This window comes from Tessaracoccus pujii (assembly GCF_055326215.1).
This window is the reverse complement of record NZ_JBUZNP010000004.1, coordinates 351,348-408,140: the sequence shown is the minus strand read 5'-3', so window position 1 is coordinate 408,140 and position 56,793 is coordinate 351,348. Positions and strand designations below refer to the sequence as shown.

Annotated in this window: 50 protein-coding genes, 2 tRNA genes and 1 other RNA gene; 30 read left to right on the top strand and 23 right to left on the bottom strand. The window is 70.4% G+C overall.

All coding sequences use genetic code 11. The features are described 5' to 3' along the window. Nucleotides 1–127: 127 nt before the first annotated feature. The 6 genes from ACZK5N_RS08320 to ACZK5N_RS08295 all read right to left on the bottom strand — a co-directional run bounded on the left by ACZK5N_RS08320 (nt 128) and on the right by ACZK5N_RS08295 (nt 6,096). A complete protein-coding gene (locus ACZK5N_RS08320; RefSeq protein WP_459017647.1) occupies nt 128–871 on the bottom strand; it encodes an ATP-binding protein in 744 nt (247 codons plus the stop codon). After that, complete coding sequence (gene istA / locus ACZK5N_RS08315; protein WP_459017646.1) at nt 868–2,433, bottom strand: IS21 family transposase; 1,566 nt, start codon at nt 2,431–2,433, stop codon at nt 868–870. The genes ACZK5N_RS08320 and istA overlap by 4 nt, the downstream gene beginning before the upstream one ends. Nucleotides 2,434–2,759: 326 nt before the next feature. Beyond that, the gene (locus ACZK5N_RS08310) at nt 2,760–2,999 is read right to left on the bottom strand and encodes a helix-turn-helix domain-containing protein (RefSeq protein ID WP_182799173.1); all 240 of its coding nucleotides are present in this window, start codon (nt 2,997–2,999) and stop codon (nt 2,760–2,762) included. 514 nt (nt 3,000–3,513) lie between these two features. Further along, nucleotides 3,514–3,601, bottom strand: a tRNA-Ser gene (locus tag ACZK5N_RS08305). Nucleotides 3,602–3,691: 90 nt separating this feature from the next. Next, on the bottom strand, nt 3,692–5,041 hold the full coding sequence (locus tag ACZK5N_RS08300; RefSeq protein WP_459017645.1) for a Na+/H+ antiporter family protein: 1,350 nt from the start codon (nt 5,039–5,041) through the stop codon (nt 3,692–3,694). A gap of 77 nt (nt 5,042–5,118) precedes the next feature. Next, entirely contained in the window at nt 5,119–6,096 is a 978-nt protein-coding gene (locus tag ACZK5N_RS08295) for an asparaginase (protein WP_459017644.1), read from the bottom strand. A gap of 60 nt (nt 6,097–6,156) precedes the next feature. Here ACZK5N_RS08295 and ffs point away from each other — a divergent pair. The 4 genes from ffs (at nt 6,157) to recR (ending at nt 9,441) form a co-directional block, all read left to right on the top strand. Next, nucleotides 6,157–6,253: signal recognition particle sRNA small type (ffs, locus tag ACZK5N_RS08290), an RNA gene on the top strand. Between the two features lie 13 nt (nt 6,254–6,266). Then, a complete protein-coding gene (locus tag ACZK5N_RS08285) occupies nt 6,267–8,414 on the top strand; it encodes a DNA polymerase III subunit gamma and tau (RefSeq protein WP_459017643.1) in 2,148 nt (715 codons plus the stop codon). 44 nt (nt 8,415–8,458) lie between these two features. Further along, nucleotides 8,459–8,782 (top strand): YbaB/EbfC family nucleoid-associated protein, encoded by a 324-nt coding sequence (locus ACZK5N_RS08280; protein WP_459017642.1) that lies wholly within the window; start codon nt 8,459–8,461, stop codon nt 8,780–8,782. Between the two features lie 8 nt (nt 8,783–8,790). Further along, entirely contained in the window at nt 8,791–9,441 is a 651-nt protein-coding gene (gene recR / locus ACZK5N_RS08275; protein ID WP_459017641.1) for a recombination mediator RecR, read from the top strand. A gap of 9 nt (nt 9,442–9,450) precedes the next feature. On the opposite strand, the gene pdxR is transcribed toward recR, so the two are convergent. Next, the gene (pdxR, locus tag ACZK5N_RS08270; protein WP_459017640.1) at nt 9,451–10,842 is read right to left on the bottom strand and encodes a MocR-like pyridoxine biosynthesis transcription factor PdxR; all 1,392 of its coding nucleotides are present in this window, start codon (nt 10,840–10,842) and stop codon (nt 9,451–9,453) included. An 84-nt stretch (nt 10,843–10,926) separates the two neighbouring features. Between pdxR and pdxS the strand changes: the two genes are divergently transcribed. The 8 genes from pdxS to maeA all read left to right on the top strand — a co-directional run bounded on the left by pdxS (nt 10,927) and on the right by maeA (nt 21,022). Then, entirely contained in the window at nt 10,927–11,826 is a 900-nt protein-coding gene (gene pdxS, locus ACZK5N_RS08265; RefSeq protein WP_459017639.1) for a pyridoxal 5'-phosphate synthase lyase subunit PdxS, read from the top strand. After that, a complete protein-coding gene (gene pdxT / locus ACZK5N_RS08260; RefSeq protein ID WP_459017638.1) occupies nt 11,823–12,437 on the top strand; it encodes a pyridoxal 5'-phosphate synthase glutaminase subunit PdxT in 615 nt (204 codons plus the stop codon). The genes pdxS and pdxT overlap by 4 nt, the downstream gene beginning before the upstream one ends. Before the next feature lie 204 nt (nt 12,438–12,641). After that, entirely contained in the window at nt 12,642–14,687 is a 2,046-nt protein-coding gene (locus ACZK5N_RS08255; RefSeq protein WP_459017637.1) for a PhoX family protein, read from the top strand. A gap of 139 nt (nt 14,688–14,826) precedes the next feature. After that, entirely contained in the window at nt 14,827–15,753 is a 927-nt protein-coding gene (locus ACZK5N_RS08250) for an ABC transporter ATP-binding protein (protein WP_459017636.1), read from the top strand. Further along, nucleotides 15,750–16,592: an ABC transporter permease gene (locus ACZK5N_RS08245; RefSeq protein ID WP_459017635.1), complete on the top strand. Its 843-nt coding sequence runs from the start codon at nt 15,750–15,752 to the stop codon at nt 16,590–16,592. Before ACZK5N_RS08250 ends, ACZK5N_RS08245 begins: the two co-directional genes overlap by 4 nt. Then, nucleotides 16,589–17,410, top strand: a complete 822-nt coding sequence (locus ACZK5N_RS08240) for an ABC transporter permease (RefSeq protein WP_459017634.1) — start codon at nt 16,589–16,591, stop codon at nt 17,408–17,410. Before ACZK5N_RS08245 ends, ACZK5N_RS08240 begins: the two co-directional genes overlap by 4 nt. Nucleotides 17,411–17,518: 108 nt before the next feature. Next, a complete protein-coding gene (locus tag ACZK5N_RS08235; protein WP_459017633.1) occupies nt 17,519–19,258 on the top strand; it encodes a SulP family inorganic anion transporter in 1,740 nt (579 codons plus the stop codon). Between the two features lie 48 nt (nt 19,259–19,306). Beyond that, a complete protein-coding gene (gene maeA / locus ACZK5N_RS08230; RefSeq protein ID WP_459017632.1) occupies nt 19,307–21,022 on the top strand; it encodes an NAD-dependent malic enzyme in 1,716 nt (571 codons plus the stop codon). On the opposite strand, the gene ACZK5N_RS08225 is transcribed toward maeA, so the two are convergent. From ACZK5N_RS08225 to ACZK5N_RS08215, 3 genes are all read right to left on the bottom strand, one after another. Beyond that, nucleotides 21,019–21,840 carry an HAD-IIA family hydrolase gene (locus tag ACZK5N_RS08225; protein WP_459017631.1) on the bottom strand — a complete coding sequence of 274 codons (822 nt, stop codon included), beginning with the start codon at nt 21,838–21,840 and terminating at the stop codon, nt 21,019–21,021. The two genes, maeA and ACZK5N_RS08225, sit on opposite strands and share 4 nt — an antisense overlap. 192 nt (nt 21,841–22,032) lie before the next feature. Beyond that, the gene (locus ACZK5N_RS08220) at nt 22,033–23,079 is read right to left on the bottom strand and encodes a Gfo/Idh/MocA family protein (RefSeq protein ID WP_459017630.1); all 1,047 of its coding nucleotides are present in this window, start codon (nt 23,077–23,079) and stop codon (nt 22,033–22,035) included. A 9-nt stretch (nt 23,080–23,088) separates the two neighbouring features. Continuing rightward, nucleotides 23,089–24,288, bottom strand: coding sequence for an MFS transporter (locus ACZK5N_RS08215; RefSeq protein WP_459017629.1), 1,200 nt, complete (start codon nt 24,286–24,288; stop codon nt 23,089–23,091). 225 nt (nt 24,289–24,513) lie between these two features. Between ACZK5N_RS08215 and ACZK5N_RS08210 the strand changes: the two genes are divergently transcribed. After that, nucleotides 24,514–25,791: a thymidine phosphorylase gene (locus ACZK5N_RS08210; protein ID WP_459017628.1), complete on the top strand. Its 1,278-nt coding sequence runs from the start codon at nt 24,514–24,516 to the stop codon at nt 25,789–25,791. A 9-nt stretch (nt 25,792–25,800) separates the two neighbouring features. Here the strand turns inward: ACZK5N_RS08210 and ACZK5N_RS08205 are convergent, their stop codons facing one another. After that, on the bottom strand, nt 25,801–27,687 hold the full coding sequence (locus tag ACZK5N_RS08205) for a phosphoenolpyruvate carboxykinase (GTP) (protein ID WP_459017627.1): 1,887 nt from the start codon (nt 27,685–27,687) through the stop codon (nt 25,801–25,803). 135 nt (nt 27,688–27,822) lie between these two features. Here ACZK5N_RS08205 and ACZK5N_RS08200 point away from each other — a divergent pair, with 135 nt between their 5' ends. Next, the gene (locus ACZK5N_RS08200; RefSeq protein ID WP_459017626.1) at nt 27,823–28,425 is read left to right on the top strand and encodes a hypothetical protein; all 603 of its coding nucleotides are present in this window, start codon (nt 27,823–27,825) and stop codon (nt 28,423–28,425) included. A 20-nt stretch (nt 28,426–28,445) separates the two neighbouring features. On the opposite strand, the gene ACZK5N_RS08195 is transcribed toward ACZK5N_RS08200, so the two are convergent. The 4 genes from ACZK5N_RS08195 to ACZK5N_RS08180 form a co-directional block, all read right to left on the bottom strand. Then, a complete protein-coding gene (locus ACZK5N_RS08195) occupies nt 28,446–29,885 on the bottom strand; it encodes an NAD-dependent succinate-semialdehyde dehydrogenase (RefSeq protein WP_459017625.1) in 1,440 nt (479 codons plus the stop codon). Nucleotides 29,886–30,435: 550 nt separating this feature from the next. Then, nucleotides 30,436–30,509 (bottom strand) — tRNA-Pro (locus ACZK5N_RS08190). A 42-nt stretch (nt 30,510–30,551) separates the two neighbouring features. After that, entirely contained in the window at nt 30,552–31,460 is a 909-nt protein-coding gene (locus ACZK5N_RS08185) for a metallophosphoesterase (RefSeq protein WP_459017624.1), read from the bottom strand. Next, entirely contained in the window at nt 31,457–33,859 is a 2,403-nt protein-coding gene (locus ACZK5N_RS08180; RefSeq protein WP_459017623.1) for a transglycosylase domain-containing protein, read from the bottom strand. Before ACZK5N_RS08180 ends, ACZK5N_RS08185 begins: the two co-directional genes overlap by 4 nt. A 142-nt stretch (nt 33,860–34,001) precedes the next feature. On the opposite strand from ACZK5N_RS08180, the gene ACZK5N_RS08175 reads away from it, so the two are divergent. After that, nucleotides 34,002–34,313 carry a WhiB family transcriptional regulator gene (locus ACZK5N_RS08175; protein WP_459017622.1) on the top strand — a complete coding sequence of 104 codons (312 nt, stop codon included), beginning with the start codon at nt 34,002–34,004 and terminating at the stop codon, nt 34,311–34,313. 64 nt (nt 34,314–34,377) lie between these two features. Here the strand turns inward: ACZK5N_RS08175 and ACZK5N_RS08170 are convergent, their stop codons facing one another. The 7 genes from ACZK5N_RS08170 to ACZK5N_RS08140 form a co-directional block, all read right to left on the bottom strand. Then, entirely contained in the window at nt 34,378–35,013 is a 636-nt protein-coding gene (locus ACZK5N_RS08170; protein WP_459017621.1) for an NUDIX hydrolase, read from the bottom strand. Next, on the bottom strand, nt 35,010–35,615 hold the full coding sequence (locus ACZK5N_RS08165; RefSeq protein WP_463624798.1) for a TlpA family protein disulfide reductase: 606 nt from the start codon (nt 35,613–35,615) through the stop codon (nt 35,010–35,012). Before ACZK5N_RS08165 ends, ACZK5N_RS08170 begins: the two co-directional genes overlap by 4 nt. Nucleotides 35,616–35,625: 10 nt before the next feature. Further along, nucleotides 35,626–36,297, bottom strand: a complete 672-nt coding sequence (nth, locus tag ACZK5N_RS08160; protein WP_463624797.1) for an endonuclease III — start codon at nt 36,295–36,297, stop codon at nt 35,626–35,628. After that, nucleotides 36,297–36,755 carry a RidA family protein gene (locus tag ACZK5N_RS08155; RefSeq protein WP_463624796.1) on the bottom strand — a complete coding sequence of 153 codons (459 nt, stop codon included), beginning with the start codon at nt 36,753–36,755 and terminating at the stop codon, nt 36,297–36,299. Before ACZK5N_RS08155 ends, nth begins: the two co-directional genes overlap by 1 nt. Next, nucleotides 36,752–36,913, bottom strand: a complete 162-nt coding sequence (gene sp36 / locus ACZK5N_RS08150; protein ID WP_459017617.1) for a Sp36 family protein — start codon at nt 36,911–36,913, stop codon at nt 36,752–36,754. Before sp36 ends, ACZK5N_RS08155 begins: the two co-directional genes overlap by 4 nt. Nucleotides 36,914–36,962: 49 nt before the next feature. After that, nucleotides 36,963–37,457 carry a phage holin family protein gene (locus tag ACZK5N_RS08145; RefSeq protein WP_463624795.1) on the bottom strand — a complete coding sequence of 165 codons (495 nt, stop codon included), beginning with the start codon at nt 37,455–37,457 and terminating at the stop codon, nt 36,963–36,965. A 73-nt stretch (nt 37,458–37,530) separates the two neighbouring features. Continuing rightward, a complete protein-coding gene (locus tag ACZK5N_RS08140) occupies nt 37,531–38,274 on the bottom strand; it encodes a class I SAM-dependent methyltransferase (RefSeq protein ID WP_463624794.1) in 744 nt (247 codons plus the stop codon). A gap of 114 nt (nt 38,275–38,388) precedes the next feature. Here ACZK5N_RS08140 and ssd point away from each other — a divergent pair, with 114 nt between their 5' ends. The 4 genes from ssd to ACZK5N_RS08120 are packed head-to-tail and all read left to right on the top strand — an operon-like array spanning nt 38,389 to nt 42,077. After that, a complete protein-coding gene (gene ssd, locus ACZK5N_RS08135) occupies nt 38,389–39,399 on the top strand; it encodes a septum site-determining protein Ssd (RefSeq protein ID WP_463624793.1) in 1,011 nt (336 codons plus the stop codon). Beyond that, entirely contained in the window at nt 39,392–40,534 is a 1,143-nt protein-coding gene (locus ACZK5N_RS08130) for a TadA family conjugal transfer-associated ATPase (RefSeq protein ID WP_463624792.1), read from the top strand. Before ssd ends, ACZK5N_RS08130 begins: the two co-directional genes overlap by 8 nt. Beyond that, the gene (locus tag ACZK5N_RS08125) at nt 40,531–41,349 is read left to right on the top strand and encodes a type II secretion system F family protein (protein ID WP_459017612.1); all 819 of its coding nucleotides are present in this window, start codon (nt 40,531–40,533) and stop codon (nt 41,347–41,349) included. The genes ACZK5N_RS08130 and ACZK5N_RS08125 overlap by 4 nt, the downstream gene beginning before the upstream one ends. Further along, nucleotides 41,346–42,077 (top strand): type II secretion system F family protein, encoded by a 732-nt coding sequence (locus ACZK5N_RS08120; RefSeq protein WP_463624791.1) that lies wholly within the window; start codon nt 41,346–41,348, stop codon nt 42,075–42,077. Before ACZK5N_RS08125 ends, ACZK5N_RS08120 begins: the two co-directional genes overlap by 4 nt. 2 nt (nt 42,078–42,079) lie before the next feature. Here ACZK5N_RS08120 and ACZK5N_RS08115 read toward each other — a convergent pair whose 3' ends face one another. After that, nucleotides 42,080–42,934 (bottom strand): polysaccharide deacetylase family protein, encoded by an 855-nt coding sequence (locus ACZK5N_RS08115; protein ID WP_463624790.1) that lies wholly within the window; start codon nt 42,932–42,934, stop codon nt 42,080–42,082. Between the two features lie 324 nt (nt 42,935–43,258). Here ACZK5N_RS08115 and sftH point away from each other — a divergent pair, with 324 nt between their 5' ends. The 11 genes from sftH (at nt 43,259) to ACZK5N_RS08060 (ending at nt 56,692) form a co-directional block, all read left to right on the top strand. Continuing rightward, nucleotides 43,259–45,610, top strand: a complete 2,352-nt coding sequence (gene sftH / locus ACZK5N_RS08110) for a DNA 3'-5' helicase SftH (protein WP_463624789.1) — start codon at nt 43,259–43,261, stop codon at nt 45,608–45,610. 38 nt (nt 45,611–45,648) lie between these two features. After that, nucleotides 45,649–45,852 carry a DUF4244 domain-containing protein gene (locus ACZK5N_RS08105; protein ID WP_459017608.1) on the top strand — a complete coding sequence of 68 codons (204 nt, stop codon included), beginning with the start codon at nt 45,649–45,651 and terminating at the stop codon, nt 45,850–45,852. Between the two features lie 9 nt (nt 45,853–45,861). Further along, entirely contained in the window at nt 45,862–46,221 is a 360-nt protein-coding gene (locus tag ACZK5N_RS08100) for a TadE family type IV pilus minor pilin (protein ID WP_459017607.1), read from the top strand. Further along, nucleotides 46,218–46,580, top strand: a complete 363-nt coding sequence (locus tag ACZK5N_RS08095; protein WP_463624788.1) for an Rv3654c family TadE-like protein — start codon at nt 46,218–46,220, stop codon at nt 46,578–46,580. The genes ACZK5N_RS08100 and ACZK5N_RS08095 overlap by 4 nt, the downstream gene beginning before the upstream one ends. Nucleotides 46,581–46,654: 74 nt before the next feature. Next, a complete protein-coding gene (gene mgrA, locus ACZK5N_RS08090) occupies nt 46,655–47,704 on the top strand; it encodes an L-glyceraldehyde 3-phosphate reductase (RefSeq protein WP_463624787.1) in 1,050 nt (349 codons plus the stop codon). Between the two features lie 32 nt (nt 47,705–47,736). Further along, a complete protein-coding gene (locus ACZK5N_RS08085; RefSeq protein WP_463624786.1) occupies nt 47,737–49,209 on the top strand; it encodes a methyltransferase in 1,473 nt (490 codons plus the stop codon). A 142-nt stretch (nt 49,210–49,351) separates the two neighbouring features. Continuing rightward, nucleotides 49,352–52,018, top strand: a complete 2,667-nt coding sequence (gene topA / locus ACZK5N_RS08080; protein ID WP_463624785.1) for a type I DNA topoisomerase — start codon at nt 49,352–49,354, stop codon at nt 52,016–52,018. Nucleotides 52,019–52,066: 48 nt separating this feature from the next. Further along, nucleotides 52,067–53,452, top strand: coding sequence for a hypothetical protein (locus ACZK5N_RS08075; protein ID WP_463624784.1), 1,386 nt, complete (start codon nt 52,067–52,069; stop codon nt 53,450–53,452). Next, nucleotides 53,449–54,072, top strand: coding sequence for a dTMP kinase (gene tmk, locus ACZK5N_RS08070; protein ID WP_463624783.1), 624 nt, complete (start codon nt 53,449–53,451; stop codon nt 54,070–54,072). The genes ACZK5N_RS08075 and tmk overlap by 4 nt, the downstream gene beginning before the upstream one ends. Nucleotides 54,073–54,124: 52 nt before the next feature. Continuing rightward, complete coding sequence (locus tag ACZK5N_RS08065) at nt 54,125–55,273, top strand: DNA polymerase III subunit delta' (protein ID WP_463624782.1); 1,149 nt, start codon at nt 54,125–54,127, stop codon at nt 55,271–55,273. An 81-nt stretch (nt 55,274–55,354) separates the two neighbouring features. Next, entirely contained in the window at nt 55,355–56,692 is a 1,338-nt protein-coding gene (locus ACZK5N_RS08060) for a DoxX family membrane protein (RefSeq protein WP_463624781.1), read from the top strand. Nucleotides 56,693–56,793 lie beyond the last annotated feature (101 nt).

Genomic DNA, 56,793 nt, shown 5'->3' with positions numbered 1-56,793 from the left:
GTGAGTATTTGACCGTGTGAGCGCCGTTGGTTATCGCGCTTGAGCGCCACTGGATATTGGGGTCGAGCGCCGGGGGTAGTGCCGGTGAGCGCCACCGGGGGTCGTGGTGGCGCTCACCGGCTCTGGGTTATGCGGTGGCGGTGTGTTCGCGCATGTTGGTGCCGCCGGTTTCGATCCAGATGGTGTTGTGGACGATGCGGTCCATGATCGCATCGGCGTGGACTCCGGAGCCGAGGCGCTGGTGCCAGTCTTTCTTCGCGTACTGGGTGCAGAACACGGTGGAGACTGCGTCGTAGCGGCGTTCAAGCAGTTCCAGGAGCATGCTGCGGGTGCTGTCGTCGGGCGGGTCGAGGAGCCATTCGTCGATCACGAGCAGCGTGAACGCGGCGTATTTGCGGAGGAACTTCTCCTTCCCGGCGGGCCGGTCCCTGGCCGCAGCCCAGGCCTCTTCGAGGTCGGGCATGCGTATGTAGTGCGCCCGATACCGGTGCTGGCAGGCCTGTTTCGCCAGCGCGGAGCCGAGGTAGGACTTCCCGGATCCGGTGAAGCCTTGGAACACGACGTTCTGCTGTCTGGTGATGAAGGTGCAGGTGCCCAGTTGGGCAATCACCCCGCGGTCGAGGCCACGCTGTTCGACCAGGTCGAGGCGGCGGAAGTCCGCGTTCGGGTAACGCAGCCCCGCCCGGCGGATCAGGCCTTCGACCTTGCCGTGGGTGAACGTGGCGTGGGCGTCGTCGACGGCCAGCTTGATGCGTTCTTCGAACACCATCCCGAGGGTGAGGGTGTCGTCCTGGGTTTCCAGGGCGTCGACCAGGCAGGTGGCGCCGATCTCGCGGAGCTTGCGTTTGGTCTCGGTATCGATCCGGGTCATCGTGCGCCTCCGTAGTAGTCGGCCCCACGCACGTACCCGACCGGCCCACCGCCGCCGTTCTCCGGTTCGATCCCCGGCCCTCGGCTGCGGGTGTGGTCCTGGTTGGTTTCCAGGATCGGCCTCAGATGGGCGTAGCGGGGCGAGCGGACCCTGGACGCCAAGGCGATCTGGCAGGCTGCTTCGAGGCGTTCAGTCGAGTAGCGGCGAGTGAGCCGCAGGACCGCCAGCGCGGCATCGAGGCCCTGCTCATCGACCGGGACGGACTCGAAGATCCGGTTGACCACGGTCAGCGTGTTCTCCCCGACCCGGCCCGCCCACTGGCGGACCCTGGCCGCGTCCCATTGCCGGTAGCGCGGCCCCTCGGGCAGATCGGCGTCGTGGGTGCGGTACTGGTTGAACACGCCTGGTGGTGCGAGCAGGTGGCTGGTCAGCCGCGTGTGACCGGTGAACACCTCGAGCATCGTGTCGGTGACCCGCAGATCGACACTGCGACCAATATGCGAATACGGCACGGAGTAGAAGTTCTTCTCCCACACGACATGCCCATTCTTCTGGACTCGTCGCCCGTAGACCCAGCGGCTGATCTCGAACGCGACCGCGGGCAGCGGCCGCAGCAGCGGCTTCTCCTCCGCTTCGAACACACTCAGCCGGGAGCCTTGGCGTTTCTGGAAGGGTTCACGGTTGTAGGCCTCCACCCGCTGGTAGATCGCGGCGCGCAGCTCGGGCAGCGTGGCGAAGCGGCGGTCCCGGAGCCCGGCGATCACCCACGTCGCGACATGCGCGACGGTGTTTTCGACGCTGGCCTTGTCCTTGGGTTTCCGGACCCTGCCGGGTAGCACCGCAGCCGAGTAGTGCGCAGCCAACTCCCGGTAGGCGTCGTTGAGGACCACCTCACCCTCGGCGGGGTGTTTGATCACGCCGGTCTTCAGGTTGTCTGGAACGATCCGCGGGACGGAGCCGCCGAACCAGTCGAACATCGCCACATGCGCCCGCAGCCACGTGTCCTGCCGCATATCCAGGGCCGGCTCGACGAACGCGTAGCGGGAGAACGGCAACGTGGCCACGAACAAGTAGACGCGCTGCTGCTGCCCGGTCACCGGATCGGTCAGCTGCATCGTCGGCCCGGACCAGTCGACCTCGATGCTCTGCCCGGCCTTGTGACCGATCCGCGACGCGGCCCCGCTGACCAGGACATGCTGCTGATAGTTCTTGCAGAACCGGTCATAGCCCATCGCCGTCGACCCCTCGACGCGGCATCGGTCGACGTACTCGCCATGGAGCAGCTTCAACGTCACCCCGACCCGGGCGAGCTCGCGATGCACCGACGGCCAGTCCGGCTGCGCATGGACGCTCTCATGCTCCCCGCGGCCCGGGAACAGACGGGCATACACCTGCGCCTCGTCCAGGTCGGCGACGTCGTCCCAGCCGACGTCCTCCCGCTCGGCGGCCTCGATGACCGCGGTCACGCTATGGCGTGACATGCCCTGCGCGGCGATCTGCCTGCCCGAGAACCCCTCCTCGCGGAGCCGAAGCACCAGCTTCGCTTTGATCTTGCGTACCATCCCAATCACTCCTTCTGCCGCGTGATAGGCCACACGGCAGGAGGAGCCTACGAACCCCGCACCCGGCGCTCACCGACACGAACCGGTGGCGCTCAACCCCACGAACCCGCACGGCGACGGATGGCGCTCAACCGCAATACCGCTGGCGCTCAGAAGACCGAATACTCAGCCAGCACCGATTCGGTCGGTTGTTGGCGCTTGAGCGTCCCCGTGCCTGGGCCCGACAGAGGAACGGGCGACACGGCCCCGACTCCTGAGGACGAACAGGAAGACGGTGATGGCCATCAGGATGCGCGGGTCAGACCCTCGCAGTTGTCGGGGGGCTCTCAGGATGCGTGGGCCCTGACGAGGGCATCTCCGACGGGGATGGGCCGGAACAAGCGATCGAGGTCTTCAACACGCACCCTGATCAGCCGCACTCCAAACCGGGCTGCTGGCAGACGGCCAGCGGAGATACGACGACGTAGAGTGTCAACACTTACTCCGTAGTAGAGAGCAGCCTGTTGAAGGGATAGCCACTCGGCGCTGGGATACTTGCTGGCTTCGGGATGCGTAGCGACGGCCATTACGACAACTCCTTTGATGGCAGGGCGCGAGATTCGGTGGTGCCCCCCCTCGCTGTGTTCTCTTGCTAGTAAGAACCCGGCCCGGAGCTGGACACAGCGTGAGCAACGGCGCCCTACTCCGGGCCTTGGTGCCCACTCGGTGCCCAAGCAGGCCACCGAGGCGCGAGGCGGAGGACCATCACCAGGCACCAACCGGACATGTGTCGACAGCCGACCCCGCCTCCCGTGGGAGCTGCCTGACCGGAGACGTCCGTCCACGCAAGCACCATCCTGACCACCGACCTGTCAACGATGCCCGGCGCGCCCAGGCATGTAGCGCTGTGCGGCCGCGGGGTCCTGGCGCCTGAATGCGGGACTCCCCTGTCCATCGCACCCAGGAAAATGATACGAGTGCCCCCACGAAGCGCACGCACTCCCGAAAAACTCGGGGCACATTCGGGGCACGAATCGCGTCTGGCACCCCGCTGTGCCCCAGAAATGGCGATTCCCGCCCTAGTCAGAGCGGGAATCGTGGTGGCGGAGGATACGAGATTCGAACTCGTGAGGGCGTTAACCCAACCCGCTTTCCAAGCGAGCGCCATAGGCCTCTAGGCGAATCCTCCAAGGCGAGACCTTACCGGAGCGGGTCCTGACCTCTCAAGTCGGGGGAGGACCCGTGCCTGCACCGTCCCCCGCGGTTGTGCCGCGGAGGCTCAGAGCACCATCGCCGCGACCCAGCCTGCCGCCAGCAGCGGCAGATTGAAGTGCAGGAACGTGGGGATGACGGTGTCGCGGATGTGGTCGTGCTGGCCGTCCGCGTTCAGACCGGCGGTGGGGCCGAGCGTGGAATCGGAGGCGGGTGAGCCCGCGTCGCCGAGGGCTCCGGCCGTGCCGATGATCGCCACGGTGGCCACGGGCGAGAATCCCAACGAGATGCAGAGCGGCACGTAGATGGCCGTGATGATCGGAAGCGTCGAGAACGAGCTGCCGATGCCCATCGTGACCAGCAGACCCACCAGCAGCATCGCGAACGCGGCCATGCCCCGGTTGTCGCCGAACAATGCGGCAGAGCCCTCCACGAGGGGCGCGATCTGCTCAGTGGCGCGCATCACCGACGCGAAGCCCTGCGCGGCGATCATGATCAGCCCGATCAATGCCATCATCCGCATGCCGCCGGTGAAGACCTCGTCGGCGTCCTGCCACTTCACGGCACCCGTGATGATGAACAGGCACAGCCCGAGCAGAGCGCCCACCAGGAGCGGATCGGCAGCGGATCCCGCGAAGGTCAGCCAGACCTGCACGCCGAAGGAGGCGACGATGGCGGCCAGTGCAATGGCGATGCGGTAGCCCTTGATCTCTGACGGTGCGTCGTGGTCCACCACCGCGTCCCGGTCGTACTCGCGGGGCCGCCGGTAGGTGACGAACACCGCGACGACAAGGCCGATCACCATGCCCAGCGCCGGGATTCCCATGGCGGACATCACGTTGACGCCGCTGACGTCGAGACCGGAGGCGATGATGTTGCCGTAGAGGATGTCGCTGAGGAAGATCTTGCCGAATCCGATGGGCAGGAACATGTAGGTGGTGACAAGGCCGAACGTGAGCACGCTGGCCACGGCCCGCCTGTCGAGGCGCAGCCGGTTCATGATGATGAGCAGCGGCGGGATCAGCAGTGGGATGAACGCGATGTGCACCGGGATGAGGTTCTGGCTCATGATCGCCATCGCCAGGATCCCGGTCAGCAGGCCGGCGGTGGTCCACCGGGTGACCTTCTGCGACCTGCTGAGGTCGTCCGCGTCGAGCTTGCGGATCAGCCAGCTCGCCAGCAGTTGGGGCAGGCCGGAGTGCGCCACAGCCATGGCGAACGCGCCGAGGAGCGCGTAGCTCAGGGCGATCTTCGCGCCTCCGGCCAGTCCCTCCTGGAACGCCACCATCGTGCCCTCGAGGCCGAGGCCCGCCAGCAGGCCGCCGACGAGGGCGCCGAGGAAGAGCGCCAGCACGACGTGCACACGCAGGACGGACAGCACGAGCATCACGACAACAGACAGCACGACGGCGTTCATGGCGGACCCCTGGGAGAGAAGGACTGGAGCGCGCGCAGACTATCGGACGCCTGCGCGGAGGGCGACGGCGGTGCCAGTCAGAGCGCCGAGCGCAAGACGGCCCGAAGATCGGGGTCCACGACGACGCGGCCCACGGGCCTGCCATGGCCGAGCACCGGTTCCGGGTCCAGAGCCCTCAGCGCCGGCGTGTCGTGGCCCAGCGCGGCCAGCACGGCCACCACCGGCGCGACCGTGCCCCGGTGGTGGCCGTCGCCCACCTTCACCGCGACCCCCGTGCCGTCGGCCAGCCCGATCGCGTAGCAGCCCTCGGCGCCCACCTTGCACACCAGCCCCGGTATCTCGCGGTGCAGGACCACCTCGTCGCGCCGTGTGCCCGACGCGTACTCGGGGTGCGCGCGGAAGGCGTCGCCCACCCGTCGTTCCGGCCCCGTGGGTGCCCCGGCCAGGCGGCCGAATGCCCGTGCCAGGCCGGCCAGGCTGACGGCGAACGCGGGGGCGCCGCACCCGTCGACCACCGGCTCGCCCACGGCCTCGCCGGCCAGCTCGGCGATGACCTCGCGCGAGAGGATCTGGAGCGGATGGGTGATGTCGAGGTAGGAGTCGGTCGGCCAGCCCGCCCGCGCGCAGGTCCGCAGCATGCCGGCGTGCTTGCCGGAGCAGTTGTGCGCCAGCGGCTCCCGTCCGTGCCCGTCCGCCAGCCAGGCGGCCTGGGCCCCGGCGTCGAGCGGCAGCCCCGGCGTGGTCTGGAGGTCTGCGGGGGACAGGCCCGCCCCTTCGAGGATGCTGCGCACGCCGTCGAGGTGGAACGTCTCCCCGGAGTGCGAGGCGCCGACCAGGGCCAGTTCCGCGCCGTCGACGTCGAGCCCGTGGCGCAGCATGGCGACCGCCTGCAGCGGCTTGAGCGACGAGCGCGGAAGGATCTGGGAGGAGGTGTCGCCCGCGGCGAAGCGGACGGTTCCGTCCGGCGCCGTCACCACCACCGCGCCGTGATGCAGGCACTCGAGATGCCCACCCCGCCACACCTGCGCGATCACCGGATCCACCCTGCTCACCATGACGCGAGCCTAGGCCAGGAACGTCGACAGGGCCCCGCCGATGCATGGGGTAGAGTTGGCCCCGGTTCCTCGCGCGGCGGTACCTCGCCCAACTCCCCCAGGGTCGGAAGGCAGCAAGGGTAAGTGAGCTCTTCCGGGTGCGCGAGGGGCCCTTTTCTTTGCCCCTGGAAATGTCGTGCCTCTGGAATAGGGTGGGTCGCGTGGACGACGAGTACGACGAGGACGAGTACGCCCTGATCAGCGATCAGGCGCTCGGAGCGGCTGACCAGCCCGGGTTCGAGCCCATGGAGGGGCCGGGCCTCTTCGATGAGATTCCGGACCCGGTGGAGGATGCCCCGGCCCTGCACGTGCCGCCGTCGAAGCTGGACCACACCCCCCGTCGCGAGTCCCCGGCGGCGCCCCTGGCCCTGTATCGCCGCTACCGCCCGGACACGTTCTCCGAACTCATCGGCCAGGACCACGTCACCGTGCCGCTGCAGCGGGCGCTGGAGAACAACAAGGTCAACCACGCTTACCTCTTCTCCGGCCCGCGGGGCTGCGGGAAGACCACCTCGGCGCGCATCCTGGCGCGCTGCCTCAACTGCGAGAAGGGGCCCACCTCCACCCCCTGCGGACAGTGCGAGTCGTGCCAGGACCTGGCGCGGGGCGGCCCCGGGTCCATCGACGTGATCGAGATCGACGCAGCCTCCCACGGAGGTGTCGACGACGCCCGGGACCTCCGTGAGCGCGCGTACTTCGCCCCGGTGGCGAGCCGCTACAAGATCTACATCATCGACGAGGCGCACATGGTGACGCCGCAGGGGTTCAACGCGCTGCTCAAGCTGGTGGAGGAACCGCCACCGCACACGAAGTTCATCTTCGCCACCACGGAGCCGGAGAAGGTCATCGGCACCATCCGGTCCCGCACGCACCACTACCCGTTCCGCCTCGTGCCGCCCCGCGTGCTGGGTGACTACCTGGCCGAGATCTGTCAGACCGAGGGCGTCATGGTGGACCAGACCGCCCTCCCGCTGGTGGTCCGCGCCGGGGGTGGTTCGGTCCGGGACTCGCTCTCGGTGCTGGATCAGCTGCTCGGCGGCTCGGGGGAGGAGGGCGTCAGCTACATGCAGGCCGCTGCCCTGCTGGGCTACACGCCCGACGCGCTGCTCGACGAGATCATGGACGCGTTCGCCGCGGGCGACGCGGCAGGGGTGTTCCGCACCGTGGACAAGGTGATCGACGTGGGTCAGGACCCCCGCCGGTTCGCCGAGGACCTGTTGCGTCGCCTACGGGACCTCGTCATCCTGTCGGCCGTTCCCGACGCGGCCACCAACGGGCTGCTGGACGTGGCGGCGGATCAGGCACAGCGCCTCCAGACGCAGGTGGCGGGCCTGGGCGCCGGTGAACTCACCCGCGCCGCGGAGGTGATCGCGACGGGGCTCACGGACATGCGGGGCACCACCGCGCCGCGCCTGCACCTGGAGCTGATGTGCGCACGGGTGCTGCTGCCCGGCGCGGACGCCGGTGAGCGTGGACTGCCCGCCAGGATGGATCGGCTGGAACGCCGCGTGGGGATGATGGGCGCCGCGGAGCCGTCGACGCCGGCCACCGAGCCCCCGGCGTCGACGCCTGTGACGCAGCGCGCCCCCGCAGCGCCCGAGTCGCCCGCCGCCGCACCGCACCGCGCCCCCGCGCCGCCGGAGCGCCCCGCAGCACAGGAGCCCGAGCAGCGGCGGCCGCCCGCCGAGCCGCCCCGCCAGCGTCCCGCCGGCGCCCCCCCGGAGCACTCGGTGGCGCCGCCAGCGCCCGCGCCGGCGAAGGCCGCGCCACCGTCGGAGGCAGCGAAGGCCCGCCAGGCGAAGCTGACCGCCGCCGAACTTCGGCGGGTGTGGCCCAACGTGCTGGAAGAGGTCAAGCAGCGCCGCCGCTTCACCTTCATGCTGCTCAGCCAGCACGCCCAGATCCTGGACGTGGCCGACGGCGTGCTGCACCTCGGCTTCGCCCAGACCGGACCGAAGGACAATTTCGGCAGCGGCGGCAGCGCGGACGTGTTGGCGGACGCGCTGATCCAGGTCATCGGGGTGGAGCTGCGCATCCAGTCGGTCCTGTCCTCGGGCGAGCCCGGCCCCGCCGCTCAGCCCGCGCAGCGGCCCACGGGCGCCCCCGTCGCGCCGCCACCAGCCCCGGAGCCCGCCCCCGTCCCGCAACCCGAGCCGGCTCCGGACGTGGAGGTTTCCCACGATGACGAGGTCCTGGACACCGAGCACAACGCCGAGGAACTGCTGAGCAGCGCGTTCGGGGCGGAGATCATCGCAGTGCGGGACCTCAACGAGTCCTGACGCACGCATAAGCTGGCCCTCAACCCATCCAGGAGTGAACCCACATGTTCGGTGACTTTGACATCAACGCGCTGATGCAGCAGGCGCAGCAGCTGCAGGACGACCTGGCGCGCGCCCAGGCGGAGCTGGCGGAGAAGACCTTCACGGGGTCGGCCGGCGGAGGTCTGGTGTCCGTGACGCTCACCGGCGGCGGGGATCTGGAGCAGGTCGACATCAAGGCCCAGGCCTGGGATCCGGAGGACACCGAAACCCTGTCCGCCCTGATCATCGCGGCCTTCCGCTCGGCGAAGTCGGCTGCAGACGCCGCCACGGCGGCAGCCATGCCGGACATGCCCTCGCTGCCGCCCATGCCCGGCCTCGGGGGCTGACCACTTCCGTGTACGAAGGGCCAATTCAGGACCTCATCGACGAGCTGAGCAGGCTGCCCGGCATCGGTCCGCGCGGCGCGCAACGCATCGCCTTCCACCTGCTCGACGCCCCCGCCGAGGACGTCTACGCACTGTCGGACACGCTTCGCAGGGTGAAGGAGACCTCGCGGTTCTGCGAGGTGTGCTTCAACATCTCGCAGGAGGAACGGTGCCGCGTGTGCAGGGACCCCCGTCGGGACCGCACGCAGCTGTGTGTCGTCGAGGAGTCCAAGGACGTCGTCGCCGTGGAACGCACCAACGAGTTCCGTGGGCTCTACCACGTGCTGGGTGGGTCTATCTCGCCCATCGACGGTCGCGGCCCAGCGGACCTGCACACGCGCGAGCTGTTCCAGCGCCTCGCCGATGGCGAGGTCACGGAAGTGATCCTGGCCACGGATCCCGACACCCAGGGCGAGGCCACCGCGGCCTACCTCAGCCGCATGCTGCGCGACTTCGGGGTGCGCGTCACGCGCCCCGCCAGCGGACTGCCCGTGGGCGGAGACCTGGAGTACGCGGACCAGGTCACCCTCGGGCGCGCTTTTGAGGGTCGTCGATCCATGTTCGACGCAGAGACGGACCGGGCGCGCGCCGTGGCGCTGCCGCCGCTGACCAGGTCGTGACGTTCCGGATCATCCAGGGGTGAGCTGCCCGAAGGCGGCCGCTCCGAGGATGATCGCCAAGGCCCGGCGGACCTCGTCGGCGTCGTGGCCGCCGTAGCTGACCAGGAGACCCGTGAGGCCCGGGTTGTCGGCCCAACCGTCGGCCAGGTCCGCCACCAGGAGCCCGCCGCGTCGGCAGTTCTCCCGGATCCGCACCGCGTCGTCACGCCGCATCTCGAGGATGAGGAGGTGGCCGGTGTCGGTGACCCTCACCATGTGGGGGAGTGCCGTGAGCGCCGCCAGCCGCGCGGCCACCTCCCCCTGCGCCGCCACAGCGCCGCGGCGGGCGCGCGCCAGGCGTCGCCTCAAACCCCCCGCCTGGAGATAGCGCGCCAGCGCCCGCTGCACGATGGGAGCCACGCCTCCGCCCAGCGCAGCCTGGGCGTCGAGGAGGTCGTCGTGCCACGACGGCGGCGCCACGAGGTAGCCCGTGGCCACGTCGCGGCCCAGGACCGCGGCGAACGTGCCGAGATGCGCGACGATGCCGGGCGCCAGGCTCCACAGCGGGGGTAGTGGCGGGCCCAGGTGGCGGTACTCGGAGTCGTAGTCGTCCTCGACGAGCAGCACCCCGGTGCGCGAAGCCCAGCCGATGAGCGATTGCCGGCCGGCGGCGTGCAGGGCGGTGCCGGCCGGGAACTGATGATTGGGTGTGACGAGCACCAGGTCCAGCGGCAGGGACCGGGTGAGTGCATCGGTGTCCACCCCGTCGGGCCCCACAGGAACAGGCACCACCTCTACCCCCAGCACCTCCAGCACGCGGCGGAGGCCGGGGAAGCCGGGGCTCTCGACGGCGACCCGCGGCCGCGCCCCGGTGCGCCGCGCCACCACGCCCAGCAGTAGCGCCAGCCCGGAGCGCGCGCCAGCGGTGACGATCACCGCGTCCGGGTCCACGGCCATGGCGCGCATGAGACGCAGATGCTGGGCGATGGCCTCAGTCAGGAGGGGCCCTCCCGGTCCGACGGCGGCGCGGAGGGATGACCGCCACACCGCGTCGTCCAGCGGATGGGCCGTCTCGTGGCCCGAGCTGAAGTCCAGCTGCAGCCGTGGCCGCCGATGCGGGGGGCGGCGGCTCTGCGGCGCCGCCTGGCGCGCGTGTGTCGAGAGGTTGGGGGCCACCCGCATCCCCGAGCGGTCCCGGGCCACGAGATATCCCTCGGCGACCAGTTGATCGTAGGCGGCGCTGACGGTTCCCCTGGACACGGAGAGGATCTCGGCGGCCGACCGGCTGGAGGCCAGGACGTCGCCGCCTGCCAGGGCGCCTGAGGCGATCAGGCTGCGGATTCCGGCTGCGATCTGGGCCGGCAGCGGAGCCGATCCCGGCGCCCGGTCGAGCGCCAGGGTGGTCAGTGCCTCGGACTCCATGGCGCACAGCATACGCTCTGGTACATCAGAATGGGTGGCATCTGGCTCTTGTCTGGTCCAGTCTGAGCGGACATCATCGTCACCATGACCGCACCTGATACCACTGCGCCCACGCGCGCCCTCGTCAACACCGGACTCGCCGAGATGCTCAAGGGCGGCGTGATCATGGACGTCGTCACGCCCGAGCAGGCGCGCATCGCCGAGGATGCGGGCGCGGTGGCCGTGATGGCGCTGGAACGGGTACCTGCCGACATCCGGGCACAGGGCGGCGTCGCCCGGATGAGCGACCCGGACCTCATCTCCCGCATCATCGAGACCGTGTCCATCCCCGTGATGGCGAAGGCCCGCATCGGCCACTTCGTCGAGGCGCAGGTGTTGCAGGCGTTGGGTGTGGACTACGTCGACGAGTCCGAGGTGCTGTCGCCCGCGGATTTCGTCAACCACATCGACAAGACGCAGTTCGAGGTGCCGTTCGTGTGCGGCGCCACGAACCTCGGGGAGGCGCTTCGCCGGATCACGGAGGGCGCCTCGATGATCCGCAGCAAGGGGGAGGCTGGCACCGGTGACGTGTCCGAGGCCATGAAGCACCTGCGCACCATCAAGGGCGAGATCCGGGCCCTCGCGGCGAAGTGCGACGATGAGCTGTTCGTCGCGGCCAAGGAGCTCGCGGCCCCCTACGAGCTGGTGCGCCGCGTCGCACGCGACGGTGCGCTCCCCGTCGTGCTGTTCGTGGCCGGCGGCATCGCCACGCCCGCCGACGCCGCGATGATGATGCAGCTTGGCGCCGACGGCGTGTTCGTGGGTTCCGGCATCTTCAAGTCCGGCAACCCCGAGCGCCGGGCGAAGGCGATCGTCGAGGCGACGGCGCACTTCGAGGACCCGATGGCGATCGCGGAGGCGTCGCGCGGGCTGGGCGAGGCCATGGTGGGCATCAATGTGGCCGATGTGCCGGCCCCGCACCGGCTGGCCGAGCGCGGCTGGTGACCGTCGGAATCCTCGCCCTGCAGGGAGCGGTTCGGGAGCACGCGGCCGTGCTGGAGTCGCTCGGGCGGTCGGTGAGGCCGGTCCGCAAGCCCGACGATCTCGTCGGGCTCGAGGCGCTGGTGCTCCCGGGCGGCGAGTCGACGGCGATCGCGCGGCTGGCCAGTCCCAGCGGGCTGCTCACCGCCATCCGCGGCTTCGTCGACCGGGGGCTTCCGGTCTTCGGGACCTGCGCCGGCCTGATCCTGCTGGCCGACGACGTCGCCGACCCGGCTGCCTTGGCCGGCTACGCCACCATCGGGGGCCTGAACGTCACCGTTCGCCGCAACGCGTTCGGTGCGCAACTGGCCTCGGGTGAGGCGGAGGTCAGCCTGGTCGGCCCGGCTGCCCGCCCCAGCGACCCGCGGGAGGGCGCCGCCCCGTCGTCGGGGACCATGCAGGGGGTGTTCATCCGCGCGCCGCGGATCGAACGGGTGGGCGCTGGTGTGGAGGTCATCGCGGTGCGCGGCGACGAGCCGGTCGCGGTGCGGCAGGGCAGCGTCGTGGCCTGCACCTTCCACCCCGAGCTCGTTCCCGACCCCACTCTGCATCGCCTGTGGCTGGGTGGGGTTTGAGCCGATGGATGGGTTCGCGCTGAGTTGAACGATCGAATTGGCCGTTTCGCGCATTGAGCCCATCCATCGGCTCAATTCCACCACCCGGTAGGGGGCGTGTGAGTCACCGAGTGTTCATCGAACGGTCACCTGACGTTGGGGGCTGTGGGGTGGGGGGTCGCGTTGGATGGTCAGGACCCACCGACCACCAAGAGGAGACCCTCCATGAAGCGCCTGCTTCCCATGCTCGGCCACACCCGCGGTAACCGATCAGCCGTCACCTGCGAACTCAAGTGCGGCAGCGCCTGCGCGCATCCCGCCCCCAATACCTCCGGCAACGAGTCCTTCCGCGACATCGTCAGCGGCGTGTTCTCCCGCCGCGCCGCGCTCGGCGCCGGTGCCGGGGTGACCGGCGCGATCGTCGTCGGCGGAGCGATGGCCCGGCCGGCCGCGGCAGACTTCGGCAACCCGCCCAAGGGCGGCGGCAAGCTCCCCTTCACCGCGATCGGGCCGACGGCCCGCACGGTCGACACCGTGACCGTGCCCGAGGGCTACCGCTGGGATCCGATCATCCGCTGGGGCGACCCGCTGTTCGCCGACTCGCCGGAGTTCGACATCACGAAGCAGACCGGGGCGTCGCAGGCCAAGCAGTTCGGCTACAACTGCGACTACCTCAACATCATCTCCGACGGCCGCAACGACCGGTCCGGCTACCTGGTGACCAGCCACGAGTACACCAACGAGAACATCATGTTCCCGCCCGGGACCGATGAGCGGGACATCGTCGACGCGGCACTCGCGGCCCACGGCCTGTCCGTGGTGGAACTGACCCGCGCCAAGCAGGGCGACGTGTGGACCTACGTCAGGGGCGGGCGCCGCAACCGCCGCATCACCGCCTTCACCGAGTTCACGGTCAGCGGCCCGGCGGCCGGCGCGGACCTGATGAAGACCGACGCCGACCCCACCGGCACGAAGGTGATCGGCACCCTCAACAACTGCGCCGGCGGCACCACCCCCTGGGGCACCGTGCTCTCCGGCGAGGAGAACTTCAACCAGTACTTCGTCGGCACCGGGTCGCCCGAGGACGGGCGCTACGGCATCGGCAGTGGGCAGACGAACCGGCAGTGGGAGCGTTACTACGACCGGTTCAACCTCAACACCCCTGGCTACGCGAACGAGGCCAACCGATTCGGCTGGATCGTCGAGGTGGACCCGGAGGATCCGACGTCGACGCCGGTCAAGCACACCGCCCTCGGACGCTTCAAGCACGAGGCCGGCACCGTCGCGATCTCCAAGTCCGGCCACGCCGTGGTCTACATGGGCGACGACGAGCGCAACGACTACGTCTACAAGTTCGTCTCCTCGGCCAAGTACCGCGAGGGCGACAAGGCGCACAACCTGACGCTCCTGCAGGACGGCACGCTCTACGTGGCCAAGTACTCCGGCAACTCGCCTCAGGCGCAGATCACCGGGGATGGCACCCTCCCCGCCGACGGCGCCTTCGACGGCACGGGGGAGTGGATTCCCCTCGTGCGGGGCACCACGTCCCTCGTGGACGGCATGACCGTCGAGGAGGTGCTCGTCTACACGCGCCTCGCCGCGGATCGCGTGGGTGCCACCCCGATGGACCGCCCCGAGGACATGGAGCCCAACCCGCTCACCGGCAAGGTGTACCTCGCGTTGACGAACAACAGCCGGCGCGGCGTCACCAGCGCCGTCGACGAGGCCAACCCCGTCGCCCCCAACCGCGACGGCCACGTCGTCGAGATGACCGAGGCAGGAAACGACGCCGCGGCGACGACCTTCGCCTGGAGCATCCTGCTCCTGTGTGGAGATCCGGCCTCCTCGACGTCGGCCTACTTCGCCGGCTTCCCCGCCGACAAGGTCTCGCCGATCAGCTGCCCGGACAACCTGGCGTTCGACTCCGAGGGCACCCTCTGGATCTCGACCGACGGCCAGCCCGGCACCATCGGCCTCAGCGACGCCCTGCACAAGGTGACCCTCACGGGCCCGGAGCGCGGGCGCGTGCAGCAGTTCCTGGGCGTACCCGTCGACGCCGAGACCTGCGGACCGGTCATCCACGACAAGGACCAGTCGGTGTTCATCGCAGTGCAGCACCCCGGCGAGGACGGCGAGTGGGACGCCCACACGTCGTATTTCCCCGATCAGCTGCCCGCCGGCGGCCCGGTCCAGGTGGGTGACAAGGTCGCCGTGCCCCGCCCGACCATCGTTCAGGTCACCCGCACGTCGGGCAACCGTTCGCGCAAGTGACACGAGTCCGTCGGCCCACCTGGCGGAGACCTGATTTTCCGCCAGGTGCGCCGACGGCGGCCCAGCCCTGCGTCGCCGCCTTGTGCACCCGGGGCTGAGGCCGTGTGAATCGTCGGTGGGGTGTCGTAATGTGTCGCGGGTGACTGAGCCAGTGATCACCGCCCGCGCGCTGACCAAGCGCTACGGCACCCTCACCGCTGTGGACGGGATCAGCTTCGACATCGCGCCGGGGGAGTCGTTCGGCTTCCTCGGTCCCAACGGGGCGGGCAAGTCCACCACCATGCGGATGATCGCGGCCACCTCCACCCGCACCGCCGGCGAGCTCACCGTCCTCGGACTGGACACCAACCACCACGGCCCGCAGATCCGGGCGCAGCTGGGCATCGTCCCCCAGGGGGACCTCCTCGACGAGGAGCTCAGGGTGATCGACAACCTCACCGTCTACGGCCGCTACTTCGGCCTTCCCCGCGCCTACGTCAGGCAGCGGGCAGAGGAGCTGCTGGACTTCGCCCAGCTCCGCGACAAGCGCCTGGCCCGCGTCGACGGCCTCTCGGGCGGCATGAAGCGCCGCCTCACCATCGCGCGCGGCCTGATCAACAACCCGAAGATCATGCTCCTGGACGAGCCGACGACAGGCCTGGATCCCCAGGCGCGTCACGTGCTGTGGGACCGCCTGTTCCGGCTCAAGGAGGAGGGGGTCACGCTCGTGGTCACCACGCACTTCATGGACGAGGCCGAGCAGCTGTGTGATCGCCTCGTCGTGATCGACAAGGGGCGCATCGTCGCCGAGGGGAGCCCGCCGTCGCTCATCCGCCAGTACTCCACCCGCGAGGTCCTGGAGGTGCGCTTCGGCTCCTCGCGCAACGAGGAGGCGGCCCGGGTGCTAGGCGGCATCGGCGAGCGCCAGGAGGTGCTGCCGGACCGGGTGCTCATCTATACCGACAACGGCGAACACGCCCTCCAGGCCGTGATCGAGCGGGGGATGGAGCCCGTCACGTCGCTCGTGCGGCGCTCCTCTCTGGAGGACGTGTTCCTGAGACTCACCGGCAGGAGCCTGATCGAATGAGCGCGGACCTCGCGCCTCGTAGCGGGGTCATCGACCGCCGCATGTCCTCGGACCACCGTGTGGTCGCGCGCTGGGGGTGGTGGGCCGTCGTCGAGCACCACGTGCACCGCATGCGCCGCTACCTCGTCACGCTGCTGGTCACCGGCATCGGCTCCCCGGTGATCTACCTGCTCGGGCTGGGCGCCGGGCTGGGTGTCCTCGTCGATCAGGGCGAGGGCATCGGGGGCGTGCCGTATCTCACGTTCATCGCGCCTGCGCTGGTCATGTCGACGGCGATGCTCACGGCCTCGCAGGAGAACACCTACGGGGTGTTCGGCGGGTTCAAGTGGTTCAACACCTTCCCTGCGATGCGGCTGACGCCCATCAGTCCGGCCCAGATGGCGGTGGGCGTGCAGGTGGCCGTGCTGCTGCGGGTGCTGCCGGTGCTGGGCTTCTATCTCACCGCGCTGGTGCTGTTCGGGATCGCGGGGCCGCTGCGGGCCCTGGCGCTGCTCCCCGTCGGGCTGCTCCTGTCGGTGGCCGTGGGGTTCGCGGTGATGGCGTGGGTGGCCACCCAGAAGGATGACCGCGGACAGTTGTCCTTCATCGAGCGGTTCGTCGTCGTGCCGCTCACCCTGTTCTCCGGCACCTACTTCCCGCTCGAGACGTTGCCAGGCTACCTCCAGCCCATCGGGTGGATCTCGCCGCTGTGGCACGCGGCCGAGCTGGGGCGCTGGGCCATGTACGGGCAGCCACTGAGCCTGCTGATGGCCACGGTGCACGTCGGGTTCCTCGCCCTGCTCGCGGTGGTCTGCGGATGGCTGTCCATCCGCACGTTCCGGCGGAGGCTCGACGAATGACATCTCCCATTCAGGCTCCCGCTCCGCGCGTGCCGGCGTTCCTCGCCGGCCTCTACGGGGGCAACACGCGCTCTGTGGTGGCGCGCGGAATGAGGGTGATCGCCCGCAACAACTGGCTGATCATCCTGACGGGCTTCTTCGAGCCGGTGTTCTACCTCCTCTCGATGGGTCTGGGGCTCGGTGCACTCATCGGCACGGTGGCGTTCTACGGCCGCGACGTCGCCTACGCCGCCTACATCGCCCCCGCGTTGATGGCGGTCTCGGCCATGAACGGCGCCATCTACGACTCGACGATGAACGTCTTCTTCCGCATGCGCTACGGCAAGATCTACGACCAGATGCTGTCCACGTCGCTCGGCCCCATGGACGTGGCGTTGGGTGAGATCATCATGGCGCTGTTCCGAGGGCTGCTGTACGCGTGTGGGTTCATGGTGGTGACGACGGCGCTCGGGCTGAACCTGTCCTGGACGGCGGTGCTGGCCATCCCGGCGGCGTTGATGGTGGCGTTCGGGTTCGCGGCCGTGGGGCTGGCTGCCACCAGCTTCATGACGTCGTTCCAGCACCTGGACGCCGTCTATTTCGTGATGCTGCCGATGTTCCTGTTGTCGGCCACCTTCTTCCCCATCGACGTGTACCCCGAGTCCGTGCAATGGGTGATCATGGCCATGCCGCTGTGGCATGCCGTGGACATGGTGCGGCAGCTGACCACCGGCCTGATCCGGCCGTCGATCTGGGGGCACCTGGCCTATTTCGCGGTGATGATCGGGGTAGGGACGACGGCGGCCACCCTGCGTCTGAAGGCCCTGTTCCTGCGCTGAACGGGGAGTGGTGCAGGAGCAATCGACATGAGGATCGCCGGCTCACAGGGTGGCCCCGGAGGCCCGGTCCCGGGGCCCAGGCGTACCCTGTCCCCGGAGAGGTGAGTGGTGGGCAACAGGGATTTCAGGATCGAAGCGCAGCGGCTCACACCCAGAGAACAGGTGGAGCGGTACCGCGCTCTCGTCGGCAGCCACCTGGTGAGCTTCGCCGGGTTGTGGCCCACGCCGAAGGACTACGCCGGCCTGCGCTCGTCCTGGGGCAAGGACCTGCTCGCGGGGATCACCGTGGGTATCGTCGCGCTGCCCCTGGCGCTCGGCTTCGGCGTCGCCTCGGGAGCGGGCGCGGCCGCAGGGCTGGTCACCGCGATCATCGCGGGCCTCGTCGCGGCGATTTTCGGGGGTAGCCACCTGCAGGTCTCGGGCCCCACCGGTGCCATGACGGTGGTGCTGCTGCCGGTGATCGCCAAGCACGGCGTCGAGACCGTTCCCTTGCTGGCCATCATGGCCGGCGTCATCGTCGTGGCGATGGCCCTGACAGCGGTGGGGCGCTCGGTGGAGTTCATACCCCTTTCCGTGGTGGAGGGGTTCACCATCGGCATCGGCGTCATCATCGCACTGCAGCAGATCCCGCTCGTCCTGGGAACCGAGCGGGCGGAGGCTGAGTCCACACTGGTCTCGTCGTGGCTCACGCTGGGCTCCACGGACTGGACCAGCGCCTGGCAGCCGCTCCTGGTGACGGTGGGTGTGATCGCCGTCCATCTGATGGGGCACCGATTCTTCCGGCGTCTTCCCCTCTCGCTCATCGCGATCGTCGTGGCCACCATCGCGGTGGAACTGAGCGGTGCGGACGTCCTTCGGATCGGGGCCCTCCCCACAGGCCTGCCGATGCCCACATTGCCGCTGTTCGACGCAGCGCTCCTCCAGGACCTGATCGCGCCGGCGTTTGCCGTGGCGGCCCTTGCGGCACTCGAGTCGTTGCTGTCCGCGCGCGTGGCCGACGGGATGCGATCCGACCTCACTCAGACCAGCCCGGACCGGGAACTCATGGGCCAGGGGCTCGCCAACGTGGCGTCCGGCCTCTTCGGCGGCCTGCCTGCCACCGGCGCGATCGCCCGCACCGCCGTCAGCGTCCGTTCGGGCGCGAGGACGCGGCTGGCGTCGGTCTCGCACGCGGTGGTCCTGTTGGTCGTCATGCTGCTGCTGGCGCCGCTGGTGTCGCTGATTCCGATGGCGGCGTTGGGAGGCGTGTTGCTGGTCACTGCCGGCCGGATGATCAATCTCGGCCTTGTGCGCACCCTCAGCGCGGTCACCCGGGCGGACCGCAACACCTTCTGGCTCACGCTGGGCGCCACCATCCTTCTCGATCTGGTTGCGGCCGTGCTCCTGGGCATCGGTATGGCAGCGCTGATGAGCCTGCGCCACATGGCCTCCTACTCCGTCGTCGCGCGTCAGCGGCTGCCCACCAACACTCGCGAGGGCGACGTGGACCTTCGGCCGGAACATGAGCACCTCCGCACACAGCTCGCGATCTTCCGCGTGGACGGGGCTCTGTTCTACGGCAATGCCCGTCGATTCGTCGACGAGGTCACCGCCGTCGAGGACGAGGTCGGCGCCGTGATCCTGCGTTGCCATCGGATGACCATCCTCGACGCCTCCGGCGCCGACGCGATCAAGGCGGTGGGCCGGCAGCTCAAGGCCCGCGGGGTGGCCTTCGTGGCCCAGGGGATGACCGAATCCCAGCAGCGGACGTGCCGCCTCATGAGGGTGTTCGACGACGACCAGCATGTCCGCGAACTGTCGGAGGCCGTGGACTGGGCCGTGCGGAGGCTGACCGAGTCCGACGGCTGATCGGTCCGCAGCTTTCGGCGGGCCGTCCGCTCGCGGTAGGTTGGGTCAGTGCCCGAACAACGTCGTTACGAGGTCCTCCCCGGCAATCACGGCTCCCGCGTGAAGGTCAACATCCGCGGAGGCGACATCCTGTGGACCCCCCGGCTCAACCGGGGCACCGCCTTCACCCTGGAGGAACGCGAGGAGCTCGGCCTCGTGGGCCTGCTCCCCACCGGCATCACGCCGATCGACGCCCAGCTGCACCGCGCCTACGAGCAGTTCCTCGACGCGCGTACACCCATGGCGAAGTTCCGTCGCCTGACCGCGCTGCGCGACCGCAATACGGTGCTGTTCTACCGGCTGCTCAGCGAGCACCTCGAAGAGATCATGCCGATCGTGTACACGCCCACCATCGGCGACGCGATCGCGCAGTTCAGCCACCAGTTCACCCGCCTGACGGGCGTCTTCCTGTCCATCGATGCGCCCGATGCCATCGAGCAGTCGCTGCTGGCGAGCAACCGCGACCCTGACGATGTGGACATCATCATCGTCACCGACTCCGAGGGCATCCTCGGCATCGGCGACCAGGGCGTGGGCGGCATCCAGATCTGCCACGGCAAGAAGAGCCTGTACACCGCCGGCGCAGGGGTGGACCCGGACCGGATGCTCGCCGTCGGCCTCGACGTCGGCACCGACAACCTCGGCCTCCTCAACGACGACCTGTACCCGGGGCTCCGGCACGCGCGGGTGCGCGGCAAGCGGTACGACGACTTCATCGAGGCATTCGTCGTGGCCGCGCAGAAGCTCTACCCGCACGCGATGATCCACTGGGAGGACTTCGGCGCCGCCAACGCTCACACCATCCTCACCCGCTACCGCGAGCGCGTCTGCACGTTCAACGATGACGTCCAGGGCACGGCCGCCGTCGTCAGCGCGGCCGCGCTCGCGGCCATCAAGGGCCTGGGGGAGCGGCTGCGCGACCAGCGGATCGTCATCTACGGGGCGGGCACCGCGGGCATCGGCATCGCGGACCTGTTCCGCGACATGATGCTCGACGAGGGCCTGTCGGACGCGGAGGCCCACAACACGTTCTGGTGCCTCAACAGCCGCGGGCTCATCCTGGAGGACTCCGCGGGCGTGCGCGACTTCCAGCGCCCGTATGCCCGCAGGCCCGACGAGGTGGCCGGCTGGGAACTCGATGACCACGGCCGTGTCAGCCTCGCCGACGTCGTGCGCAACGTCCGCCCCACCATCCTGATCGGCACGTCGGGCCAGCCGGGCACCTTCACCGAGCCCATGATCCGGGGCCTGGCGGGCCATGTGCGCCGGCCGATCATCCTGCCGCTGTCCAACCCCACCACGCTGGCCGAGGCGACGCCCGCGGACCTCCTGGAGTGGACCGACGGCGCGGCGCTGATCGCGACGGGTTCGCCGTTCGATCCGGTGACCCGCGGGGACGTCACGTTCGACGTCGCGCAGGCCAACAACGCGCTGGTCTTCCCCGGGCTGGGTCTTGGGGTCGCGGTGTGCCAGGCGAGCAGGGTGACGGACCGGATGATCGCGGCGGCCGCCAGGGCGGTGGCGTCGCTGGTCAGCCTGCGTACGATGGGCGCGCCGCTGCTCCCGCGGATCGGCGAGCTCCGTCGCGTCTCGGCCACGGTGGCGATCGCGGTGGCGCGGGCGGCCGCTGAGGACGGCGTCGCGGGCGTGGAGTTGGACAATCCGGTGCAGGACGTGTTCGACCGCATGTGGCAGCCGGTCTACCCCGAGCTCATCCTGGATTAGCCGCGCGGGCCGGGCTCTGGAAGGAGCAGGTCGATGCGCTCGACGACGTACGTGGGGCGCTTGTCCTCTGGCAGCGCCGCGACATCCTCGAGTGTCGATTCGCCCGTCAGCACCAGGGCTGATGCCATGCCGGCGTCGACGGCCATCTGGATGTCGGTGTGCAGGCGATCGCCCACCATCAGGCAGCGCGAGAGGTCGAGGCCGAGCCCGCCCAGCGCGGCCTCCAGCATCACCGGCGACGGCTTGCCCAGGCTCACGCTGCACGTGACGCCCGTGCACGCCTCGATCGCGGCGGTGATCGCCGCGCAGTCAGGCTCTCCGCGACCCCCCGGAAACGGGCAGAACCGGTCCGGGTTGGTCTGGATGAGGATCGCGCGCTTGTGGAACCACAGCGCGTCGAAGGCGATCTGCAACTTGCGGTAGTCGAAGGTGCGGTCGTACGACGCGACCACCACGTCGATCTCCGCCGGATCCTCGGTCAGCCGGAATCCGGCCGCGCGCAGCGACCGCTTGAGCGGCTCCTCGCCCACGACGAACAGCGCCGCCTCCGGCTGATGGTCGAGCAGCCAGCGCGTGGTGGTGACGACGGTGTTGGCGATGTCCTCCAGCGGCGTCGGCAGCCCGAGCGCCTCCAGCTTGGCCTGGTACTGCCGGGGGTCCTTGGTGGGGTTGTTGGAGAGGAACTTCACCACCTTGCCCTCCGCGCGGACCCCCTCGATCAGCGTTTGCGCTCCCTGGAGGAGGTCGTCGCCGAGGTAGATCGTGCCGTCGAGGTCGAACACGTACGCGTCGTACCACGGCGTGGGGATGGTGAACATCGGTCTCCTTGCGCCCCGGCGACTCTGTCCGCGGGCCTGTACCCAACAGTGCCATCTCCGGCCCCGCCCATCTGAACCAATTAGGCCGGTCAGGTGCGCGGAACCGGAAGAAAAACGACTCGTTCGGTAGTGAACCACACCGGAACGCAAAGGCCCGGGCGGCCGGCGCGTCGCCTTCACGGGGCTTCTCGCCTAAAGGACCTCGCCCGGCAGCGAGACGCCCACCTGGCGGCGCAGCTCGTCCATCGTCGCCATGACGGCCAAGGTCTCGTCGAGCGGCAGGATCTCGGACTCGAGCCGCCCCTCCGTGATCAGGGCGGCGAGGTGCGCCGCCTGGTAGCACAACCCCTCGTGCGCTGGGATCGGCCCCGCCTCGGATGAGGTGCGTTCACCGTCGCGGCGGGTCACCGTGACCGGCTGCGGCCCGTAGAAGGGGCCGGGGATCTCCAGGCGGGCCTCGTCGCCCGCGACGAACGCGAGCGTGGGGGTCAGGGCGGCCAGCGTCGTCGTCACGATCCCGTGAGCCATCGGGTGCCGCTCGAATCCCGTCAGCACGGCCGAGATCTGCCGGTCAACGCCGGTAAAGGCCCTGGTGCCCGTCGCCAGGGCCGCGCCGGGGGTGCCGAGGGCGAAGTGTGCGAAGCTCACCGGGTACACCCCGAGGTCCAGCATGGCTCCGCCGGCCTTGGCCGGGTCGAAGAGGCGGAAGTCCGGGTCCTTGGGGAACCACTGCCCGTGGTCGGCGAACGCGGTCTCGATCTCGCCGAGTGCGCCGTCGGCCAGGACCTGGCGCACCACATCCATGTGCGGAAGGAAGCGCGTCCACATGGCCTCCATCGCCGCGACCCCCGCGGCGCGGGCCGCGTCCACCACCTCGGTGGCCTCGCCCAGGTTACGGGTGAAGGCCTTCTCGATGAGGACGTGCTTGCCGGCCGCGATCGCGAGGAGCGCGTTGTCGCGGTGCTCGCTGTGCGGCGTGGCCACGTAGACGATGTCCACCGTCGGGTCCGCCGCCACCGCCTCGTAGCCCACGAGGCTGCGCTCGATGCCGTGCCGGGAAGCGAACTCGGCGCCTTTTTCGGATGTGCGGGAGCCGACCACCACCACCCGCTGCCGGGTGTGCGTGTGCAAGGCCTCGACGAAGCGCTCAGCGATCCATCCGGTGCCGAGCATGCCCCACCTCAGCGGCGGGGCGTCCATCGGGTCCGGGGTGCGGGGGGAGGGCAGCCAGAAGGTCATGTGCCCCAGTCAATCACCTCGGACGACGGCGGGGCGGGCGTTCCGCGGCGGCGTGAGGGCGGGCGTGAGGGCCAGCGCCACCAGCGCGGTGGTGGGCACCACGATGAGCGCCCAGCGCAGGCTGACGAGGTCGCCGACCAGGCCGATCAGCGGCGGGCCCGCGAAGAAGCCGAGCCGCATCAGCCACGTCACGAACGTCAGGCCGGAGCCGTGCGCCATGCCGGGAAGCTCGTCGGCGGCGTGCATGGCCGACGGGATCCCCGTCGCGATGCCCCAGCCGGCGCACGCGAAGCCGATGATGGTGGTGGCCGGGTGCGGGAACGCAACCGCCATCCCCATGCCCAGGGCCGCGACACTCACACCCCAGGTCACCGCGGGGCGGGCGCCGATCCGGTTGACCAGGGCGTCGCCGGTGAACCGGCCGATCATCTGGGCCAGCTGCAGTGCGACGAAGGCGAGGCCCGCCACGAACGGGATGACGTCGAACATGCCGTCCATGTAGATGGCACCCCACGACGCGGCGCTGTCCTCGACTAGGCCGACGGAGGCACCGAGGAGGCCCAGCGCGATGAGCCGCAGCCACATGGAGGCAGGGATCCGGCGGCTCGGGCGCACCTCCGTAGCGGCCGCCTCGCTCAACGGCTCCTGGTCTCTGCCCGGGAGGAGCAGTGTGCGGGCGAACAGCGCGATGAAGCCGAACACGACGGTCGCGATGATGGCCTGCAGCCACAGCGCCATGTCGATCTGCGCGGCGACCGAGCCGAGGAAGCCGCCGCACACCGCGCCGATGGACCACCAGCCGTGGAACGAGTTGAGGATGCTGCGGCCGTACAGCTTCTGCACGCGGAGGCCATGGGCGTTCATCGAGATGTCCGTGACGGCGTCCATGGCCGCCATGAAGGCGAGGGCGGCGGAGAACACGGCGATGTGCGGCGCGAAGGCGATGAGGTTGAGGGTCGCGATGCCCGTGATGAGCGTCACGGTGGCCACGGAGGCCGAGCTGAACCGGCGCACCAGGCGGGCGGTGAAGAGGCCGGCGACGAGCCCACCCACAGGTCCCAGTCCCACGGCCAGGCCGAATGCGGTGTTGGACGCCTCCAGCGCAACCTTGATCTCGGGGTAGCGCGGCAGGATGGAGGACCAGGCGACGCCGTTGAGCCAGAACAGCAGAATGACGCCCCAACGGGCGCGCAGGACTTCCTTGGACATGAGAACTTCCGTCGGGCAGGAGGGCCCCATCGCGCGCAGGGCTACGTCGCGGCGTGGGGTGGAGAGCTTCGATCCTGCCAGATCCTGGCCGGGGCACCAAAGTGCGCTCTTCCCGCACATGGGGGTCCCCAGGGCCGACGGGGGACGGCTTCGTCGGCGTGTCGTGCCCGGAGGGGGAGGCGGTGACCTCGCGCCGCTCACGGGGATGACCACTAGCCTGGGAGCATGAGCATGGACGTGGTTGACCTCATTCGCACCAAGCGCGACGGGGGCAGGCTGAGCCCGGACGAGATCGACTGGGTGGTCGACGCCTACACCACGGGCCGGGTGGCCGACTATCAGATGTCGGCGCTGGCCATGGCCATCCTCCTCAAGGGCATGGATCGCGACGAGATCGCCCGCTGGACCGCCGCGATGATCGCCTCCGGGGAGCGGATGGACTTCTCCACGCTCAGCAGGCCGACGGCGGACAAGCACTCCACGGGCGGCGTGGGGGACAAGATCACCCTCCCGCTGGCCCCCCTCGTCGCGGTGTTCGACGTGGCGGTCCCGCAGCTGTCGGGGCGTGGCCTTGGCCACACCGGCGGCACGCTGGACAAGCTCGAGGCCATCCCCGGGTGGCGCGCGGCATTGACCAACGAGGAGATCTTCCGTCAGCTCGAGGACGTCGGCGCGGTCATCTGCGCGGCGGGCTCCGGCCTGGCCCCCGCGGACAAGAAGCTCTACGCCCTCCGCGACACCACGGGCACCGTCGAGGCCATCCCGCTGATCGCGAGTTCCATCATGAGCAAGAAGATCGCCGAGGGCACGGGGGCGCTGGTCCTCGACGTCAAGGTGGGCTCCGGCGCGTTCATGAAGTCGTTCGACCAGGCCGAGGAGCTCGCCCGCACCATGGTGGACCTGGGCAAGGACGCCGGCGTCACCACCGTCGCGCTGCTCACGGGCATGGACACGCCACTGGGGCTCACCGCAGGCAACGCGCTCGAGGTGCGCGAGTCCGTCGAGGTCCTCGCCGGGGGTGGTCCAGCCGATGTGGTCGAGTTGACGGTGGCGCTGGCCAGGGAGATGCTGACCGCAGCCGGACGGCCGGGCGTGGACCCGGCACCGGCGCTGCAGGACGGTCGGGCGATGGACGTGTGGCGCCGGATGATCGCCGCCCAGGGCGGAGACCCTGACGCGTCGCTGCCGGTGGCGACCCATCAGCACACCGTGACGGCCGGCCGCGCCGGGTACCTCACCAGGATGGACGCCTTCGCCGTCGGGGTGGCCGCGTGGCGCCTCGGTGCCGGGCGAGCCAGGAAGGAGGACGACGTCCAGGCCGTGGCTGGGGTCGAGATGCACGCCAAGCCGGGCGACGCGGTGACTGCCGGACAGCCGCTGTTCACCCTCCACACGGCCACTCCCGAGCGCTTCGACCGAGCACTCGACGCGCTGGAGGGCGCCGTCGACTATGCCGACGAGGTCCCCGAGCTCCCCGGGCTGATCCTGGGACGCGTGGACTGACGCCAGGGGTCAGGTATCCGTCGACGACCGGCCGAGCGCCCGCTCCAGCGTGCGCAGCTCGTCGACGATTTCGCGCGGGAGCCGCCATCCGAAGGTGTCGAACCAGCGCCCGATGCGAGGCACCTCGTCGCGCCATTCGTTGTCCTTGAAGGACACCACGTCGCTGAGATCGCGGGCGTCGATGTCCAGCCCCTCCACGTCGAGGCTGCCCTCAGCCGGCACGAACCCGATGGGCGTCTCCACCGCGTCGGCCAGCCCGTCGACGCGCTGCGCGATCCACTTGAGCACGCGGGAATTCTCGCCGAAACCGGGCCACATGAAGCGGCCGTCGGCGTCGCGGCGGAACCAGTTGACGTAGAAGATCTTCGGCAGCTTGTCCGCCTGGGCGGTCCTGCCGATGTTGATCCAGTGCTGCACGTAGTCAGCCACGTGGTAGCCGATGAACGGGAGCATGGCCATGGGATCCCGGCGCAGCACCCCGACGGCGCCGGAGGCTGCGGCCGTCGTCTCCGACGAGCACGTGGCGCCCATGAACACGCCGTGCTGCCAGGTCCTCGACTGCATCACCAACGGGATGGTGTTCTCCCGCCGGCCGCCGAAGATGATCGCGTCCAGGGGGACCCCGTGCGGCGAGTAGTAGTCCTCCGACAGGATGGGGCACTGGTCGATCGGGGTGCAGAACCGGCTGTTGGGATGCGCGGCCTTCTCGTCGGGCCGGCCGCCCACGGGGCCGGTGGCGCCCCGCCACTCGCGGCCCTTCCAGTCGATGAGCGACTCCGGCTTCTGGGGTGTCATGCCCTCCCACCACACGTCGCCGTCGGGAGTCAGGGCGACGTTGGTGAAGATCGTGTTGCCCGCCTCGATCGAGCGCATGGCGTTGGGATTGGTCTCGTAGCTGGTGCCCGGCGCCACACCGAAGAATCCCGTCTCCGGATTGGTGGCGTACAGGCGGCCGTCCGCTCCGAAGCGCAGCCAGGCGATGTCGTCGCCCAGGGTCTCGACGGTCCAGCCCGGGATCGTGGGCTCCAGCATCGCCAGGTTGGTCTTCCCGCAGGCCGACGGGAACGCCGCCGCCACGTGGTACTGACGCCCCTCGGGGGAGATCAGCTTGAGGATCAGCATGTGCTCGGCCAGCCAGCCCTCATCGCGGGCCATGACGGAGGCGATCCGCAGCGCGTAGCACTTCTTGCCCAGCAGCGAGTTGCCGCCGTAGCCGGACCCGTAGGACCAGATGACGCGCTCGTCGGTGAAGTGGACGATGTACTTGCTCTCGTTGCACGGCCACGGCACGTCCTCCTGGCCCTCGGCCAGCGGCATCCCGACGGAGTGCAGCGCCGGCACGAAGTCCGCGTCGGTCTCCTCCATCCTGGCCAGGGTCTCGGCGCCCATGCGCGTCATGATCTTCATCGACAGGGCGACGTAGGCGGAGTCGGACACCTCGACGCCGTACTTCGGGTCGTCGGCATCCAGGCTGCCCATGCAGAACGGCATCACGTACATGGTCCGGCCGGACATGCACCCGTCGAACAGGGGCGTCATCACCCGCTTCATCTGGTCCGGGTCCATCCAGTTGTTCGTGGGCCCGGCGTTGCGCTCGTCCTTGGAGCAGATGAACGTCTGGTCCTCCACCCGGGCCACGTCGTCGGGGTCGGTGCGCGCCAGGATTGAGTGGGGCTTCAGCGTGTCGTTGAGCCGGATGATCGTGCCCTTGGCCTCGAGTTCGCGCACCAGCGCGTCGTACTCGACATCCGAGCCGTCGCAGTAGTGGACGGCGTCCGGCCTGCACAACGCGACGACCTCGTCGAGCCATGCGAGCAGCCTCGGGTGCGACGGGGCCATGCCCGTGGAGGGGAGGTCGGTTCGGGTCATCTGGCGGATCTCGGTAGCGGTTGACATGGGTCTCCTCGGTGCGACACTTGCCTCGGACAGCCGCGTCGTCCTTGAGCGCTGTCCGCCTCCACGGTAGCCCGCCGCCCCGGGTGCCCGTGCCAACTTCGGGTGGACGCGTGGACCCCTGGTAGCGTCGGTGCCGTGCGGAATGTGATGCTGACAGGTGGCGTGCTGGCCGTCGCGCTGACGCTGGGGTCCTGCGGGGCCGCTGCGGACGTCGCCCCCGCGCCATCGGCGCCGCCGCCGGCCACGGCCTCGGTGGGTCCGTCGTCAAGCTCGCCGCTCCCGGCGGAGTCGGAGGCTCCCGATCCCCAGCCGGAGCCGTCACTCGAACTGGCCCCCACCACGGCTCTGACCCCGGTGCCGCAGCCCTCACCGGAGGGCGGTCCGTGGGCGGAGGTCGGGGCAGCGGTCACCACACCCGAGGAGGCGCGAGAGCACGCGGAGCTGCCTGCCTCGTTCCGGGACTTCCTGGCTGTGCGGTTGGGCTATGCCGACGAGACGGGGTGCGTCACCTCGCGGGTGGATGTCAGGGCGGTGCACCGCGACGGGTTCGTCTTCGGTGACGAGGAGACCACATGCGGTGACAGCCTCACCATCTGGGGCATCACGGAGCGACGGTGGCAGTACATCGTGGCGTTCCAGGACGCGATCCCGTGCCGGGACCTGGCCCAGAACGACGTGCCGGCCGGAGTGCCCGGGCTCCGCTGCCTTGATGACACCGGACGGGCGGCCGACTACTGACCCGCCGGGCCACCCCGGCGCTACCCCAGCGACATCCCGATGTACTTGATCTCGAGGAACTCCTCGATCCCCTCGGGGCCACCTTCGCGCCCCAGGCCGGAACTCTTCACACCGCCGAACGGGGCGGCCGGGTTGGACACCAGCCCGGAATTGAGCCCCACCATGCCGGACTCCAGTCGCTCGGCCGTCGTGATGGCCTCCGTGAGGTCCTCGGCGAAGACGTAGCTCATGAGCCCGTAGTCGGTGTCGTTGGCCAGCGCGACCGCCTCGTCGACCGAGTCCACGGCCACGATGGGGGCGACGGGCCCGAAGATCTCCTGGCGGAAACAGCGCGACGACGGGTCCACGTCGGCCAGGACGGTGGGCTGCATGAAGTGGCCCGGGCCCTCGCCCCGCGAGCCGCCGACGACCACGCGGGCCCCGTCGGCCACGGCCTCACGAACCATCGCCTCGACGTCGTCCAGCGCCGACGCGGACACCAGCGGTCCCACCTCGACTCCCTCGGCCATGCCGTCACCCACCTTCATCGCGCCCACGCGCGCGGCGAGCTTCTCGGTGAACTCCTCGACGAGGCTGCGGTGCACGATCAGCCGGTTGGCAGCCGTGCAGGCCTGCCCGATGTTACGCATCTTCGCCACCAACGCCCCCTCGACGGCGCGGTCCACGTCCGCGCTGGGCAGGACCAGGAACGGGGCGTTGCCGCCCAGCTCCATGGAGGTCTTGAGCACGTTGGCGGAGGCCTGCTCGAGCAGCGTGACTCCGACGGATGTCGAGCCGGTGAAGGTGAGCTTGCGCAGCCGTCGGTCGGCGATCAGGGGACCTGTTGTCGCGGAGGCCGACGACGACACGAAGCAGTTCACCACGCCCGCGGGGACGCCCACCTCGTCGAAGACGTCCATGAGCAGCAGCGAGGTGAGCGGCGTCAGCTGGGCGGGCTTGAGGACCGCGGTGCAGCCGGCGGCCAGGGCCGGCCCCAGCTTGCGCGTGGCCATGGCCAACGGGAAGTTCCACGGCGTGATCGCGAGGACCGGCCCGACTGGTTGCTTCGTGGTGAGCAGCCGCTGCCCGCCGACGGGCGCGACGGTGTAGCGCCCGTGGATCCGGGGGGTCTCCTCGGCGAACCAGCGCAGGAACTCGGCGCCGTACGTGACCTCGCCTCGCGCCTCGGCGAAGGGCTTGCCCATCTCCCGGGTCATGGTCTCGGCGAACTCGTCCGCGCGCTCCAGGATCCGCTCCCAGGCTGCGCGCAGCAGCTCTCCGCGGAACCGTGGCTCGGTGGCGGCCCAGCCGGCGGCGGCGTCGACGGCGGCGTCCAGGCAGGCCATCGCCACCTCGGGCCCGGCATCGGCCACCGTGGCCAGTGCCTCGCCGGTTGCCGGGTTCTCCACGACGAGGGTGGGCTGGTCGGTGCTGAAACGCCCATCGATGTAGTGAGTGGTGCGCAGGGGCGTCCAGGTCATCGTCGGCTCCGTCCGTGAGGTGTCCACCAGCTTAGGCCCGGCGGGGCCGGGCGGGGCGTCGGGGCGGAGAGGGGCGCCGCGGCAGGATCCCGCGCCCAGACGGACGCGAGCTCACCGTTGACCGTAAAGACGAAAAGACCGAGAGCTGTGGGCGCTTGCCCATTTCTCTCGACCTGCGTCGGGGTGTTCCGGGACTTCGTCCCTCCAACCCCCTCCTTGGCCTCGGAAATGGACAAGCGCCGAGACCATGGGCAACAAAAAGTCGAGAGCTGTGGGCGCTTGCCCATTTCTCTCGACCTGCGTCGGGGTGTTCCGGGACTTCGTCCCTCCAACCCCCTCCTTGGCCTCGGAAATGGACAAGCGCCGAGACCATGGGCAACAAAAAGTCGAGAGCTGTGGGCGCTTGCCCATTTCTCTCGACCTGCGTCGGGGTGTTCCGGGACTTCGTCCCTCCAACCCCCTCCTTGGCCTCGGAAATGGACAAGCGCCGAGACCATGGGCAACAAAAAGTCGAGAGCTGTGGGCGCTTGCCCATTTCTCTCGACCTGCGTCGGGGTGACAGGATTTGAACCTGCGGCCTCGTCGTCCCGAACAACGCGCGCTACCAAGCTGCGCCACACCCCGATGGCCCAGAGGGCCAACCGAGATACTAGCCCATCGGCGTCGTCACCGCGAAACCGGACGGAGCGTCAGGAGGGTGACCTCCGGCCTGCAGGCGAACCGGTAGGGGGCGTACGGGGAGGTGCCCACGCCCGCCGACACGTGGAGGTGGGCGGTGCGACCGCCGGCGGTGTGGGTGGACAGGCCCTTGACCCGCGCGGGGTCGAGGTCGCAGTTGGTCACCAGCGCGCCGTAGCCGGGGACGGTCACCTGGCCGCCGTGGGTGTGGCCCGCGAAGATCAGGTCCATGCCGTCGGCGGTCATCGCGTCCAGGAGCCGCAGGTAGGGCGCGTGCGTGACGCCGATGTTGAGGTGGGCCTCCGGGTCCGGCGGTCCCGCCACGGCAGCGTAGTCGTCGCGGCCGAGGTGGGCGTCGTCGACGCCCCGGAACGCGAGGCGGTAGCCGTTGACCTCCAGTGCGGCGCGACGGTGGGTGAGATCTACCCAGCCGTGCCTGGTCATGCCGTCACGCAGCTTCTCCCAAGGCAGGGTGGGGCGCGACCGGCCCTCTGACTCCGACTTGCCGTGCACGAGGTAGCGCAGCGGATTGCGGAAGTGCGGAGAGTAGTAGTCGTTGGAGCCGAACACAAACACGCCCGGCACCAGCCGGAGCTTGTTCCACGCGGCGAGCAGGGGGAAGATCGCCTCGGCCTGGGCGATGTTGTCGCCGGTGTTGACCACGAGATCCGGCTCGAGGGCCGCCATCGACCGTACGAAATCCAGCTTGAAGTGCTGGCTCGTGGTGAGGTGGACGTCGGAGACGTGCAGGATCCTGATCGATCTGCCCCCAGGGGGCAGGATGTCCAGGTCCACCCGGCGGACGGTGAACAGCGCCGCCTCGATCAGCCCCCACCCGAAACCGGCCGCGCCCAGGGCCGCGGTGGCGCCGAGTGCACGCAGCACCGGGCGCGTCATCGGTCCGATTTACCGGGCGGGTCCTGCGTGGCCGCAGGGGTGGGCGTGGCGGCTGGCGCCGGTGTCGCGGGCGTCGGAGAAGGCTCGGGAGAGGGCTCAGGTTTGGGCTTGGGCTTCGGCCCGACGGACACCTTGAGCCGCACCGTCGAGAATTTCACGGCGGAGCCCTCAGGCGAGATTCCCAGGAACGTGCCACGGGGGCGGCTGGAGTAGATCCCCCAGCGCTCGGTCTGGAAGCCGGCGGCCTCCAGCGTGCGCTCAGCCTCGTTGTAACCCATGCCGGACACGTCCGGCAGCGGCACCTTCACGCCCTCGAGCACTTCCTTGGACGGCGCCGTGAACGCCGTCTCCGGTTTGCCCGCCAGAGCCGACGACATGGCGGCGTTCCAGATGAGTCCGGCGTCGCCGCCGCCAGTGCCCCGGAGGTACGTGCCGCTGGGAAGGCGCACGTTCTTGAGGGTCTTGCGCTTGGTCTCGTACCAGGGGTTGGTCTTGTCGATGGCGATCCACGCAGCCCCAGCCATCTCCGGCGTGTAGCCCGCGAACCAGACGGCCTGGTTATCGGTGATCGTGCCCGTCTTCCCGGCTTGGGGGCGCCCGTCGCGGAGGCGGGCCGGGTAGCCCGTGCCCTGCTTGACGACGCTCTGCAGGATGTAGTTGACGCCGTCGGCGATCTCAGGCCGGATCACCTGCGTGCAGTCGGCAGACGGCACGGCCAGGTCCGCCCCGTCCTTCGTCGTGACCGACTTCAGGATGATGGGCGTGCAGTGGATGCCGCGGTTGGCGAACGTGGCGTACGCCTCCGCCATGGACAGGGGGGTGACCTCGGATGTGCCGAGCACGAACGTGGGGTAGTTCTGGTTGACCCGCAGATCCTGGCCGGTGGACATCTTCACGCCCGCCGCTTTGGCTATGTCGATCGACGCGCAGATGCCCGCGTCGGCCTCCAACTGCATGAAGTAGGTGTTGACCGAGTCCTCCGCGGCGCTGATCATGTCGATCTTGCCGTAGCCGCGGTCGTAGTTGCGGACGCTGTGGTCCTGCTTGAACACGAACGGGCCGGAACAGTTCTTGAACGTCATCCCCTCCAGGGGGAGCTCGGCCGGCGCGGTGTAGGAGCGCTCCGGCGTCATCCCGAGGTCCAGGGCTGCCGCGATCGTGAACGTCTTGAAGGTGGAGCCGGCCTGGTATCCCTCGGCGCCGCCCATCGCGCGTTCCACGTTGTAGTTGTAGTAGGTCTCGCCCGGGTCCGTGCCCATGTCCGGGCGGGACTGCGCCAGGGCGACGATCAGGCCGGTGCTGGGCTGGATCAGGGCTGCTCCGGCCAGCACGGGATCGGTGGGGGCGATCAGGTCCGCCACCGCGGCCTCGGCCGACGCCTGCGCCGCGGGGTCGATCAGGGTGTTGATGGTCAGACCGCCCCGGTTGAGCAGGTTCTCGCGCTCCTCCAGCGTCGCCCCCATGCTCGGCATCGCGTCGCTGAGCAGCGTGAGGCGGACGTAGTCGCACAGGAAGGGGTACGGCGACGACGTGCAGCCGTTGGGCGTGCGGGTGACGGTGGCGGGATCGAACGCGACCGCCTTGGCCTCGGCAGCCCGGTCCTCGCTGATGATGCCGAGTTCGGCCATCCGGTTGAGTACCACATTGCGCCGCGCGATGGCCTTGTCCGGGTTCTTCACCGGGTTCGTGGCCACGGGGTTCTGCACCAGACCGGCCAGCATGGCCGCCTGCTCCAGCGTGAGGGCCTTGGCCGTGGTGCCCCAGTAGTGCTGAGCTGCCGCCTCGACGCCGTAGGCCCCGTCGCCGTAGTAGGCGATGTTGAGGTAGCGCTCCAGGATCTCGTCCTTGGTCAGCCGCTCCTCGAGCGCCATGGCGTAGCGGGCCTCGATGATCTTACGGTCGAGGGTCACCTCGGTGGCCTTGCTGACCCCCTCCTTGTCGCCGGCTGCCACGGCCGACTCGACGCGCACCAGCTTGACGTACTGCTGGGTGAGCGTCGAGGCGCCTTGGGTGTCACCCGTCATGGTCTTGACGAAGGCGCGACCGAAGCCCTGGAAGTCGATGGCGCCGTGCTCGTAGAACCGGTGGTCCTCGATGGCGATCTGGGCGTCCTGCATCACCGGGGCAATGTCGGACAGCGGTACATAGACGCGGTTCTCGTTGAAGAACGTGGCCAGCACCTGACCGTCCGCCATCAGCACGCGTGAGCGCTCTGACTGCGGGGGGGTCTCCAGGTCCGCGGGAAGGAACTCCAGCGAGTCCGCCGCCATCTTGGCGCCACCCCCGGCGAGCGCGGCGAACGGCACGGCCAGGCCCGACAGCAGGAGGCCCGCGAGCACGCTCACGGCGAGGAACATGAGGACGGAGTACGCCTTCTGGCTGAGGGAGGCAGACTTCATTTGCTCAGTTTACGTGACGGGTCCCAGGAGGCCATGCTCGCCGGGCTGGCTTGCATCTTTACCGGTGGGACCCCTGTTGCGATGGGCCGGGGATGCGCTAGCGTCAGGGTATTGACAGCAACTGCGCAAAGGAGGGCAGCTCATGTCACTCGCCGAGGTGAGCGAATGGACGCTCCACGCCAAGTGCCGAGACATGGCGGACGCTCTATTCCCCGAGGGCAAGGATCAGAAGCGCGCACGGTCCGTGTGCGTCGGATGTCCGGTCCGGTCGGAATGTCTGGCAGAGGCGCTGGACAACCGCATCGAATGGGGCGTCTGGGGCGGCATGACCGAGCGGGAAAGGCGGGCGCTCCTGCGCTCCCGTCCGGACATCGATTCGTGGCACGACGTCCTGGTCGATTTTCACGACACGGCTGAGGCCACCATCACCGTTCTGCCCGTCCGCCACGGATAGAACTCACGCCACTGCACCGGCGCGCGGCTTGCCGTGCGCCGGTGTCGTCTCTCATGGATCACCGCTAGTCGCGCATGTAGCGCGCCGGGATGCCGGAGACCCGGTCGCGGTCCCATGGCTGCGCCCATCCACCCAGATCCAGCACCCAGTCCACCAGGTGCGCGGTCAGCCCCCAGATGAACTGGGCACCCATCACGAACGCCGGCCCTTCGAAGCCGCTCGGGTGGCGAGCCGTCACGCGCACAGCAGGGGAGGCCAGCTCCGCCACGGTGAAGGCGTGCACCGCGCCCGTCTCCGCGGGGTCGCGCGGCTCCAAGGGGTGCCCACCCGGCCAGACCGCCACCACCGTCGTCACGTCGTAGCGGGAGGCCGGCACCCAGAGCGGTGGGAGTTCGCCCAGCACTGAGACGTGTTCGGCCGCCAGTCCGATCTCCTCGTCCGCCTCCCGGAGCGCCGTGTGGCGGCGGTCGGTGTCCGTCGGGTCGACGGCGCCCCCAGGCAAGGCGATCTGACCGGCGTGGCGACGCATCGTCTCGGCCCGCGTCACGAAGGTGAGCGAGGGATCGGCGTCGTCGGAGAACAGCATGAGGACCGCGGCCGCCCGCTCACCCCGCGGCGTGCGGTCGAGGTGGAGGTGGCGCGCCGTCGGCCCGTGCACCAGGGCGCGGCACAGCTGCTCGAAGGACTCGGGGTGCCTCATCCCGCACCCAGATACTCGTCTGTGAGGTCCACCAGTTGCTGCGTCGAGGCAAGGGGGCCGGCATGCACCCCGGCGATCCGGCCCTCGGCGTCGATGAAGTACGTGGTGGGCAGCCCCGGGACCCGCAGGTCCACCTGAAGGGACCTGTCCTCGTCCACGACGTGGGGGTACAGCCAGCCGGCGAGCCCGGCGAACTCGATCGCCCAGTCCGGTTTGGGGTCGTTGTAGTTGACGCCGATGAAGCTGACCCCCTCGAGCTTGGTGACTCCTTCGCGCAGGAAGGGAGCCTCCTCGCGGCAGGGTCCACACCACTGGGCCCAGAGGTTGAGAATCGTGGGGGTGCGCGGCAGGCCCGCGAGGTTCACCGTCGTGTCGCTGCCCAGACACTGCAGGCTGGTCCGGGGCAGTCCGTCGGCGGACTGCGGCGCGTCCGGATCCGTCGCCGGGCAGTCGGGAAGGCCGAACTGGACCCGCAGGGCCGCCAGGTCCGCCGGCGCCGCGGGGGTGGCGACGGGATCCGGTGTGGGGGCGGTGACCGCAGGGGAGCAGGCGGCCAGCGCGAGTGTCGCGGCGAGCGTCGCACGGAGCAGCAGGGAGGTCACCGGAACGAGATTACCCGCGCGGCTCGCGGATGAGGCCGGCGGCGATGGCTGGATCCTGTTCGCCGAGGGTACGGCTGGGGCACAGGTCACGGACTGGACAGGCTCCGCACGCGGGACGCCGCGCGTGGCAGCAGCGGCGCCCGTGCCAGATCACACGGTGGCAGAGCATCACCCACTCGTCAGGCGGAAACAGGGCCCCGACGTCGCGCTCCACGTCGTCGGGCCTGGTGCTCGCGCTCCACCCGAGCCGTCCCGACACCCTGATGAGGTGCGTGTCGGGCGTGACCCCGGGCACCCCGAAGGCGTTGCCGAGCACCACGTTGGCCGTCTTCCGGCCCACCCCGGGAAGCGTCACCAATTCCTCAAGGGTGCCCGGGACGCGCCCGTCGAACTCGTCGACGATCCTCCGGGCGAGGCCGATGATGGCGGTGGTCTTGTTGCGGAAGAAACCCACCGGCCCGATGAGGGACTCGACCGTCGCGCGGTCCGCCTCCGCGAGCGCTGCGGGGGTGGGGTACCGGCCGAAAAGCGCGGGCGTGACCGAGTTGACGCGCCGGTCCGTGGACTGGGCGGACAGGACCGTTGCCACGAGCAGTTCGAACGGCGTGTCGAAGTCCAGCTCGCACCGCGCGTCGGGATAAGCCTCTGCGAGGGCCCGGTGGACGTCGGCCGGCCGCTCCATCAGACCTCGACGATGAGCTCGACCTCGACGGGCGCGTCCAAGGGCAGTACCGAGACGCCCACCGCCGAGCGGACGTGGGCGCCGGCTTCGCCGAACACCTCGCCGAACAGGGTGGAGGCACCGTTCGCGACGGCGGGTTGCCCGCTGAACGCCGGCTCGCTCGCCACATAGACCACAACCTTGACCACGCGTCGGATCTGGTCCACGCCGCCCGCCAGCGCCGCGGCGGCGGCCAGCGCATTGAGTGCTGCGACGCGCGCTGCCGCGGCGCCCTCCTCAGCTGTGACGCCCGCGCCCAGCTTGCCGGTGAGGGGGAGCTCCCCTGCGACGCTGGGCAGCTGCCCGGAGGTCCAGATCTGATCGCCCACGCGGGTGGCCGGGACATACGCCGCCACGGGCGTGGCGACGGGTGGCAGGTCGATGCCCAGCTCGGTCAGGCGGATTGAGGGAGCCGTCATGCGCCGCTGGCGGGGCGCTTGAAGTAGCCGACGAGGGTGTCGGGGTTGGGGCCCGGGGCCAGCTGGATGAGTTCCCAGCCCTCCGAGCCGAAGTTGTTGAGGATCTGCTGCGCCACGTGCGACAGGATCGGGGCCACGAAGTATTCCCACTTGGTCATGGGCCCAAGCCTGCCATGTCGGGGGCGGCTCGCGAACCAGGCGGCGCGCCTATGGTCGCCCGAGGTTGCTCTCGCGGTCCGCGTCGCGGAACTTCGGAAGGTCAGCGGGCCTGATGACGACCTCGCTGCCCTGGGTGCGCGAGGCGATGGCCGCGACGACGGCGTCCAGCGTGGCCTTGGCCTCGAGGATCGTGGCCTCGGGCTTCCTGACCTGCCGGAACTTGTTGCGCCCCAGGACGGCCAGCACCCCGGCGATGATGAGTGAGATGAGGACGCTGGCGAGGAAACCGAGCGTGAACGAGGACCACGGACCCAGGGGTGTGACGGCGTAGAGCAGCAGCCCCACGGCCAGTGCGATGAGGATGACGAGCATCCAGATGGCGTGGAACGCGAACAGCGCGGCACCGGCGAAGAGACCGGCACCGAAGCCCGCGGCCTTGGCGGCGGGCTTGAGTTCGGCCGCCGCCAGCTCCGACTCGCGGGCGACGAAGTCCGAGACGGCGTCCTTGATGTCTGTCAGGGGGTGGCTGGGCTCAATACGCATGGTGCTCCTTTCGGCACTCGCCAGCCTAGTGGCAGCACGCGCCGCCTGGGGTGGCGATCGGACTTACCAGGGGCTACAGCTGGATCGCCAGGGCGTTGTCGGGCAGGACGACGGGGGCGGTCAGCTCCTCGTGGCTGACCCAGGCGCGCGCACACAGCAGCTGGAACGGGAGCCTCAGGCTCTCACTCGGACGCACCGCCCCGTCGTAGAGCTCGGCCACCTGGCGCAGGAGCTGCGCGAGCTGAGTCTCGTCGAGGTTGGCGGCCAGCGGTTGGGCCCGCACCAGGCTCTGGAGGTCATCCCGCGTGACGGTCTGCCATACCCGGAAGGCGCGCTCCTCGACCTCCGGGAAGTACTTGCTGGCACCCAGCTCGGCCAGGCTGTGATGCCCGTAGTCGCCCTTCATGGCCATCGGGTCGAACCGACGCAGCAGCGCGGCCAGCCGACGCACCCACGGGACCGAGTCGTCGCGGACCAGGTAGGAGGCGCTCAGGCAGCCGCCCGGCCGCAGGACGCGGGCGATCTGGGCGAGCGCCTGCCCCAGGTCGTAGTGGTGCAGGCCCTGGTGGACGAATGCCACCTCGACGGCGCACGGGTCCATGGGAATGGCCTCGGGGCGCGCCAGTATCGGAGTGACGTTGCGGATGGCGTGCAGGCGGCGCACGCGGGCCACGTCGTCGGTGAGGGCGAAGAGTGAGTGGCCGGCATCCGTCAGCCGCCGCGCGAGGTGCGGTTCGGGGTTGAGCGCCAGAGCGCGCACACCGTGCCACACCGCCAACCAGTCCAAGGCCTCGGTGGGGAGGGTGGTACGGCTCATGGGGTCCTTCCGGGGTAGATCGAGTCAAGGGTAACCGGACCCCGCCCGCCACGGGTTCTCCACAGCGCGCAGCACACCTGGGAAACGGCGGCGATCCCGTGCGATCAAGGTGTCATGGAGACGCCCGTGCGTGTGCTGCTGTGTGCCAAGGATCCGTCGGTGATCGAGGCCGTCGAGGTGACGGCGGCCGCCCTGGAGCTTCCCGTCCAGGTGGCGCGGGACGCGGACTCCGTGGGGGCGCACTGGGCGGCGGCCGGGCTGCGGCTCGTCTCCACCGAGGTCGCGGCCAGGTGGTCGTCGGCGCCCGCGGGGAGGGCCTACCTGGTGGGCACGTCGCCGGCTGAGCTGGCCCGCTGTTCCGCGGAGCTGGAGCTGCCGGTGCTGCCGCTCCCGGACACCGGCGGCCGGTTGGCCGCTGTCCTGGCCCGGGCCCGAACAGCGGAACGTCAGCGAGGGTCGACGGTGGCGTTGGTCGGCGCCACGGGAGGCCTGGGCGTCAGCACGTTGGCCCTGGCACTCGGCCTCACCGGTGCGCGCCAGGCCATGGGATCTGCGGTGGTGGACCTGGCGGCGAGCAGCGGCGGGCTGGACCTCGCCGTCGGCGCGGAGGCCGTGGAGGGCGTCCGCTGGGCGGACCTGGCCGGTGCGCACGGGGAACTGGGCGAGGTGGCGGCGCGTCTGCCGGCGGTGGCGGGTATGGCACTCCTGGCGCAGTCCCGCCAGGATCCGGGACCCCCGTCGCCGGGTTCCGTCTCCGCGGTGGTGTCCGCCCTGGCGCGCTCCCACCGTCTCGTGGTGCTGGACTGCGGCCGTGACCCCGCGCCCCTTCCCGTGGATCACACGGTCCTGGTGGTGGGGGCAGACGTCCGCTCCGTGGCCGCGGCCAGGATGTTGGGCGAGACGCGGGGGGTCACGCCAAGCGCCATCGTGGTACGGCACGGCCCCGGTCGCACCCTGCCCGAGCAGGTGATCTGCCGCACTCTCGTGGCGCGCAGCCTCGGCCGCATCGATCAGCATCGCGCCCTCCCGCGCCTCGCCGAACTGGGCCTGCATCCTGTGGGCGGGCCGGCCCGGCGTTACGCCGCCCAGGTGGCGGCCGTCCTCAGGGAACTCACCCGTGGTTGACGTGGACCTGGACCAGGTGCAGGTCCACCTGGCGGCTCTGGGCCGGCCGTACGCCCCCGTGGACGTGGCCTCCGCGCTCCGCTCCATGGGGGTCGCGGTCACGGATGCCGCCGTGCACGAGGTTCTTGCGGACCTTCGTCGCAACAGCGTGGGCGCCGGACCGCTCGACGAGCTGCTGCGCCACCCCGGGGTCTCCGACGTGGTGGTCAACGGCCCCCGTGACGTGTTCGTGGATCGCGGATCCGGGCTCGAGCGGGCTGACCTGGCCTTCGTGGACGACGAGCAGGTGCGGCGTCTCGCCATCCGCCTGGCTGCAGCGGCGGGGCGGCGGCTGGACGACGCGGCACCCTTCGTCGACGGACGGCTGCCTGGAGGGGTACGGCTCCACGCCGTCCTCGCCCCGGTGTCCGCCCCAGGGACCTGCCTGTCGCTGCGGGTCCCGGCGGCCAGGACCTTCTCCCTGGCGGACCTCGTGGCGGCCGGCTCGCTGCCGGAGGCGGGGGCCCAGCTACTCCGGGACGTGGTCCGCAGGCGGGTGCCGTTTCTCATCTCGGGTGGTACCGGCACAGGCAAGACCACGCTCCTGGCCGCCATGCTGGCGCAGGTGCCGGCAACGGAGCGGATCGTGCTCGTGGAGGATGCCCGGGAGCTCATCCCCGATCATCCGCACTGTGTGCGGCTGGAGGCCAGGCCGGCAAACGCCGAGGGGGCAGGGGCCATCACTCTGACCATGCTTGTGCGCCAGGCGCTGCGCATGAGGCCGGACCGGGTGGTGCTGGGTGAGGTGCGCGGCGCGGAGTTGACGGACCTGCTCACCGCCCTGAACACCGGTCACGAGGGCGGCTGTGGGACGGTGCACGCCAACTCGGTCGCGGACATCCCGGCACGGCTCGAGGCCCTCGCGGCGCTCGGCGGGATGAGCAGGGAGGCGTGCCACGCGCAGGTTGCGTCGGCGCTCAAGGTGGTCATCCACGTGACCCGGGAGAGCAGCGGACGCAGGAGGGTGGCGCAGGTGGGTGTCTTTCTTCGCGGGGCGGACGCGATGGTGGAGATCCTGCCCGCCGCCACTCTCACCGACGGGGGCCTCACCTTCGGCGCGGGGGCCGATCTGCTTCTGGAGGCGGTGGGGGGATGATCCCGGCCGTCCTCACCGCCGCGCTCGCCGCCGCCATGATGATGGGGCCACCGCCGGCCGGCGCCGAATCCCGGTTGATCCCGTCGCGGGTCAGGCGGCGCGGGCATCCGTCCGTGGGGTGGACCGTGCTCGCGCTCCTGCTGCCGGTGGTCGTCGCGGGCGTGTGGGGCGTCAGAGTCACGGGGTGGGTCGTGTGCGTGGGGGTGGCGGCGGGCACGGTGGCGTGGGTGATCGCGGGCAGACGTCGTCGACGCCGCGAAGCATCGGCGGCGGAGGACTGCGCCCAGGCGGCCCGCGCCCTTGCGTCGTTGCTGCGGGCGGGCAACATCCCGCACCAGGCTTTGGCGGAGGCCGCCACGGACTTCCCCGTGCTGGCGTCGGCGGCTTCGGCGGCCAGGCTGGGCGCGGACGTCGCCCGTGAGCTGGACCGGGCCGCATCCCGCCCGGGCCTGAGCGGGATGCGTCCGGTCGCGGCCGCGTGGCGGCTCAGCGAGCGGACGGGGGCCCCCATCGCCGGCGTCCTCTCAGGGGTGGCTGAGACCCTGCGCAGGCAGCGCCAGGTCGAGGCGGTCGTGGAGACCGAACTTGCGGCTGCGCGGACGAGCGGCCACATCATGGCGGCGCTACCGCTGCTCGCGGTCGGGCTGGGGCTGGTGGCCGGCGTCAACACGCCGGAGTTCCTCCTGACCGAGCCGTTGGGGCAGCTGTTGACGGTGGCAGGCGTGCTGCTCACTGCCGCGGGAGTGCTCTGGGTGGAGGCGCTGGCTCGGCCAGGCCCACGTGGGGGAGCCCAGACCCGGCGGAGCGACAGATGATGAGCACCCTCGTCCTCGCCGCGCTCGCGGCCGCCATCGCGTCGTGGCTGGTCCTCGCCTCGCCGTCGGAGCGCCTCGCATCGCTCAGCGCCCCCCTTGGTGTCCCCGTGAGGCTGGCGGCAGCGCGGCCAGGGGCACCGTCGGCGCGGCAGCGTGCGGCCGTGGGGGCCGGGGTCCTGCTGGTGAGCCTGCTCATTCTGGATGTCGGACCGGGCCTGAGTGCCGGGGCACTGCTCGGCGGCCTTACCTTCTGGGGCCTGGGTTTCGCCGCGCCGAGGCCGGATTGGGCCGTTGCGGCGGACGAACTCCCCGATGCCCTGGACTTCCTCTCGGTCTGTCTGCGCGTCGGCCTCCCCACCTCCCGCGCGGTGGCGGACGTGGCGGGGGTGTCGCCGCCCACCACGCGTCGGCTCCTCGAGCGCGTCGGGGCGGAGCTGGCGTTGGGGAGGGCGGGGCCGGACGCCTGGCAGCCGCTCCGCGGACATCCCGTCTGGGGGCGCCCTGCCATGGACATCATGCGGGCCGAACGGTCAGGGACGTCGCTGGTGGGGATCCTGACCGACCACGCCGAGGACGCGCGGCAGGGGATGCGGGACAGGGCCGCCAAGCGGGCCCGCACCGTTGGTGTGCGGTCTGTCGTCCCATTGATGGCCTGCTTCCTCCCAGCGTTCATGGCCGTGGGCGTCGTGCCGATCATCGCCAGCCTGATGCAGGGGTTCTTCGGATGAGTTCAGGGGGCGTCGTCGAGGAGGTCCGGCAGGGTGGCGAAGCCGTATCCGCGGGCGTGTAGATCGCTGATGATGCCTGGGAGGGCGTCCGAGTCCAGCGTGGAGCCGTCCTCCGGGTGGGCGCCCACGTGCATCAGCACGACGGCACCCGGCTGCAGCCGGTCCAGGATCCGCTGGCGGACGACGGCGGTGGTGATGCCCCCGCTGGTGCCCTTCCATCCCAACGTGTCCACGGTCCATCGGACCGGGATGTAGCCGGCGCCGTTGACCACCCGGATGTCGAGGTCGGCGACATCGCCGTACGGGAAGCGGAACAGGGGCTTGGTGGTGGTGCCGGTCAGTGCGGAGATGCTCCGTTCGGCGGCGGTCAGCTGGGCGCGGATCTCCTCGTTCGTGATCCGCGTGAAGTACGGGTGCGTGTCACTGTGATTGCCCACCGGATGGCCGGCGCGGTCCATCGCCCGGACGGCATCGGGGTAGGCCCGCGCGAACTGGCCCGTGACGAAGAAGGTGGCGGGTACCCCGTGGGCGGCCAGCGTGGCCAGGATCGGCGTCACGGCGTCCGCGGAGGCGCCGCCGTCGAAGGTGAGGGCCACCACCCTGCGTTGAGTGGTGAACACCTCGATGTCCTGCCCCGCCCACAGCTGCACGAGGGTCGCGGGGGCCGGGGGAGTGGTTGTCAGCGTCGGGCGGGGTGTGCTGGTCGACGGCGTGGCGGTGGTCTCGGTGCGCGTCGACGACGGGGCGGCGGAAGCCGTGACTTTCGTGGTGGAGGCAGCTGCCGAACTCGTGGTGGGCGTGACCGTCGGGCGGGCGGTGCTGGGACTGTGCGTCGCGGGTCCGTCGCTGGTGGGCACCTGGGAGGGGGAGAGAGTCGGCGTCGGGGGGAGCGGGGAGGCGGGAGCGGAGGGTTGCTGGGAGGTGGGCACAGGAGAAGGGGCCGCGGGCGTGACGGGCGACGGGCCACAACTCAGGAGGCCGAGGGCGAGCACCATCGCCCCGGCCGCCGTGCCGAGCCGAACTCGGCGGTGGACGGGCCCGCACTGGCCGACCGACCGGAACACTGCCCCGCCTCCCTGTTGCCTCGCATTCTACTCGCGCAAGCCCACCCCAGTGGGGTGACTGGGGTCGGCGTCGGGGCGCGTTGTGGAAGTGTCAGCCGTCGCTGGCACAGTGGTGGTGTGAAGTTCGGCTGGGTGAGCGCCAGGGACGAGGCAGTCGCCGTCTCGCTGCGGGAGCCTGCCGCGGGCCGGACATCACGGTGGCCGGACTGGCTCTCATCCGAGGCTGTGGAGCGGATCCAGCGCTCGGGGGTCCCTGCGCCCTGGGAGCACCAGGTGGACTTCGCCCAGGCGCTGTTCGAGGGCAGGCACGCCATCGTCTGCACCCCCACCGGGTCAGGCAAGACCCTCGGGTACCTGATGCCCATCATCGCCGCCACGGCAGAGGGCCGGCTCGGCGTTACCGTGGACTCCACGCGGGCCCGCCTCAGCTCGCGTCACACCGCGGTGTACCTGGCTCCTACGAAGGCCCTCGCGCACGATCAGGCGCGGGCGGCCGCGGCAGTGGGTCCGCAGGGGTGGCGGATCGGCGCCCTGGACGGTGACTCGGACGAGGCGGAGCGCAGATTCGCCAGGGAGCATGCGGATCTGGTGCTGACCAACCCGGACATGTTGCACTTCTCGGTGCTTCCCGGCCACCAGAGGTGGGCGTCGTTCCTCGGGTCGTTGCGCTACATCGTCGTCGACGAGGCCCACCGCTACCAGGGCGTCTTCGGGGCCCACGTGGCCCAGGTGATCCGGCGGCTGAGGCGGCTGGCTGCGCAGTACGGCGCGGACCCGGTCGTCGCGCTGTCCTCGGCCACCGCCCCCAACGCGGGCGAGTTCGCCGGCACGCTCATCGGCGCGGACCATGTGCAGGTCATCGACCGGGACGCGTCTCCGAGCGGTCGACGTACCGCGGTGCTGTGGCGTCCCGCGTCGTCGCTGCGCGCCGCCACCGCCGAATTGCTGGCCCGGCTCACCGATGACGATGCCCAGACCATCGCGTTCGTGCCGTCGCGCCAGGGCGCGGAACTGGTTTCGCTCGCGGCCCAGGAGCTCTCGGCGGAGCCCACCCGGATCGCCTCGTACCGCGGCGGGTACCTCGCGGTGGACCGGCGTTCCCTGGAAGCCGGGCTGCACAGCCGGGAGCTGCGCGGCCTGGCCAGCACCAACGCGTTGGAGCTCGGGGTGGATGTGGCGGGCATGGACGCCGTGCTGGTGTCCGGCTATCCGGGCAAGCTGTCCTCCTTCTGGCAGCAGGCCGGCCGCGCAGGACGCCGGGGTCAGGAATCGCTGGTGGTGCTCCTGGCCAGGGAGGACCCGTTGGACGCCTACCTCCTCGAGCATCCGGAGCTGGTGTTCGAGGCGTCCGTGGAGCGGGCGGTGCTGCATCCGGAGAACCCGAGGGTGCTCGGCCCGCACCTGGCGGCGGCGGCGCAGGAGCTTCCCCTGTCAGACGAGGACGCCAGGTGGTTCGGCCCGACGGCACCCGTGGTCGCCCGGGCGCTGGCGCAGCAGGGCGTGCTGCGGGCGCGGCGCGACAGGTTCTTCTGGACCCGCCCGGATCGCGCGGTGGACTTCATCAACCTCAGGTCCATGGGAGAGCGCCCGGTGGACATCATCGAGCGGACCACGGGCAGGGTCGTGGGGATGGTGGACGCGGCTGCGGCGGACCGCACGGTGCACCCCGGTGCGGTCTATCTCCACCAGGGCGAGAGCTTCACCGTCGAGGAGCTGGACCTGGGCGAGCACCAGGCGATGGTCGCATCGTCGTGCCCCCGCTACTACACCCAGGCCCAGTCGTCGTTCGACATCGAGGTGGTGCGGGAGGAGGCTCGGCGGACGCTGGGTGCCACCTGGGTCAGCCGGGGAGAGGTGCGGCTGGACTCCCAGGTGACCGGTTACCTCCGTCGCGACGAGGTCACCCACGACGTCTGGGATTCCACGCCGCTGGACCTGCCGCTGCACCGCATGACCACGCAGGCGGTGTGGTGGACGGTGCCCGCGTCGTTGGCCGGCCGCCTCGGCTGGGCCGAGCTGCAGATGGGGGCCGCGGCGCACGCCATGGAGCACACCGCCATCGGGCTCCTGCCGGCGTTCGCCCCGTGTGACCGGTGGGACATCGGCGGAGTGAGCACGGCGCTTCACCCGGACACGGGGCTCCCGACGGTGTTCGTCCACGACGGCATGTCCGGCGGGGCCGGGTTCGCCTACCGAGGCTTCGAGGCAGCTGAGCAGTGGCTGGGCGCCACCCTGGACCGTCTCACCCGATGCGCCTGCGAGGCGGGTTGTCCTGCCTGCGTGGTCTCGCCCAAGTGCGGCAACGCGAACCAGGTGCTCAACAAGGCCGACGCCGCCGAGTTGTTGGCGCTCCTGCTGGATGAGACCCCGTCCCGTCATCCACAGCCATCGGTGTTGTCCGTCGCGTCCATCCACAACCTCGGGGCCCGCACGGGAAATGGTGAGATGGCCGGGCGATCAAGGGGCTGACCGGCTGAGAGGCGGCCGGCACACCGAAAGGACGCCCCATGGCACACCCCGTCCCGAGCCGAGCAGGTCGCGCCCGCGCGTTGGCGCAGCGCGGACTCACCACCGTCGAGTACGCCCTCGGGCTGCTCGCCGCCGCCACAGTGGCCCTCGTGCTGCTGCGGATCTTCGGAGACAACACCTTCTACAAGACCCTTTTCGACTGGGTGATCAACGTGTTCACCACCGTCGCGAACGGTGGGTGACCCGGCTCCATGAGCAGGCAGCGGAGGCCCCGGCGCGGCTCGCGGGGGATGGTGACCGTCGAGCTGGCCATCGGGCTGGTGACGGCGGTGACGCTCACCGCGTGTCTCGTCGGGCTCTCCCTGTTGGGCGTGGCGCAGGCGACGGTGGCGGAATCCAGCGCCCAGATCGCACGTCAAGCGGCCCGAGGCGACGACGCGTCGCTCCAGGAGGCCAGGGCACGGGCGCCGCGCCGGTCCACGATCGACGTGAGCACCGATCGGGCGGGGGTGAGTGTCACGGTCGCCATGGCGCTCGAGGTCCCAGGCCTGGGCCCCCTCAGCGTGACATCCACGGCGTGGGCCGCCTACGAGCCGGGGGTCGGCCCATGACGTGGCGCGGTGACCAGCGCGGGGCGGCCGGTTCGGCGCTGGTGGCCGGGGTGTGCCTGGTCCTCGTCTCGGTGTTCATGGCGGGCGCCGTTCTCATCCAGTGGTTCTATCTCGCCCGCCGCGCCGAACACACCGCGGAGCTGGCAGCCCTGGCTGCGGTGAGTGCCGCGGTCGAGGGCAGCTCCGCCTGTGGGGCTGCGGGCGAAGCCGCCCGCCGCAACCACGGGACCGTCACCGGTTGCGAGGTGGCGGTGTCGGGCAGGGCGGTGGTCGTGCAGGTCACCGTCGGCGTTCCCCTGGAACCAAGGGTTCCGTGGGGGCCGTCGCGGCTCACCAGGTCGGCCACGGCCGGCACCTGAGCCGGCCGGATGGGCGTGGCGGTCGTGGATCCCCGTCCCCGGCAGGCGCCGTGCCGCGGCGATACAGTGCTGGTATGACTTACATCGCCGCCGAAGACCGCTATTCCTCCATGCCGTACCGACGCCTGGGCGCGTCAGGTCTCAAGCTCCCCGCGATCTCGCTGGGCCTGTGGCACAACTTCGGCGACGACTTCCCCCTGCAGACCCAGCGCCGGATCCTGCGCCGCGCCTTCGACCGCGGCGTCACGCACTTCGATCTGGCGAACAACTACGGGCCGCCCTACGGCGCGTCCGAAACCAACTTCGGTCGGATCATGGCCGAGGACTTCGCCCGCTACCGCCACGAGCTCGTCATCTCGTCCAAGGCGGGCTGGGACATGTGGCCCGGCCCCTACGGGTTCGGAGGCTCCAGGAAGTACCTGCTCAGCTCGCTCGACGACTCCCTCACGCGCATGGGGCTGGAGTATGTCGACATCTTCTACCACCACCGCCCGGATCCCGAGACGCCCCTGGAGGAGACCATGGCGGCCCTGGACCAGGCGGTCCGCTCGGGCAAGGCGCTGTACGCGGGCATTTCGTCGTACTCGGCCAAGCTCACCGCGGAGGCGCAGCAGATCGCGCGCTCCCTCGGCACCCCGCTGATCATCCACCAGCCGTCGTACTCCGTGCTCAACCGGTGGGTCGAGCAGGGTGAGCCGAGCCTGTTGGAGGCCTGCCAGGCCGCGGGCATGGGCGTCATCGCTTTCTCGCCGCTGGCCCAGGGCATGCTGACGGACCGCTATCTCGACGGGATCCCCTCGGATTCGCGCGCCGCGCAGGGCAAGTCCCTGGACACGGGACTCCTCACCGAGGAGAACATCGACCACCTGCGGGCGCTCAACGACATCGCGCAGGCCCGCGGCCAGAGCCTCGCCCAGATGGCGATCGCCTGGGCACTTCGCGATCAGGGCGAGGCCTCCGTCACCTCCGTCGTGCTCGGCGCCTCCTCGGTGCAGCAACTCGACGCAAATCTCGACGCGCTGGGCGTCCTGGACTTCACCGCGGAGGAACTCTCCGCCATCGACCAGCACTCGGTCGTCGAGGGCGTCAATCTCTGGCAGGGGGCCACCGACTCGGTCCGGTGACCGCCAGGGCATGGGCGCCTAGGATGGCGTCCATGCCTCTCGATGCCTCCGCCCTGCGCGCCCGCCTGGTGGCGGCGGACTTCACCGTCGACGCGGTCCTCGGGCGGATCGGCGAGGCGGGGCAGGACGGTCTGGGGCGAAACTCGACGGTCCCCGCCGACGTGGCGCTCGGTGAGGCCTCCGACCCGCTGTCCACTCTGATCCGGCTGTTCGTGCTCCAGCAGCCCGTCGACGCGGACCAGCTCGCCGAGGCAGTCGACGTGTCGGCCATGCAGGCGGCCGGGTACCTGGAGACGCTCACCGGGGGCCGGATGCGGGCGCTGGTCGACATCCGTCCCTACGGCTCCCCGGACGACGGCGCGTCCGGGTGGATCGTCGCGGATCCCACGCCGGGGATGGACGGCGAGACGGCCCCGACGCGCCCGGACTACGTGCTGGGCGTGTCGCCGGCGTCGAGCACGCTGGCGCAGATCACCCCCCGCGAGCGGGTGGGCTCCGCGCTGGACCTGGGCACCGGGTGTGGCGTGCAGTCGCTGCACCTGGCGCGGCACGCGTCCCGGGTGGTGGCCACCGACGTCAACCCCCGGGCGCTGGAACTGGCCCGTCTCACGGCAGAGCTCAACGGGGTGGCCCTCGATCTGCGCGCGGGCTCGTTGTACGACCCGGTGCAGGGCGAGCGCTTCGACCTCATCGTGTCCAACCCGCCGTTCGTGATGAGCCCGCCCACTCACGAGGCGGACACCTTGACCTACCGTGAGGCCAACTTCGAAGGGGATTCCCTCGTCGAGACGCTGGTGCGTGGGGCCGCGGACCACCTCACCCCGGGCGGCAGCCTCCAGCTGCTCACCAACTGGGCCATCCTCGACCAGCCGTGGGAGGACAGGCTCCGCGGCTGGATCCCAGCCGGGTGCGACGCGTGGGTCATCGAGCGTGAGCGGCTGGGCATCTTCTCCTATATAGAGATGTGGCTGACCGACGCCGGGTTGGTGGGCTCCCCGCGATGGCGCGGGGCCTATGACGAGTGGCTCCGCTACTTCGACAGGCTCGGGGTGCGGGCCGTCGGCATGGGGTGGATCCTGGTCACCAGGGCGGGCCGGGACGAGCCGCATCTGCGCCTCGAGACCTGGCCCCACGCCGTGGCGCAACCCGTCGGCGCGGTGTTCGGCCGGCACGCGGGCGCCGTCACGGCCGCGACACTCGCGCTGCGCGAACTCCTTGCCACCCGCCCCCGGCTCGTCGACGTGGACCAGGAGGCCATTGGGCGTCCCGGGGCTGAGGATCCTGAGCACATAGTCTTCCGCCAGAGCGTCGGGCTGCGGCGCGCCATCAAGGCGGACACGGCCCTGGCCGCTGTGCTGGGCGCCCTCGACGGAGATCTCACCGTCGCCCAGGTGCTCGGTGCCGTCGCACAGGTCCTCCAGACCGACGCGTCGGACCTGGCCGCCGCCGTCGTGCCGGAGCTCCGCACGGCGCTGCTCACTCAGATGCTGCGCATCGGCCAGTGACGAGCGGGACATCCCGCCTGGCACGTCCGCGCAGGAGACAGCGGCATTGCGCACATGCCTGACGCCGACGCCCGGTGGCACGGCCGGATTGACAGCGCAGGCTATTGTTCGAGGAGTTTCCGACCGGAGGGCTGATTCACCCATGGCTTCAAAGCGTCTCGTGATCGTCGAGTCGCCGACCAAGGCGACCAAAATCGCCGGCTTCCTCGGCTCCGACTACATCGTCGAGTCCAGCCGTGGTCACGTCCGCGACCTTCCCACCTCGGCCGCCGAGGTTCCCGCCAAGTACAAGGGCGAGAAGTGGGCGCGCACCGGCGTCAACGTCGACAACGACTTCCAGCCCATCTATGTCGTGTCCCCGGACAAGAAATCCACCATCAGAGATCTGAAGTCCAAGCTCGCCGGCGTCGACGAACTCCTGCTGGCCACCGACGGTGACCGTGAGGGCGAGGCCATCGCGTGGCACCTCATGGAGGAGCTGAAGCCGAAGGTCCCGGTGAAGCGGATGGTGTTCCACGAGATCACCAGGTCCGCCATCGCCGAGGCGGTGACCAATCCCCGTGAACTGGACGTCGATCTGGTCGACGCGCAGGAGACGCGCCGGATCCTGGACCGGTTGTACGGCTACGAGGTCTCGCCCGTGCTGTGGAAGAAGGTCATGCCACGGTTGTCCGCGGGCCGGGTGCAGTCCGTCGCGACGCGGCTGGTGGTGGACAGGGAGCGCGAGCGGATCGCGTTCGTACCGGCCTCGTACTGGGACCTCGACACCTACCTGGACGCGGGCCCCGACGCGGAACCGCGCACGTTTCCCGCCCGCCTGGCGACCGTCGGCGACGCCAAGGTGGCCCAGGGCCGCGATTTCAACGCCGCCGGCGAGCTGACCGCGCAGGACTCCCTCGTGCTCGACGAGGCCACCGCCCGGGCGCTGGCCGAGGCTCTCACCGCCGCGACCCTCGTGGTCGGCGCCGTCGAGGCCAAGCCCTACACGCGCAAGCCCTACGAGCCGTTCCGCACCACGACGCTGCAGCAGGAGGCCGGGCGGAAGCTCGGGTTCACCTCGGAGCGGGCCATGCGGGTGGCGCAGGAGCTGTACGAGAAGGGTTTCATCACCTACATGCGTACGGACTCAGTGACGCTGGCCGGGCAGGCCATCCAGGCCGCGCGGCAGCAGGTCAGGGAGCTCTTCGGCGAGGCGTACCTCCCCGCGCAACCCAGGGTCTACGCGTCGAAGGTGAAGAACGCCCAGGAGGCGCACGAGGCCATCAGGCCGGCCGGTGACACGTTCCGGCATCCGGACGAGACCGGCCTGGGGGGCGACGCGTTCAAGCTCTACCAGCTGATCTGGCGCCGCACGCTGGCCTCGCAGATGTCGGACGCGAAGGGCGAGTCGCTGACCATCCGGGTCGACGCTGCCTTCGCTCCGGTCCAGGTCGGGGCCGGCGCGGCGACGACGGCGGGGCTGGTGGCCTCGGGTCGTACCATCATCTTCCCCGGCTTCCTCAAGGCCTACGTGGTCAGTGTCGACGACGACTCGGCCTCGGACGATCAGCAGACCCGACTGCCCGTCCTGGAGCGGGGCCGGAGCCTCGAGGTGGCCAAGGTCGACGCGCTGGGCCACGAGACCCGCCCGCCCGCCCGCTACACCGAGCCGTCGCTGGTGGCGAAGCTGGAGGAGCTGGAGATCGGGCGCCCGTCCACCTACGCCTCCATCATCCGCACGATCACAGCGCGGGACTACGTGTTCAAGAAGGGGTCCGCGCTGGTTCCGACGTGGCTGGCGTTCGCCGTCACGCGGCTACTGGAGGAGCACTTCTCGGAGCTGGTGGACTACGCGTTCACCGCGCAGCTCGAGGATCAGCTCGACGAGATCGCGGCAGGCAAGGCCAAGCGCCTCACCGTGCTGTCGGACTTCTACCGCGGCCCGGAGGGCAGCTCGCACCACGGTCTGGAGACCCTGGTCACCGAGCTGGGCGAGATCGACGCCCGCGCGCTGTCCACCTTTGCGCTGCGCGACTCGGGCATCGATGTGCGGGTGGGCCGGTACGGCACCTACGTCGAGTCCTCGGACGGCCGCCGGGCCAACGTGCCCGAGGATATGGCCCCGGATGCGTTGACCGTCGAGGTGGCCGAGGAACTGCTGAGCAGGCCGCTCGACGAGGAGCGCGAGCTCGGCGTCGATGAGGCCACCGGCACCATGATCGTGGCGAAGAACGGCCGGTACGGGCCCTACGTCACGGAGGTGCTGCCGGAGGATTCCCCGAAGTCGGCCAAGCCGAGGACGGGGTCGCTCTTCTCGTCCATGTCGCTGGACTCCATCGACCTGCCCACCGCGCTCCTGCTGATGAGCCTGCCCCGCGTGGTGGGGGTGGACCCGGACGGCACCGAGATCACGGCGCAGAACGGCCGCTACGGTCCGTACCTCAAGCGCGGCACGGACTCCCGTTCCCTGGCCGCTGAGGATCAGATCTTCTCCATTTCCCTGGAGGAGGCGCTGGCCATCTACGCGCAACCGAAGACGCGCGGGCGGGCTGCCGCCGCGGCGCCGCTGAAGGAGTACGGTGCGGACCCGGTGTCCGCGAAACCGGTGGTGCTGAAGTCCGGCCGGTTCGGTCCCTACGTCACCGACGGCGAGACCAACGCCACGCTGCGGCGCGACGACGACCCGGAGGCGATCACCCCCGAGCGGGCCTTCGAGTTGATCGCGGAGAAGCGGGCCAAGGGCCCGGCGAAGAAGCCTGTGGCCAAGAGGGCGACGACCGCACGCAAGCCTGCGGCCAAGAAGCCGGCAGCCGGCGCCAAGAAGGCGTGAGCGGCACCGTCGGCTCTGGCCGCGGGCTCGCGCCACTAGGGTTGCCCCATGGCTAAGAAGCGACGCGCCGTGCTCCGGCTGGAGGTCCCGTTCACCTCTGATCCGCCACGGCTGACGTCGGACGCCGTCGGCCTGCCGCGCATCCTCCGTCGCCCGGCCGCGTCGTACACGATGGACGTGACCGTGCTCGACGTCAGCGACGCCAGGCTCCTCCGGGCGGGCGTGATCGTGGCGCACCGGGTGATCGACGGCATGGGCGAGTGGTACCTGTCGGCACCGGCCTGGGCACCGCACCTGCCCGCCGAACAGGTGGTGCCGCTTGGCGCCTCGGGTGATCTTCCGGAGCACTACGCGCGCATGCTCCGGCCTCTGGTCAGACGTGGGGTGCTGGGCACCATGGCCGCGCTGCACTGTGAGCGCGACGAGTGGGCGCTGCGGACCACAGAGGGCAGGATCGCGGCCGTGGTCCGCGACGAACGGGTCCGGGTCCGGCGCAGCGGCATCACCGTCGCCCGCTACCGCGAAGTCACCATCACCCCCACCGAACATCTGACGGGCCAGCAGCGCGATTTCCTGGTCAGCGCCGCGATGTCGGTCAACGCGACCGTTGTGGACCATTACCCCACCATCCAGCAGCGACTCGGTGCCCCGGCGACGGGGCTCACCAGCTTCCCCCGCCCCCGCGAGATCCGTCGCGACTTCTCGCTGGAGGAGTTCGTCGGCGCCGTGTTCGCTGAGCACCTCCACAGCCTCGTGCGGGCGGACCTGGCGCGCCGTGCCGCAGAGAGCGACGACCTGGCGGACCTCAACGCAAGGCTCTGGGCCTTCGGCCGCGACCTTCGCGGTCTGGCCCCGGTGCTGGAGCCGTCCTGGCGCGAGGCCACCGAGCGGGCGCTGGCGGGACTGCCGTACTCGTCGCCGGCGGAGATCGAGACACCCATGCTGGACGTCATCGACTCCCTCGTAGGCGCCGTAAGAGCGCCGCGCCTGGGGGATCTCGCGCACAAGCAGGCCGGGGAACTGCTCTACGAGCGCGCCGAGCAGGCCACGTTCATTCTCGCGGACCGCTGTCGCGCCCTGGCGGTGGACTCCCCGGACGACAAGTGGCAGGGGGCCCTGCGTGCCGCCGAACAGCTCGAGGTGGTGGTCGCGGTGGCGTCCCCGCTGTTCCCCAAGGTGGTCACCAGGTTCCTGCGCCGACTGGCGGACGTGACCCAGGATCTGCGTCGCTGTGCCCTCGGCGCTTTCGTCGGCGATCCGGCGCTGGACGGGCTGAGCGCCACCCAGGCCTTCAGCCTGGGGCGTGACGCCGAGCGGAAACGTCACCAGGTGCGGACGCAGCGTGAGGCCTTCATCGAGCGGTGGCCCGAACGCGTCGCCGAGGCCCGCAAGCTCATGAAGCGAGCCGGGAAGAGTCAGGTCGGGAAGAAATGATGGGCCTGTTCATCGTCTTCGAGGGAGGCGACGGCGTGGGCAAGTCCACGCAGGTGGAACGCCTGTCCCGGTGGCTCGAGGGTCGCGGCGTGGGTCACGTCGTCACGAGGCAGCCGGGCGGCACGCAGGTGGGGACCGAGCTGCGGCGCCTGGTGCTGGACCCGGCGATGGGCCACGTGGACGCGCGCGCCGAGGCGCTCATGTACGCCGCTGACAAGGCCCAGCACGTCTTCGAGCTGATCGGGCCCGCGTTGGAGCGCGGCGACGTGGTGGTGTGCGACCGCTATGTCGATTCCATGATCGCCTATCAGGGGGCGGGTCGGGCGCTGGACATCGACGAGGTCGGCAGGATCGCCTGGTGGGCCGTGGGTGGGCTCACGCCGAACCTCACGGTGCTGCTCGACACGGACCCGTCCCTGGCCATGGAGACCATCGCGGACAAGGACCGGCTCGAAGGTGCGGGGATCGGGCTGCACCTGCGCGCCCGCCAGTTCTTCCTCGATCTGGCCGCCGCGGCCCCTGAACGCTATCTCGTCCTGGACGCCCGGGCGACGCGTGAGGCGTTGGCCACCGCCATAGCCGACCGCGTGGGTGCCATGCTCGGGGGTGACGCGGCCTGAGGGACGCGCCCGCCCGAGCGAACCGTCGGCGGGCCATGGCAGGATGGCGGCCATGGGTGACGTCTTCTCTGAGCTGATCGGGCAGGAGCGCGCCGTCGCCACCCTCCGTCGGGCCGTGGAGGGGCGCCGTCACGCCATGACGCACGCCTGGCTGTTCGTCGGCCCCCCGGGATCGGGCAGATCCAACGCGGCCAAGGCGTTCGCCGCCGCACTGCAGTGCGCCAAGGGCGGCTGCGGGCAGTGCGTGGACTGTCGCACCACTCTGACCGGCGCGCATCCGGATGTCACGCTGCTGCGCACGGAGCAGCTGTCGATCGGGGTGGACGAGGTGCGCGCGCTCGTGGGCCGGGCGGGGGTCATGCCCGTCAAGAACCAGTACCAGATCGTGGTGGTGGAGGACGCGGACCGCATCACTGAGAGGGGCGCCGACGCGCTGCTCAAGGGGCTGGAGGAGCCGGCGCCGAGAACGGTGTGGCTGCTCTGCGCGCCGAGCGCGGACGACGTGATCATCACCATCCGGTCACGCTGCCGGGCCATCAAGCTGGTCACCCCCGGCGACGATGCGGTGACGGAACTCCTGGTTACCCGTGACGGGATCTCCCCCGCCTTGGCCGCGCACGCCGCCCGCGCCGCGCAGGGGCACGTCGGTCGCGCGCGCATGCTGGCCCGGTCGGAGGACGCCCGGATCCGCCGCCGGGAGATCCTCTCCTTGCCCCGGAAGCTGACCTCGGTCACGGCCTGCCTGGACGCGGCGGACAATCTCGTCTCCTCCAGCGGGGAGGAGGCGGCTCAGGCCACGGCGGAACTCGACGCGAAGGAGATGGCCGCCCTGCAGGGGGCGTTGGGCGTGGGCGGGCGGGGTGCCAAGCCGCGCAACGCGCAGGCCGCCATCCGGGAGCTTGAGGAGCAGCAGAAGGCCCGCGGTAAGCGGCTGCAGCGCGACGCGCTGGATCGCGTCCTCACGGAACTGACCGGGTACTACCGCGACGTCCTTGCCAGGCAGACGGCGCCGGACGTGCCCCTGGTCAATGCCGATCTCGCGGACGAGATCGAGCCGGCCGCGCGGCGGTCCACCCCGGAGCAGACGATCCGAGCCCTGGATGCCATCCTCCAGGCGCGCACGGCCCTCGAGGGCAACGTGGCCCCTCTGTTGGCGTTGGAGGCGCTGCTCATCAGCATTTCGCTGGCCGCGCGGACCTGACCCCCTCGGGCGTGTCCTCGGCACACCCCTGCCACCGGGTGCCAAGATGGAGCGCAAGACTGCCCACGGATAGGGGAACTGATGTCCAACAACGATTGGGTCCAGCAAGGCACACCTCGCGACGAGGAGTGGACGGCCGAGGAGGACGACTACGGCGTGCCTGTGGAGCCAGCCGAGTGGGATGACTACGCATCGGAGCAGACCGTGCCCGTGCCCCCCGCACCCAGCCAGCCCGCAGCCGAGGCACGCCCGCCGGAGGAGAGCGGCGGGGGGCCCTCCGCCGAACCGCCGGTGGACGACGCCTCGCCAGAGCCCGCCGTCCACGAGCCTGCCGGGGACCAGTGGGCGGAGACCGGGGTCCATGACGCTGAGGCCCCGGCCGCGGACGCGGGCGAGGCGGAGGTCCACGGCGAGGATCACGCCGAGGGGCAGCCCGTCGAGGACGCCCCGGAGTGGGACGAGGCCGCACCGGCGCCAGAGGCAGGGATGCCCGAGCCCGAGGCTGAGCCTGTCGCCGAATCAGAGCCTCAGCCTGCGTCGTTCGGCCACCCCGTGGAGCCCTTCGGATGGCCCGCAGACGCCGAGCCTGCGGGCCACACCGACCAGCAGGACACATCGGTGCCCGAGGCCGCGGAGGAGTCCGGGAGCGGTGACGGCGTGGAGGATCCTGACGCCACTCGGGCGATGCCTGTGGTGGCCGGCGGTGGCGCAGGTCAGGAAACCGCTGCAGCGGCGGGCGCGGCAGGCGGAGCCGCAGGCGCCGCCGCCCTGGCAGGGCTGTACCGGGCAGACCGCGCGGGTGCAGATGACACACAGGTGATCGAGGGCGCAGGCCGCCGCACCGTGGACGACGAGGTGGCCGAGGAGGAGCGGCTCGCGCACCAGTTGCGCGCCGAGAAGGAGGCGCGGGACCAGCGGCTGGGTCTGGTTCAGACCTCGGACGCCAACTCCGTGCGTGATCCCCGGCCGCTGCGCCGCAAGGGTGTGGGCGGCTTCGGCAGCTTCGGGCTCTTCGTCCTGCGGCTGGTGACCGCGGCCGTGCTGGGCGTGGTCGGCTACCAGGTGCTGAGCGACATCGACGCCACGGCCGAATTCCTGGGGCGCACTCTGATTCCTGAGCCGCGTCTCGTGGCCTGGATTCTCGGCTTCGGGCTGGCTGCGCTGGCCGTGCTCCTGGTGATCGGTCTGGCGGTCCGTGTGGTCGGTCTTCTGCTCGCATTCGTGGCCGTCGGCGCGCTCGCGTTCATCCGGTGGGGTCAGTTCAGCCCGTTCATCGACGGGATGGAGGGCTTCCTCGGGGACAAGGATCTCCTCCTCTTCGGCGTCGGGGTCCTGTTCCTCTCCCTCGGCGGCGGCCGGTGGGGCATCGACGGCGCCTTCTCGAAGGCCAGGGAGAACGCCCGCGAGGCGAAGCACTGAGCAGTGTCGGCCTCCGCGCTGAGCGGAGGCCGACGCCCGGGCCGTTTGGGCCGTTCACTAGGCTGACCTCATGGCACGGGTGATGGCTGTCGCCTTCGAGC

Coding starts and splice junctions, on each gene's coding strand:
- ACZK5N_RS08310 (WP_182799173.1), bottom strand. CDS start 2,999: ATGGCCGTCGCTACGCATCCCGAAGCCAGCAAGTATCCCAGCGCCGAG.
- ACZK5N_RS08280 (WP_459017642.1), top strand. CDS start 8,459: ATGTTCGGTGACTTTGACATCAACGCGCTGATGCAGCAGGCGCAGCAG.
- ACZK5N_RS08125 (WP_459017612.1), top strand. CDS start 40,531: ATGATCCCGGCCGTCCTCACCGCCGCGCTCGCCGCCGCCATGATGATG.
- ACZK5N_RS08105 (WP_459017608.1), top strand. CDS start 45,649: ATGGCACACCCCGTCCCGAGCCGAGCAGGTCGCGCCCGCGCGTTGGCG.
- sp36 (WP_459017617.1), bottom strand. CDS start 36,913: ATGACCAAGTGGGAATACTTCGTGGCCCCGATCCTGTCGCACGTGGCG.
- pdxS (WP_459017639.1), top strand. CDS start 10,927: ATGACCGCACCTGATACCACTGCGCCCACGCGCGCCCTCGTCAACACC.
- ACZK5N_RS08215 (WP_459017629.1), bottom strand. CDS start 24,288: ATGTCCAAGGAAGTCCTGCGCGCCCGTTGGGGCGTCATTCTGCTGTTC.
- ACZK5N_RS08085 (WP_463624786.1), top strand. CDS start 47,737: ATGCCTCTCGATGCCTCCGCCCTGCGCGCCCGCCTGGTGGCGGCGGAC.
- ACZK5N_RS08220 (WP_459017630.1), bottom strand. CDS start 23,079: ATGACCTTCTGGCTGCCCTCCCCCCGCACCCCGGACCCGATGGACGCC.
- ACZK5N_RS08285 (WP_459017643.1), top strand. CDS start 6,267: ATGTCGTGCCTCTGGAATAGGGTGGGTCGCGTGGACGACGAGTACGAC.
- ACZK5N_RS08205 (WP_459017627.1), bottom strand. CDS start 27,687: ATGTCAACCGCTACCGAGATCCGCCAGATGACCCGAACCGACCTCCCC.
- ACZK5N_RS08120 (WP_463624791.1), top strand. CDS start 41,346: ATGATGAGCACCCTCGTCCTCGCCGCGCTCGCGGCCGCCATCGCGTCG.
- ACZK5N_RS08155 (WP_463624796.1), bottom strand. CDS start 36,755: ATGACGGCTCCCTCAATCCGCCTGACCGAGCTGGGCATCGACCTGCCA.
- pdxR (WP_459017640.1), bottom strand. CDS start 10,842: ATGGAGTCCGAGGCACTGACCACCCTGGCGCTCGACCGGGCGCCGGGA.
- ACZK5N_RS08095 (WP_463624788.1), top strand. CDS start 46,218: ATGACGTGGCGCGGTGACCAGCGCGGGGCGGCCGGTTCGGCGCTGGTG.
- ACZK5N_RS08240 (WP_459017634.1), top strand. CDS start 16,589: ATGACATCTCCCATTCAGGCTCCCGCTCCGCGCGTGCCGGCGTTCCTC.
- ACZK5N_RS08175 (WP_459017622.1), top strand. CDS start 34,002: ATGTCACTCGCCGAGGTGAGCGAATGGACGCTCCACGCCAAGTGCCGA.
- ACZK5N_RS08195 (WP_459017625.1), bottom strand. CDS start 29,885: ATGACCTGGACGCCCCTGCGCACCACTCACTACATCGATGGGCGTTTC.
- nth (WP_463624797.1), bottom strand. CDS start 36,297: ATGGAGCGGCCGGCCGACGTCCACCGGGCCCTCGCAGAGGCTTATCCC.
- ACZK5N_RS08255 (WP_459017637.1), top strand. CDS start 12,642: ATGAAGCGCCTGCTTCCCATGCTCGGCCACACCCGCGGTAACCGATCA.
- ACZK5N_RS08100 (WP_459017607.1), top strand. CDS start 45,862: ATGAGCAGGCAGCGGAGGCCCCGGCGCGGCTCGCGGGGGATGGTGACC.
- ACZK5N_RS08225 (WP_459017631.1), bottom strand. CDS start 21,840: ATGTTCACCATCCCCACGCCGTGGTACGACGCGTACGTGTTCGACCTC.
- ACZK5N_RS08140 (WP_463624794.1), bottom strand. CDS start 38,274: ATGAGCCGTACCACCCTCCCCACCGAGGCCTTGGACTGGTTGGCGGTG.
- mgrA (WP_463624787.1), top strand. CDS start 46,655: ATGACTTACATCGCCGCCGAAGACCGCTATTCCTCCATGCCGTACCGA.
- ACZK5N_RS08075 (WP_463624784.1), top strand. CDS start 52,067: ATGGCTAAGAAGCGACGCGCCGTGCTCCGGCTGGAGGTCCCGTTCACC.
- ACZK5N_RS08295 (WP_459017644.1), bottom strand. CDS start 6,096: ATGGTGAGCAGGGTGGATCCGGTGATCGCGCAGGTGTGGCGGGGTGGG.
- ssd (WP_463624793.1), top strand. CDS start 38,389: ATGGAGACGCCCGTGCGTGTGCTGCTGTGTGCCAAGGATCCGTCGGTG.
- ACZK5N_RS08245 (WP_459017635.1), top strand. CDS start 15,750: ATGAGCGCGGACCTCGCGCCTCGTAGCGGGGTCATCGACCGCCGCATG.
- ACZK5N_RS08185 (WP_459017624.1), bottom strand. CDS start 31,460: ATGACGCGCCCGGTGCTGCGTGCACTCGGCGCCACCGCGGCCCTGGGC.
- ACZK5N_RS08170 (WP_459017621.1), bottom strand. CDS start 35,013: ATGAGGCACCCCGAGTCCTTCGAGCAGCTGTGCCGCGCCCTGGTGCAC.
- ACZK5N_RS08210 (WP_459017628.1), top strand. CDS start 24,514: ATGAGCATGGACGTGGTTGACCTCATTCGCACCAAGCGCGACGGGGGC.
- ACZK5N_RS08180 (WP_459017623.1), bottom strand. CDS start 33,859: ATGAAGTCTGCCTCCCTCAGCCAGAAGGCGTACTCCGTCCTCATGTTC.
- ACZK5N_RS08300 (WP_459017645.1), bottom strand. CDS start 5,041: ATGAACGCCGTCGTGCTGTCTGTTGTCGTGATGCTCGTGCTGTCCGTC.
- topA (WP_463624785.1), top strand. CDS start 49,352: ATGGCTTCAAAGCGTCTCGTGATCGTCGAGTCGCCGACCAAGGCGACC.
- ACZK5N_RS08145 (WP_463624795.1), bottom strand. CDS start 37,457: ATGCGTATTGAGCCCAGCCACCCCCTGACAGACATCAAGGACGCCGTC.
- ACZK5N_RS08065 (WP_463624782.1), top strand. CDS start 54,125: ATGGGTGACGTCTTCTCTGAGCTGATCGGGCAGGAGCGCGCCGTCGCC.
- istA (WP_459017646.1), bottom strand. CDS start 2,433: ATGGTACGCAAGATCAAAGCGAAGCTGGTGCTTCGGCTCCGCGAGGAG.
- ACZK5N_RS08320 (WP_459017647.1), bottom strand. CDS start 871: ATGACCCGGATCGATACCGAGACCAAACGCAAGCTCCGCGAGATCGGC.
- tmk (WP_463624783.1), top strand. CDS start 53,449: ATGATGGGCCTGTTCATCGTCTTCGAGGGAGGCGACGGCGTGGGCAAG.
- ACZK5N_RS08060 (WP_463624781.1), top strand. CDS start 55,355: ATGTCCAACAACGATTGGGTCCAGCAAGGCACACCTCGCGACGAGGAG.